Source organism: Kerstersia sp., from assembly GCF_052103615.1.
In the GTDB taxonomy this organism is placed as follows: domain Bacteria; phylum Pseudomonadota; class Gammaproteobacteria; order Burkholderiales; family Burkholderiaceae_B; genus Kerstersia.
This window is the reverse complement of the sequence record NZ_JBQEKA010000014.1, coordinates 1-56,245: the sequence shown is the minus strand read 5'-3', so window position 1 is coordinate 56,245 and position 56,245 is coordinate 1. Positions and strand designations below refer to the sequence as shown.

The window sequence follows — 56,245 nt, the reverse complement described above, 5'->3', positions numbered from 1 at the left end:
GCGGCTCGCCCGCGGCATCCAGGATACGCAGCTGCACACGGCGCCCGATCACGCCCTTGAACTCAGCTTTGACGATGGCCCCCCGGTGCGGCACCACGGTACGCGACAGGGAATCCAATTCGACATCCGCGCCAAGCTCACCGGAATCCAGGCGGATGGTATTGAAACGGTAAGGCTGCGTGGTCGGATAGACCGCATACCCATTGGCCGCCGTGCGCGCCAGGCCATTGCCGACCCCGACACCCGGCACGCCTTCGACTTGCACCAGGGCGAAACCATCACCGGCAGTGCGCGAGAAATTTACGCCGCCGCCGTGGACCACTACTGCGCCCCGGGCATTCATGCTGGCCGAGTGGTAATGCTTGCCCGCACCGAACGACGCGCCCAGCGCCACCATGGGCAATTCGGTACTGGCCCCGGCGCTGCCCGAGACATCACCATTGCGGCTGCGCGCGGCCTGTGCCGACAGACTGACATTCTGGCCGCCCGCCTGGACATCGCCATACACCGTGGCCGACATATTGCCGCCATCGCGGGTATGGTCATAGCTGGCCGCCATACGGGCTGGCTGGATGCTGCTGCCCAAGGGCATGGACAGCGTCAGCATCACCCGGGTTTCGTTATCGCCGCCGCCGAAGTCATAGAACTCCTTGGCGCGCGAGATGCTCAGGTTGTAGGACATGCCGCGAAAGGTGTTGCCATAGCCCGCGCTGTAAGAACGCGTGGTCTGGCCATCCCAGAACGACTGCCGCTGCGCCGTCAGGAACAGGTCGCCATAGCGGCGGTCTTCACCCAGTTCCTGGGTGATGCTCAAGTCAAAACGCGAACGCGAGCGGCCGGACGTCAGACGATCCGACGGCCCGTAGCGGAAACGGGACAAATCCTGGACGTGGCTATCGAAGGAGCGGTAGCCGGACGTCGAATAGCGATAGGCCGCCAGGGTCACGGTCGTGCTGGTGCTGGCCAGGGTGCGCGAATACAGCCCCCGGATACTCTGCCCTGTGCGGGTCTGCCCCTGCACCCGGCTGAAGGATTGCGTCACGTCCACGGATAAGGCGCCTATCGGCGTATTGCCCCCCAGGCCAGCATTGATGGCCTTGAAGCCTTCCGCCACCTGCATCCCGCCGGACAGGGAAATATTTTCGGTCCAGCCATAAGTGCCCGACAGCGACAGAAAGCCCGGGGTATCAAGCTGCGACTGATTGGCTTTGTAGCGGCCCGCCTCCACGCTATAGCGCAGATAGCCCTGGCGCACCATCAGCGGCAAGGAAGAAAATGGCTGGATATAAACGCGGCGGCGGCCATCGGCTTCGATCACCGTCACTTCCAGGTCGCCATTGGAGCCGCTGGGATAGATTTCCGTCAACATGAACGGGCCGGGCGGCACATCCGTGCGGTACAGCATGTAGCCGTTCTGGCGGATTTCCACCGTGGCATTGCTTTCCGCCACACCACGCACCACGGGCGCGTAACCGCGCTCGCTGTCGGCCAGCATGCCTTCATCCGAGCCAATCTGCACGCCTTGAAAGCGCACGCTGTCGAAGATATTGGAATTGGAATACAGCTCACCCGCGGAGAACTGGCTGCGCCAGGCCGGCACATCGCGCTGCACGAAGGTGCGGTTGCTTTTGAACTGCGTTCCCTGATGCGGCATGCGCATGACGCTGGATTCATTACGCAGCCGCCACGCCCCCAGATTCACGCCATTGCTCAGCCCCAGGAAGACGCTATCCGAACTTTGACCATGGTGGCTGTCGCGGCGCACATTACCCTGATAATTGATAAAGCCCGCATTAACGCCGTAATCCCAGTAGCTGCTATCCACATACCCGTAGCGCTGCCGCTCCAGATAGACCTGGGGAATTGACAGCACCAGACGCAATTGCGCCATTTCCACGCGTGCCACGGCCTGCGCATCCAGCTGCGCCAAGTCCAGACAGCCAGCCACCGGATGGGCCAGCAAGGCGTCTATGTAACGTGGCGCCACGCCCACGCGCGCCAGCAGCTCCGCGTCCAGACAGGGCAATAATTCACGCTCGCCCGCCCGCAGGACAAGCGGCACATCGAAACGGCCAACGCCATCGCCATTGATGACGATATCCAGCGCATACACCCCCGGCAGCGCGCTGGCCTTGCCCTCGCCCAGGCGGGACAAGTCCACGTTGGCGCCGCCGCGTATCAGGCTCATGTCATAAGCCAGCACCGCTGGCCCGGCGCTGGCCACGCTGACGGGTTCATCCTGCCGGGGCTGTGCCTGAACGGAAAAGGCCGCCAAGGCCAAGGCCACACCCAGCGTCATCTGCGCGCCCGCATCCAAATTCCGGGATACCGGCAGATGCCGTTTGCAACTTTTCCCGCCTGCAACTCCGCGCATCTGCCACTCCCGACAACCCGGCCATCACTGCCCGCACCGGGGCAGCACCGCCATTCAAAAAATAATTATTCCGTTACTTTGCTGGCTGACCAGCCACCGGCACAATCATTTCTCTTTGATCGTGCGCGCCGTAGTCATTGACCGTCGCGTAAGCGAATTTCCCTTGTGCCCGGATCAGGCTGTTTTGCTGCGAGGCACTCAACACCAGGGACCGGCTTTCACCCGGCGCCAGGATAATTGCAGATTGAATTTCATGATCCGCCACCGCCAGATCGACAATCGTCACATGAAATGCGCTGGCATTTGCAACTTGCAATTCGCCATTCCGCCATTGCCAGCCGAGATTCGCCGCCGCCTGCATGGAATTACCCTTCAGCCCATTGGGCCGGTAAAAAAACTTGATTCTTTGCAGCACTGCAATTTGCAATGACCCGGTTTGCGCCTCACGCTGGGGAATTTCCTGCACATTCAGCCAGAACATGGATTCACGATCCGCCGGCATGCCGATGCCTTCATACAGGATGCGGACACGCTGTTCGCTGCCAGCCTGCACCTGCACCAATTGTGGCGTCAGCGAGAAATGCTCGACCTCGCCATCCCCCACGGCTGGCGTAAGCCAGGATTGGGCCAGAAAGCCGCCATCGCGATCCAGGCTGCGAATGCCGAAAGACACTTCGCGGCGGCCATCCTGCAAAATGACGCGTGATGCATTCAGCACCATGGTTGCCTGAACTGGCGCTGCCATACAGGCCATGCCCGCCAGCACGCCCGCCAATAGCTTCCGAAACATGAAAGTCCTCCCGGGAAAGATCACCGGTTTCCGGCCAGGCGGCAAACCGCCGCCTGGCCAGCCCTGATGCCCGTCTTACTGAATTTCGAGGACGAAAGGCAGCGTCGCGTTGGCCACACCGGCCGTGGGCGCGACATCCTGACCGCCGCTGCGCACATAGGCGGCGGCGAACTTGACGTTGACGCTCTGACCGGCAGTGATGGCCTGCGTATCCAGCAGCTTTTCCTTGCTCAGGTCATAAGCCGTGGACGAGCTGGAGGAGGAGTACACCGCCACGCCGACGTTTTGAGCGTAACCCTCGCCCTTGACGCCGTTATTCACGCGCAGGATCTGATTGCCCGCCACCAGTTCCGCTTGCGGCGCTTTGAGCGTCAGCGATACCTGGGCGTCATTCTTGCAAACCACATTGAAATCGGCCGTTGACAGACCGGCACCCGTGGTGAAATGCGGCGCAGCAACCGTACCAACCTGCGACGAGTTAACCGTGCCCATATTGACGATGACCGAATTGGCATCACCAATAGAGGAATCCAGATAGCAGCTTTCCGCGCTGATTGCACCCTTGAATTGAATGGTGCCATTTTCCGATGCGGCCTGTGCCGTGCCCATTGCTGCCGCACAAACAATTGCCATGCCGACCGATGCGCTGATCTTATTCATTCCATAACTCCACAATAGATTTTTCACTCCCGCCGCCATGTTGCTTATTAATAAACAACCGCTGGGAATATCGAATTCTACCGAGAGGAATAATAAAATCCAGAAAGCAGGATCAATTTCGGATTCATCCTAACTTTTTAAATCTATTTTTCTTTTTAGGATAATTCCGAAACAAAAAATTTAATTACGGAGACAATAAAAATAAATGCAAAACATTGAAAAGCAGATTCAATTAAATCATGACTTAGCGCAAAAGAACACCATTGAACATTCTGATTTCTTGGCGCCATGGCGGCAGGCATTGATATTGCACAATGCAGTCTGCCGCCAGGCAGTGCCTGGCGGCACCAGCAAACTATGCGCGCGCCTTTAATACCTTGCCGATATCCACGGCAAAGCGGTCCACCTGATCTTCATGCAAAGTGGAAATAGTGACGCGCAAGCCGCACGCCGGTGCCTGGACACCGAACACATCGCCACTGCGCACCAGCCAGCCATGGCGCGCCAGCAACGCCGCATCGGCCTGCCCGGTAGGCTCGCGCAAGGGTATCCAGAGATTCAGCCCATCCACCGGCTCTGCCACGGCCACGCCTTGCGCGGCCAGCGCGTGCTTGAGGATGTTGCGGCGATAGCTGTATTCCTGCGTGGCCAGCCCCATGCGCCCGGCCAGGGCTGGCACTTGCAGACAGGCCACCACAACCTCCTGCAGCAAGTGGCTGACCCAGCCTGTCCCAGGCGCCAGACGCAAACGCAAACGCTGCGAGGTCTGCGGGTCGCTGGCCACCAGCGCCAGGCGCAAATCAGGCCCCAGGGCCTTGGACACCGAACGCACCAACGCCCAGCGCGTGCTGCTTGCCGGAATCACCTGCCAATAGCGTTTGTACGCCAGCAAGGCAAAATGATCGTCCACGATCACCAGCACATGCGGGTAGCGTTCCAGCACGGCCTGCAAGGCCTGCGCGCGTTCGCTCGTCAGGCTGCACCCCGTCGGATTGTGCGCGCGCGGCGTCACAATGACGGCCTGCGCGCCCTGTTCCAGCGCTTGTTCCAGCGCATCCGGCCGCATGCCGGCGTGATCCATTCCCACCCCGACAGCCTGCAAACCGGCAATGCGCAAGGTATTGATGCTACTTAAAAAGCAAGGGTCCTCCACCGCCACCTTATCACCCGCCACCAGGTAGGCCGCCAGCAAACGCTCTATCGCATCCACCGCGCCGTGCGCCACATCCAGCGCGTACTCCCCTGGGCAATCCCGCCCCAGCCATTGCCTGCCATAGGCGGCCAGTTCGGCGTGCACCGGTTCACCGCCATACAGCTGATGCTGATACGGCCGCCACGCCAGGGCCTGGTTGATATCCGGCAGCCAGGCCGGATTCGGATTGCCGCTGGCAAAATCAATCAGGGGCGTGCCGGCCATCCAGCCCTCCTGCTCGCCAGGATCCAGCTGCTCACGGATGACCGTGCCGCGCCGGCCTTGTGTCGTTGCCAGCCCCGCCGCGGCCAGCCGTTTGTACACGGCGGCAACGGTGTTGCGGTTGACCCCCAATGTCACGGCCAGATCGCGCACCGGAGGCAAAATTTGCCCAGGCCGCAGCTTGCCCGCCTGCACCTGCAGACGGATACTTTCGAAAATGCTAGTGACGGTTTTGCCCGTGATGCTCATTTTGACCTATGACAATATATAATTTGGCACAAGATGATTTTATAGGAACCGGCAAGACAGCCCTCAATCAGGCTGGCGGTTCTTAACAATGCATAAGGATTGCGCCGTGAACAATACCTGTCCCGACTCCGCCCTGCCGACTGCCACCAGTCATGACAAGCATGGGCGCTACCCCAAGGCGACCAGCGTCGAAGATTTCAAATACAACCTGGCGGCGGTACGCGCCCGCATGCAGGCCGCCTGCGAGCGGGTCGGCCGCGATCCGGCGAGCGTCCGCCTGCTGCCCGTCAGTAAAACCATGGATGAAGCCCATATCCGCCTGGCCTATGCGGCGGGCTGCCGCTTGTTTGGCGAAAACAAGGTGCAGGAAGCCTATAACAAATGGGAAGCCATGGCTGACCTGAGCGAGGCCCAATGGTCCGTTATCGGCCACCTGCAAACCAACAAAGCCAAACTCGTGGCGCGCTTTGCCAGCGAATTCCAGGCGCTCGATAGCCTGCGCGTCGCGGAAGCCTTGGACCGCCGCCTGCAAGCCGAAGGCCGCGAGCTGGACGTCTTCGTCCAGGTCAATACCTCCGGGGAAGCCAGCAAGTACGGCCTGGCGCCCGAAGACACGAGCGCCTTCATCCAGGCGCTGCCCGCCTTCAGTTCCCTGCGGGTGCGTGGCCTGATGACGCTGGCGCTGTTCTCTGCCGAAGCCCAGCGCGTGCGCCGCTGCTTCATTTTGCTGCGTGAATTGCGCCATCGCCTGCAACAGGAAGCCCCTGCCGGCATTGCCCTGGATGAATTGTCCATGGGCATGTCCGGTGACTTCGAAATTGCCATTGAAGAAGGCGCGACGGTCGTCCGCGTCGGACAGGCCATTTTCGGCGCCCGCGCCCTGCCTGACAGTTACTACTGGCCTGGCGCCGGTGACGCGGCTGGCTAAGCCAGGCATCCGCCAGGCCGGGCCGCACCCGGCCGCTCTCCTCCACCGACGCCGGCACCACGGCAATGCAGCCTGGCCGCATTGCCGATGCTGGCATTTTCCATCGCTATTTCCGGGACCCATCATGCAAACTTACCGCCTCATCATCCAGCGTCACGGCAAATTGCTGGGACATTTCGAATCTGCGGCTTCCTGGTCGCGCGATGCCATTGCCGATATCGCCAGCCGCCTGCCCGCCTCCGATGGCTACCAGATCGAACTGCAGGTCGAAGACGGCGAACGCCGCATCGTGGAAAGCACGCCGGCTGGCATCCGTCTGCTGGCGCGCGAAGCCTTCTTCAAATCCTCTAGCTGGCAGCCCGCCCAGCCCGACTGACCCCGGACACTGTCCATCAAACAGAACGGCTGCGGATTCTCCCTGTTCCGGGAGTCTCCGCAGCCGTATTTCAGCAGACTCAGGCGCTCAATGCGTGTCTTGCTGTTGCCCGTCGTCCGGCACCAGATGGTGCGTCGCCCGGCCGCGTGGCCGGATGAAGAAGTGCCCGTCCGGCGCGTTGTCGGTCGTGACCGGCACCAGTTTCACGCTCAGTTTCTTGCCGTGCTTGCTATGCAGCGCATAGATCACGAACGGCACCAGGAAAACCACAATGAAACTGGCGGCCAGCAGCGTCACATAAATCTTTCCATCGGCGGCCGACGGCAGCGTGCTGGGCGGCACGAACGAAATGCAGAAGGCGAACACCGATACCACGAAGCCCACGATCGCCATCACCAGCTTGAAGCTCTTGCCGCCAGGCACCGAGAAGCCACGCTCCAGGCCGTCCTGCTTACGCACCAGCTGGATATACCCCAGGAACAGCATGAAATAGCTGCTCAGGTAGATCACCACCGTCAGGGACATGGCGATCAGGAAGGACATATTGTTGCCGCCGCCCACATTGGTCAGCACGATGATGGCCACGGTGGAAATCAGCAATTGGGTGATGACCAGATTGACCGGCACTTGGTTTTTGTTCACCTTGGCCAGCGTTGCGGGCAGAATGCCGCGCTGCGCCGCCACGAACAGGCCGCGCGAAGGGCCGACGATCCACGACGCGATTTCTGCCAGCACGCCCAGTACCAGCAAGGCCGCCACGCCACGCACCGCCCATTCCAGATTGGGGCCATGGTGCAGGATCAGCACTTCGAAAGTTTGCACCACGCCCGCGGACAAGTTGATTTTGTCGAGCGGAATAACCGCGGCGACAGACAGGCCGCCAATGGAACTGAGCAGGATGGCCGCAATCATCAGGATGAAAATCGCCAACGGATAATCGCGCCCCGGGTTGGCCATTTCATTGACGTGCGTCGCCGAAGCTTCCACCCCCATGTAGCTCAGGATGAAGGCCACGAATACCACCAGCGTTCCCAACTGCGTCAGATCCGGGAAAAAAGTCTGGGTGGTGAATTCGATCTGCAGAGGCGCACCGCTCATCAGATAGCTGATGGACAGGCAAACCAGGATAAAGACCGGCAGCAGGATGCCGCCGAAGAAACCGACCTTGGCGATGCGCGCGGTGTACTTGGTGCCACCGAACTGGGTAATCGCCAGCGCCCACAGAATCACCAGCGCCCCGATGGTCTTGGTCACCGGGTCCTGATTCAGCGCAGGCCAGGCCAGGATGTATGACAGGGCGCCCAGCACGAAGTAGAGCATGGTCACGAAGCCGACGGCAATCTGCAGGTAGCCGAACATGATCGCGGCAAACCCCCATTTCTCGCCCAGCGTATTCGATACCCAGGTGAAAACCCCGCCCTCTTCCCAGCCTTTGACGGTCGCCATTTCCGCCGAGCACAGGCCGACGGGGATGAACCACAACACGCCCCCCAGCACCAGGAAGAACACCAGGCTGAAGCCCGAAGTAGCAAAGGTCGGATATTCATAGGGCGCCATCACCATGGAAGCAGTGATAGAGAAGAAGCCCAGCAAGGTAAGTTGCTTGGCAACAGCGCCTGTCTTTTTCACATCAGTCATGGTCGGTTCACCGGATAGTAAGCATGAAACGCAACTCGCGGGCCGCCAGGCCGCGCGAAGGATTTCGCCTTCCGGCCAGGCTGGCGCGGCAAGCGAAGAACGAACATTTCTACAACACACTCGGGTGCCGGAACGGCTACCCCATACGGTATGACAGCCTGCGGTAAGACAACCCTGCCACGCAAGCTGGCGGCAGGGGACACATCATGCTCTTTGCGGGCGGAGGGCCCGGGAAGCAGCCCCATTATGGTTCAAGGGGTATTCTCGGCTTTCCTTGAGATGAAACCAGATGAAACAACATCTGCCATCTTCCTGCAGGACCGCCGCCTGCTTTTCGGGCCCCAAACCTGCCCTGCGCTAGGCTTTCGCAGCGGGCACGGCCGCTGTATTCAGGGAAAACTCGAACAGCTCCTCTGGCGCGCGCGCCAGAATCTCGTGCGCCAGTTTCCGGCGCAGCAAACGGAACGGCTCGGCATCCTCGGGCTGGCGTGATGCCAGCAGTTCAAAGAAAGCGGGCGGCAAGGCACCCTCACGCAGCACGGCGCGTACTTCCTGGCCGCGGCAGGACAAGACAAAGCTGTATGAGCGGGCGCCATCCAGGCTGTAACGGGCCCACGGCAGGCTGGTATCGACCTCATAACAGCCGCGCGTGACCACGCGCGCGATGAACTCGAACGCATCACGCACACCCGGGCCAGGATGGCCGCTGAGCACGCTCAGTTCAGCGCGGCGCGGCAACTCGCCATCCAGACGCGCCAGCGCGCCATGCATGCCCATATATGTGATGGCCAGCATGGCCAGCGCGCCATGGCCATGGTAGGCGGCCACGGCGTCAAACGGGATATCTATCACGGCCTCTTCGCCCATGATTTGCACCACATGGTCACGAGGGAAAGGGATCAGTGCGGAACTAGCGGTCTGCATAAACACTCCAGGAAACATCGGAAAAAAAGCAAAGACAAAAACTGCGCCAGCGCGACAGCCAGCCTGGGCCAACACGCATGGCGCGCGCCCCAGCACAGAACAAAAAAAAGGAAAGGCAGCGGCCCGCCGGTCTAGCGCTTGGCCCTAGGCGCCTGCCGCTTCAGCCAGGGCAGGAAACCATGCAGAAAACGGGTGGTCGCCGGCATGAAATGACTGCCATGGTGATACATGGGGTCCAGCGACGTCAGGATCAGGCGGCCCGGCGTCGAGCAACAATCGTCATACAGCACTGAACCGGTACCGGCCTTGTCGATCAGCGACACCGCGCCAGACGGTGGCAAATAGGCGCCATGCTGGTGCCAGGTCGCGTCGGCCAGCGTGATATGCCGGAACAGTTCATGCTCCGGGGCAAGCAGACGCAGGCCGGAATCGGCGCCCGGCTCTTTCCACCACCAGAAATTGACCGGACTATGGACATACTGCACGCCATCGAGCCATTGCTCTGCCCCATTGCCGCCCATGACGACCAGCGTTCCGCCCTGCGCCAGGAAATCCTGGAACAGCTGGCGGGCGCGCACCAGTTGGTCCACTGGCGACGCGCAGGACACGATAAAAATATCGCACTGCGCCAGCGCGGCGGCATTCAGGTCGCGCACATAGACAGTGGCATCCAGACAGGCTGCCAGCGCCGGTGTGTGAAAGGTGCGATGGTGGTAATAGGTACCGGCGTCGAGCGCGGCAATGACCGGCGTGCCGCGCGGCCCGGCGCCCGCTGCGGCGCCCGTTGCGTTATGGAGCGTCATGCCGTTTCTCCCGAGGCCAGCCAATCAAACAGTTGGGGCACGATACGCGCCGCCGAATCCTGCCCGTTCGCATACATCCACAGATCATTGCCGGAATGCACCAGCAGGCGCCCGCCGCCGGGCAGCACCAACAGCCAGTCTATGGGCTGCTGCCCCGGCCCCAGTGTATTGAGCACCAGGGCACCCGGCGGCGGCGGGTTCGCGCCGCGCGCGTAAAAGCCCGCCACGCCGCGGCGATAGGTCAGGTGCGCCGGATCCACTCCGTCAAACACCGGGTGAGGCGCCGCCCGCGCCACCTGCAAACCGGCCAGCCCCGGACAGGGCTGCACCTCGAAGGGCAGCAACCAGCGCAGAAAGGGATAGGCCACATGGCCATTGATGACCATCGTGCCGCCTGCCAGCAGCCACTGTTCCAGCTGCGGCTGCAGCGTCATCAGGAAGCGCTGATCGGCATTGGCGGGAATCAACAGGACATGCAGACTGGCCAGCCTGGCGGCGCCGCCCATTTTCGGGGCCGCATCACGGGCCGCATCAGCAGGCGTATCAAGCGCTGCGCCGCAAGCCGCCCCCAAAGCCTCACCAAGGGCTGCACCATGAGCCATCCCCAAGGCCTTTTCAGAAGTCTTTTCAGCACCCTTCCCTGAGCCAGCTTCCAGGTCATAGAGATAGACGTTCTCCGCCAGCGGGGCTGTGCCGCCCGTCAAGGCTTCAGGGCCTGGGCCCAGCCGGCTGTTGAGATAGGCCACACGTTTTTCCTGCATCATGCGCCGACTCCTTGAAACAGCGGGATCACACCCTGCACCAGACTCCCCGATGCATCCTGGGCCTGGCCCAGCGCCACGGGCATCTGGTACACCCGCCCCAGACGTTCCGCCTCGCACATCAGCCGGGTTGACCCGGCCTCGCAACCCTCCGGGTAAAGCAGCAAAGTCTGGTCCGAAACATGCAGCGCATGCTGCGGGCTATGGGTGGAAAAGACAATGCAAAGCTGCTGTTCGCGGGCCAGACGCGCCAGAATGCCCAGCACCAGATCCTGATTGCGCAGGTCCAGCGCCGCCATAGGCTCATCCAGCACGATGATGGGGCTCGCGCTGGCCATCGCCCGCGCAATATGCACCAGCTGCTTCTGCCCGCCGCTCAGCTCATGAAAACTCCGCTGCGCCAGCTCGCCCAGCCCGACAGCCTCCAGGCAGCCGGCGGCCACGTTCATGTCCGCCCTGCCCGGCGATTGCCACCAGCGCAGGTGGCGTGCCCGCCCCATGGCCACCATGCTCAGCACCGGATAGGGAAACATGGATTCACCCTGCTGCGGCACATAGGCGGCATGTCCACCCAGCCGCACCGTCCCGGCGCCGGCAGGCAGCAGCCCCAGCAAAGTCCGCAGCAAGGTCGTTTTCCCCCGCCCATTGGGGCCCAGCACTGCCATGATCTGGCCTGCCGCCAGCGTCAGGTTCAATCCGCTCAGCAGCGTCTTGCCCTTGCCGGCCACACACACTTCAAGATTGCTGACTTCAATCATGACGCCACCCCCGCGCATGCGTGCGCCGCAACAACCAGGCAAAGACCGGCGCGCCTATCAAGGCGGTCATCACACCCAGCGGAATTTCAGCGCTGCTGAGACTGCGCGCCAGGGTATCGACGGCCACCATATAGCTGGCGCCGACCAAAGCGGACGCCGGCAGCAGCACCCGGTGATCCGGCCCGGCCAGCATGCGGGCGAAATGCGGCACCACCAGGCCAACCCAGCCCACGGTGCCCGATACCGCCACACTGGCCGATACCACCAGGGTGACACAGGCCAGCAGACCCCAGCGCAGCGGCTCCACCGCCACGCCTTGCGCGCTGGCCTGCTCATCGCCCAGCGACAGGATATTGATGCGAAAGCGCAAGGCATACAGCAGCAAGCTGCCCGCCAGCACCGGCCCCACTATCACCATCAGCTTGAAATAAGACGCCGTGGCAAAACTTCCCATGAGCCAGAACACAATGGCAGGCAAGGAGTCATTGGGGTCGGCAAAGTAAGTCACCAGGGAAATCAATGCCGCAAAAAAGGCGCTGCAAACCACACCGGACAACACCAGCATTAGCATGGTCGTCCGGCCTTGCGTGCGCCCCATGTAATACACCGCCGCCACGGCCAGCAGACCGCCAGCGAAAGCGCAGCCCATGATGAGCGGCAGCGATGTGAACAGCAAAATGGCCAGGCAGCCGCCCAGGGCCGCCCCCGAGGAAATGCCCAGCACCTGCGGGCCGACCAGCGGATTGCGGAATGCCCCTTGCAGCGCCGCGCCGCACAGCGCCAGACTGCCGCCCACCAGAACCGCCATCAGGATGCGCGGCAGCCGCACCTGCCACAGCACCCGGCGCTGCACGTCCGTGATGTCCTGCAGCCCTGGCAGCCAGTTTTCCGGCAGCACCGGCTCAAGCAGAATGGTGACGATATGGCCCAGCGACAAGGCATACCGCCCCGTCGCCAGGGCGGCCAGCAGCATGGCCAGCAACAAACCGCCAAGCAAGAGCCAAATCCAGGCTTTTGCCTGCGTTGGCGCCGCGTGCAAACGTTCCTTATCACGGCTCATCGCGCAAACCTTTCATAGCCTTGCGCCCCGGCATTGGCCTGCCAATGCAGCACCTCGTCGATATCGTCCTGCGTTGCCGCATAACCATACAAGCGCTGCAATTGCGTGGCGATTTCCTCACGCAGCGGCCAGTCGAAATGCGCGGGCTGCAGGATCAGGCTCAGCCATTGCCAATACAGCGGCGACTCCTGGCTGGGCGGGTCCCAGCGGTACCCGGCCGCCGGAATTTTATACACGCGGCGCTGCTTCACGGCGTCCAGATCGGCCAGCATCGGGTCGCCATAAATCGTTGCAGGCGTCAGCCCGGATTCAAAGTTATTGAGCAGGATAACTTCCGGATTCCAGGCCAGAATTTGTTCCACGTTGACGATATTGGCATTGCCAACACCAGCGGCCACATTGCTGCCTCCGGCCAGTTCCACATCAAACTGGAAGTTGCCACTGCCCCCGGCGACGGCATACTGCGGCGCATGGCGCGATAGCAGCATCACGCGGGGCCGCTGCGCTGGCGCCAAGCCTGCCGTTACCGCGCGGATACGGCCTTCAACCTCGGTACGCCAGGCCAGTTGCGCCGCCGCCCGGTCTTCTTCACCCAGCGCCTGCCCCATCAGGCGTATCCATTCGCGCGTGCGCGCCTCATCCCCATAAAGCAATGCGGCCACGGGTAAACCGGCGTTGCGCAGGGGCGCAATCAAGTCGTCTCCCATATGCCCCCATTGCCAGACCAGATCAGGCTGAATTTGCAGCAGAGTTTCCACATTCGGCACAAAGCCGGAACGTGTCACATCAGCACGGATCCGGCTGCCCGCCGGGAAGATGCGCGCCTGCAAACCCTGGCGCATGAAGCCATGCGCATCCGGGTGCATCCCCGCCAGCCGCGCCGGATCACCCGCCAATGACAAAAACAGGGAACCGGCTGGCATGGGCAAGGTGACGGCCCGCTGCACCGGCCCGGCCAGTTCCACAGGCTGCCCCAGCATATCCTGCAGGACGATGCCGTCCGCCGCTGGCGCAGCCTGGGCCAGCCCCGGCTGCACCAGCAACCAAGCCAGAAACAAAACCAGCGGCAGGGCCACGAAGCGGACCTGAAAGCAGGCCTGAAAGCGGACCAGAAACCGCGCCACAACCTGCCGGCGGAGCCGCCGGGGTGCCATCACACCGGGCATGATGCCTATCATGGCGGTCAGAAGCTGGTACGCAGCGTCAGGTTGAAACTGCGCCCCGGCGACACCAGCGGATTGAGCGCGGACATGGGGCGGTTCACCACGGAACTGGTGCTGGCCGAACGGTATTCCCTGTCAAACAGGTTGGTGATGCCAAACACCAGCTGGGTATTGCGCGCCGGGCTGATACCCAGGCGATCCAGCTGCAGCTGCGCATACAGATTCACCAGCGCGTAACCGGCAGTGCGGTGCTCGCTGGCTTCATCCCAGCGGTTCTGGCCCTTGGCATACTGCACTTCGCCCGTCACGGCCCAAGCATCATTGGCACCCACATATTGCACGCCCGCCGTGCCGCTCCAGGGCGCCAGACCGGCCAAGGGAACATCGGTGCGCCGGTTGGTGCCATGCACATAGGCAACGCTGCCATGCAAGTTCACCTGCGGGTCAATTTGCCATTTCCCTGCCAGCTCGAATCCCTTGATGCGCGCCTTGCCGACGTTGCGCGTCTGATTGGCAAGCGAACCCTCATAAGTGGTCTGCACGGTTTCCAGGAAATTGCGGTAGCGCGCATCAAAGGCCGCCACATCCACAAAAGCCTTGGCCATATGCAGGCGCATGCCGATTTCCGCCGTGTTCGAATACTCAGGCTTCAGGCCGGGATTGGGAATGGTGTAGGTATCCGTATTGGCATTCCAGCCCGAACTGAACATCTGCGAGTGCCACGGCATACGGAAACCCGAGCCGTAGCTGGCCGTCAACTCCACCGCATCCGTCAGGAAATAAGACGTGCCCACGCTGCCCGTCCAGGCATGCGTGCTGCTGTTCTTGGCATCTTCAAACAGCGGGCGCAGGGCTTCGTTTTCCAGGAATGCGATTTCCACATCCGAACGGTAGTAATCGAAACGCCCGCCCGCATTCAGGGTCCAGCCCGGACGGGCCTCCCAATTTCCCAGCAGGAACATGCCGACATTGCTCTGCGTCATGGAGCGGCCCGTCAGCTGATACCCGGTATCCGTCGATGTACCCGCCGCGACGTTCGTCACCTCCACGCGGGTCTTGTTGCCCAGCCAGCGGTCATGGGCAAAATCCACGCCGAAAGCCGCATCCATGCCGTAGGCATTCTTGGGGGTTTCAAACGTGATGTGGCCGCCGAAAATATTCGGCCCGCGCACATTGCTGGTCTGGGTGCGTATCGTATTGCCGTTGTTGCTCACCGTGGTGGCAGGCAGTTTGGATTCGAAGAAATTCAGGTACAGGCTGGCGTCCATGCGGCTGAACAGCCAGTCTTCATAGCTGCCTTCATAGCCCAGGCGCAACTGATGAATGCTGAGCGGATCACGGCGGCTCCAGGCGGTCTCCGTCGTGCTGGCATTGGATGTGCCGTCACGGATTTCACCGTAGCGGTAGCCGAACTCGTAACGCTCCTTGGCATTGGGCATATAGCCTGCGACAAAACCGCCGCCTGCGGTTTTATAGTGGCTGTTGTCGATATCGCCCGCAGGTGTTTTGTAATCCTGGGCGCGGCGGCCCGTCACATAGGCCATGAAGTCAAAATTGTTGCCCGCGGCTTCCAGGCTGACGCTGCCCTGCAGGCCATTGCCATTGGAACGGTAGCCGACTTCCGCCTGGCCGCCTTGCAGCGTGAAGGTATCGCCCAGCGTGCCCTTGGGCTTGCGCGTCACGAAGTTCACCATGCCCGACAAACCATCACTGCCATAGCGGATGGAGGCAGGCCCGCGGATCACTTCCACCCGTTCCAGCTCCATCGGCCCGACCATCATGAACTGGAAGGCAGGACGGCCGCGGAAACGATCGCCATTGATGAACATGGGCACGCGGAAACCGCTGCTATTCATACCGCGCAGCACAATGGTGCCATCCAGGCTGCCCGTGCGGGAAATCGTCACGCCCGGCACGCGCTCCAGCACATCCAGCGTATTCATGGCGCTGACCATATCGAGTTCATCGCGGGTGACGACGGACGTATGCTGGGATGCCAGGGTTTCCAGCGTCACGCTGTCCGGCTCGCTACCGATGGCCCGCACCCTGGATTCGCTGCGGCGCAACTTCTGCCAATTCGGATCGCCCGCATCGCCTTGCACGGTCACGGCTTCCAGCGTGCTGACCTGCGCCTGCGCGGCAGGCCAATAAATTGCCGCGCCGGCTGCTATCGCCGCGCACAGCGCTTCACGCAGCGGGGTTTTCATCGGTATCTGTATCATGGTCGTTCTTGAATACTGAAAAATCGGGCGCGCACGGCTCCGCCATCCAGGCGTGCGGCCGGACCCGAAGCGGCGGGGTTGCCCCCGCATGCGCTCGTGCCCGGCAGTCTGCCTGCCACCGGAACGGTTTGCGGTATTTCCTGGGGAAGAATGCGCACACATGACCTGGCCAAGCCATCTATGAGTCATTCCAGTCGTAAAATCACAAATAAGAATCAATGCTTTTAATGTTAACCAATACGACCCGATTTCTGAAATGACGTTTGTCAAGTGCCAGACTGCCTCGGCAGCGACCGAAGCACATCTGCGCCAACACCCCTGGTTCCGCTCACTGGATGCCGATACCTTCCGTGAACTGATCAGCCGCTGCCGGGATATTTCCTTCCAGGCTGGCCAGGAAATCTTCCATCACGGCGCGCCCTGCACCGAATGCCTGCTGGTCTGCGAAGGCCAGTTGCAGGGGCTGCGCTATACCCAGGAAGGCGAAGAAAAAATCTTCGGCCATATCGTGCCTGGCGCTTTTATCGGCCTGCACTCGCTCTTTGCCGATCCCCCCTTGCACTGGCACACCATACGCGCCGAAACCCCAGGCCGCGGCTGCCTGCTGAGCGCGGCTGCCTTGCGTCAGGCCAGCCTGGCTGCGCCCGCCCTGGGCATGCATATCATCGAACATGGCGCGCGCCTGCTGCGCCATCACACCGAACAGATCGACTGGCTGACCTCCAGCACGGCGGAACAGCGCCTGGCCGACTACATTCTGCGCTTCGGCAAACCGCAAAGCGGCGACGCGCGGATTCAGTTGCCGCTCTCCTGGGCGCAAATCGCAACCAAACTGGGCATGCGCCCGGAAACCCTCAGCCGGCTGCTGGCCAAATGGCGGCGCCAGGGATTCATCCGCAGCCAGCGGGCATCGCTGTATGTCCTGGACAGCAATGCCTTGCGCGAAATCGTGCGCACCGACCGCGTCATCTGAGCCTCGTCATCCCGGCGCGTCTAGGGATGCGGTACATTGCCGCCATGGAACGCATCGCCATTTTCTATTCGACCGTCGATGGTCATACGCGCACGATCTGCGCCCGCCTGCAGGCTGCCATGGAGGTAGCCGGGCATGAGGTCACGCTGGTTTCGCTGGATCAGCCTGAGGACCCGGCTTTCGGCCGCCTGCAGGCCTTCGATAGATTGCTGATCGGCGCCAGCATCCGCTACGGCAAGCATCGCCCGGCGGTATTCCGCTTTATCGCTCAGCACCGGGCGCTGCTGGACAGCAAGCCTTCGGCATTTTTCACGGTCAATCTGGTAGCGCGCAAGCCGGGTAAGGACACCCCCGAAGGCAGCCCCTACCTGCGCAAATTTACCGAGCAATCGGGCTGGCAGCCCAAGCTGGCGGGCGTCTTCGCCGGGCGGCTGGATTATGCCAGCTACGGCCCGCTGGACCGCAGCATGATCCGCTTCATCATGTGGCTGACCAAAGGCCCGACCTCGGCCAGCGCCCCGGTGGTCTTCACCGATTGGAATAGCGTGGACGCGTTCGGCCAGCGCTTCCTGTCACTGCCCTAAATCCGGCCCCGGCTGGGGCCGGGGCCATCCTCGTCAGGCTTCTGCCTGCGCCGCCGCCGTGGCGGCCGCGGCGCTTTTCTTCTTGCCTGCGGGCGCTGCCGTCCCGCCTTGCAGCGCCTTCTGCTGGGCGGTGCGGGCGCGGTATTTGGCGAGGAAATCGGCAATACGCGTGATGGCTTCTTTCAGATCCGGTTCATGCGGCAGGAACACCATGCGGAAATGATCCGGGCTGGGCCAATTGAAGCCCGTTCCCTGCACCAGCATAACCCGTGTGGCCTCCAGCAGCTCCAGGAAGAACTGGCGGTCATCCTGAATCGGATAGATGTCCGGATCCAGGCGCGGGAACATATACAGCGCGGCCTGCGGCTTGACGCAGCTGACGCCCGGAATGGCCGTCAGCATTTCATAGGCCAGATCACGCTGGCGGCGCAGGCGGCCGCCTTCGCAAACCAGATCATTGATGCTCTGATATCCGCCCAGCGCAGTTTGAATCGCCCACTGCCCCGGCACGTTGGAGCACAAGCGCATATTGGCCAGCATGTTCAGGCCTTCGATGTAGTCGCGGGCATTCTGCTTGTCCCCGGACACCACCATCCAGCCCGCGCGGTAACCGCAGGCGCGATAGCTCTTGGACAAGGAATTGAACGTCAGCGTCAGCACATCGGTGGACAAGCTGGCCAGCGCCGTATGCGTGTTGTCGTCATACAGCACCTTGTCGTACACCTCATCGGCCAGAATCACCAGGCCATGTTCGCGCGCCAGATCCACCAAAGCCCGCAGGATGTGGTCCGGGTACAGCACCCCTGTCGGATTGTTCGGATTGATGATGACGAGGCCCTTGGTACGCGGCGTGATCTTGCTGCGGATATCGTCGAGATCCGGAATCCAGCCCTGGCTTTCATCACAGAGATAATGCACCGGCGTGCCGCCCGACAGGCTGGTCACGGCTGTCCACAAGGGGTAATCCGGCGCAGGCAGCAACAACTCATCGCCATCATCCAGCAAGGCGTTGGTTGCCATGGCGATCAGATCGGATGCGCCATTGCCCAGGTAAACATCTTCCAGCGTCACGCCTTTGATCCCCTGCTGCTGGGTGTAGTGCATGACGGCCTTGCGGGCGGCGAAAATCCCCTTGCTATCCGAATAGCCCGCCGAATTGGGCAGATTGCGGATCATGTCCTGCTGCACTTCTTCAGGCGCATCGAAACCGAACACGGCCAGGTTGCCGATATTCAGCTTGATGATTTTCTGCCCTTCATCTTCCATCTGCCGGGCTCGCTCCATGATGGGTCCGCGGATGTCATAGAGAACGTGAGCAAGCTTGTGGGATTTGGTGATCGGTTTCATGGTTGCGGCGCATCAGGGAGTTCACAGCCGCCCCGGACAGCGCACGGCGGACAATGCCATGCGGCGGGAACGGGCGGAATAAAACAGAAACGGACAGGCCCTGCCAGGCTGGCACGGACAAGTCAGCCATGGCGGCTGGCAACACCGGCACCACGGCTGAACGGCCTGTATTCAACTAAGTATATGCCCAGTCTGGCGCTGTGAGCGCGCCAATCTGCTTAGGGTGTCCGCCGTCCGCCACGTTCCGGCGCCAGGCCGCGCCAGCGCCCCCGGCCATGGCCGGGCCAGGCGCGCCTGGCGGTCTTCCAGGAAAAATAAAGCACCGCAGCAATCGCCAGAAAAGCGGACTGGAAAATGCCTTGAATGTGGTACGGAAACCCAGTCCATTAGCCCCCTAGAATGCAGCTTCCTCCCAAGGCTGAGCAGCGATCCGCGCAAACCCCGGCGCAGGCTGGCCCGCGGATTCCCCCCTGTTGCCGGGTTCCGGCCGCAACCGGGGCAGCCTTGGGGGAACCCCGCCGGCCCGTGCCGGCGCATCCTTCTTGACCGCCTCTGGGGCTACCCAATGAATACACTGCCTGAACGCCTCCGTCCCGCCGATTTCTTCCCTTTGTGTGTCGCCGCACTGGTTTCCGTCCTGGTGAATTACGGCGGCACCTTCGTGCTGGTGTTTCAGGCTGCCGGCCTGGCCGGCCTGAGCCCTGCGCAGACCGCCTCCTGGGTCTGGGCGGTCTCCATTGGCGTGGGCGTCACGGGTATCCTGCTGAGCTGGCGCTACCGGGAACCCATCATTACCGCCTGGTCCACACCGGGCGCCGCCTTTCTTGCGACGGTCATGCCCTTCACCCCCTATGGCGAAGTCATAGGCGCCTATATGCTGTCGGCACTGGGTTTCATTCTGCTGGGCCTGTCCGGCGCCTTTGAAAAACTGGTGCGCATGATACCTGCCGGTATTGCCGCCGGACTGCTGGCCGGCATTCTGCTGCAATTTGGCGTGAATGCCTTTGGCGGCGCCAGTGCCGAACCCCTGCTGGTCATTACTATGGTGGTTGCCTATGCCGTGCTCAAGCGCTACACCTCGCGCTTTGCCGTCGTCGGCATCCTCGTCATCGGCATGGCCATGCTGGTCGTCCAGCAACGGGTGGATTTCTCCGCGATCCACCTGAGCCTGGCGGCTCCGGTCTTCGAAATGCCGCAGTTTTCGCTGCATGCCCTGCTGGGCGTCGCGCTGCCCTTGTTCATCATTACCCTGACCGGCCAATATATGCCCGGCATGCTGGTACTGCGCAATGACGGCTTCAAAACCAGCGCCAACCCCATCCTCAGCGTGACCGGCCTGGGCTCCTTGCTGATGGCCCCCTTCGGCGCCCACGCCTTCAACGTTGCCGCCATTACGGCCGCCATTTGCACCGGCCCCGACGCGCACCCTGACCCGCGCAAGCGCTATGTCGCTGGCCTGGCCTGCGGCGTGTTCTATATCCTGGTTGGCACTTTTGGCGTCACCCTGGCCACGCTGTTCATGATTCTGCCCAAGGCGTTCATCACCACGCTGGCGGGTCTGGCCTTGCTGGGCACCATAGGCGGCAGCCTGGCCCATGCCATGGCCGATGCCCGGACACGCGAAACCGCGCTGATTACCTTCCTGGCAACCGCTGCCAATATCACGCTGCTGGGCGTAGGCGGCGCATTCTGGGGATTGCTGGCCGGGCTGGGCGCCCACGCCCTGATACACGGGCGCCTGCGCCCGCGCACCGCCGGCGCGGCAAGCTGAGCTCAGCGCTGGGCCAGCACCTGCGCCAGCCGCCGCATGGCTTCGCGGATTTCATTGTCGGTCAATGAGGCGTAGCCCAGCAGCCAGCCCTGCCGGGGCGGCTGGCCGCGAAACAGGCGGCTCAGCCCTGGCAGGCGGATACCTGCTTCGGCCGCGCGCCGGATGGTATCGGCCTCCTGCCAGCCCGGCAACAGAAAACAGGGAATCTGCAAGCCGCCAGCCGGCCGGGCCGCCACGACAACATCACCGAGGTAACGGCCCAAGGCTTCCAGCATGACCTCGCGGCGCGCCGCATACAGCCTGCGCATGGCGCGCACATGCGAGTTGTAATGGCCGTCATCCATGAACCGCGCCAAAGTCAGCTGAAGGATCTGCGGCGTATGCCCATCCACGATGCTGCGCATATTCACAAAAGCGCTGACCAGGGCATCCGGCACCGCCATATAACCCAAACGCAGGCCGGGATACAGGGTCTTGCTGAAGGTGCCGACATAAATCGTGCGGCCGTGGCGATCCAGCCCCTGCACGCAGGCGGTCGGCAGGCCGTCGTAATGGAACTCGCTGTCGTAGTCATCCTCGATGATCCACTTGCCCTGTTCGGCAGCCCAATGAATCAAATCCAGCCTGCGTTCCAGCGGCAGAGTCGCCCCGGTCGGATATTGATGTGAAGGCGTCAGATAAACCCCATTGGCGCCGCTGGTATCCGCCCGCAGAAGATCCGTCCGTATGCCCTGCCCATCCACAGCGATGGGCACAACCCGCACCTGGGCAGCGGCAAATGCTTGGTAAGCGCCGAAATAACCCGGGTCTTCCATCAGGATGGCCTGCCCGGCATCGGCCAGCAATTGGGCGCACAGATACAGCGCTTGCCGGGTACTGCTCAATACAATGATTTGCGCAGGCGTAACCTTGGCCCCGCGTTCCAGATTCAGGTAGGCGGCAATCGCCTCGCGCAGCGGCTCTTCCCCTTGCGGGTCGCCATGCAAGAGCATACCGGTGCGATGTTCCCGCAAAGCCTGGCGCTGCAGGCGCTCCCAAACCAGGGTCGGGAAGCTGCGGGTTTCCGGCAAACCGGTTGCAAAAGCCTGAATCGCCCGCGTGTCCTGCACGCCCCCCTGCGCCAGCAGCATTTCCCCTCTGCGGCTCAGGCCGGCTACCGGCTGCGCCCCCATGGCCGCCCCAGCGGTGCGGCGCCCCCGGCGGGAAGCCGCGCCACGCAATTCTGCGCCCAGGGTTTCCGATACATAACTGCCCGAGCCCCCACGCCGAACAATAAAACCATCACGTTGCAGCTGCACATAGGCGTTCTCCACGGTTTCCCGCGACACGCCCAGCGACTCCGCCAGTGCCCGGGTAGCAGGCAACTTCAAGCCTGCCGGTATGGCTCCGTCGAGAATGAGATTGCGCAATGCCCGCTGCAAACGCAGATGCAAGGCCTGACGCTGAGGGTCTGGCCTGGAGAGCTGCATCTTCAACGTTTCCAGTTCGAAAGTCCGGATCATGGGCAGCACCTGTATGCGTCTAGTGTCTAGCGTCTTGGCGGCGCCACAGCGGCATTCCGCATGCGCAATGGCTCAAAGGAAATGGACCAGATGAATATCCTCCGGCTCCAGCGCATACAAATGGCGGTCCGGCCTGGGCGCCAGCCTGGCGCCTTTGGCCAAATAGAAATCCACTGTCCTGCGCGTGGACGTCGCGGAAATATACAGGCCTTCGCCGCCCAGCGCGCTGGCGTCTCTCAGGCAACGATCATACAAGGCCGACGCCAGGCCGCGCCCGCGCCAATAATGGCTGACATGCAAAAAGGCCATCTGCCGCAAGGCCGGCCAATCCGCAACTGGCGCGCTGTCCAGCACACTCGCGGCAATCAGGCATTCGCCATCGAAGACGCCTGTAAAAACACCCCCGCGCTCAAAACAGGCCAGCAGGCCAGGCGCCTGGCTTTCCGGTTCGCCTGCCGGCCAGCCTCGCGTGTCATAGAACTGCTGGCGCAAGACCAGCTCGCCATCCGTGACCGCATACACTTCGTCCACCTGCTCGCGCCGCTCTATCGTCCAGAGCAGCCCCAGTTCTGCCTGCGTCAAATGCCGCGTTACCGGCCCGCAGGCATGGCTGCCTTCCTTCATGATCGTGCTCCGTTGCCGCTGCATGCAAAGCCCGCCATGCTACCGAAATCCCCCGGCGCCGGACAGCCTGTTATGCGCCGACAGCCAGATCATCCACATCGGCCAGCGTTCCTCCTGCTGCCACGATGCGCTCGTAATTCCGCCGCCGCTGTTCATCGAGTTCGGTATTGCTGACGCCTCGGGTCCAATACCCGGCAATGGCAATCTCGCTCTTGCTCAGCCCCGCCGCGCTGAAATACTGGCGGATAGCGCGCATTTCATCGCGTTCGCCCGCGCCCCAGACCACATAGCGCTCAGGGCTGGGCAAGTCGCGCGCGTGACGCGCCAGCACGCCGCCGGCACCGACGCCCTGCTCATTGACCCTTTGCAAATCCAGCCCTGGCAACATCGGCAATTCCGCAAAGGCTGCCGCGTCCGGCGTCGCCACCCAGCCCACGCCATGCAAATCAGCCGGGCGCTGTTCCAACAAGGCATGCAGCGCCGGAATGGCCGTCGCATCCAGAAACAGCGCCACAGGACGGCCTGCTGCGGCCGGTATCTGGAGGTGCGGGCGCGGCCCGCTGAGCGCGAACTGGCTGCCGACACGCAAATCGGCCACCCAGCGCATCATTGGGCTGCTGTAGCCATGCACAACCACATCGAATACCAGCGTGCCGCTGCCAGCATCGAAGGTACGCACGGTATAGATCCGCGACGCATCCTCGTAATCACTGCCCAGACGCAAGCGGATGGCGACATTGGGCAAGGCCCAGTCCGGCCCGGGCGCCGCCTGCGCCAGACGGGCGCGCACGCGCACCAGCCCAGGCGTCGGGCGCGACAGCGCCTCTACCACAGCCGTTGTATGGATCAGGCCGCGGTCATGATCCGGGGTGCTGAGCATGCCGGACGCTGCCCCTGACCTCTGATTCGGTGCCATCATGGCGAGCTTCCTTTCGTTTATCCGTTAATTAGTTACACCATAATAAACTAATTAGCCGGAAAAATGAAAATGAAAATGTTTCTTGACCCGCTTACTATGGGCCAGCGCTTCACCCGACCTGCCCTGAGGTTCTCATGACCCGTGTTTCCGCTGCCCGCGGCCGTCCGCCCACGCTCACCCTGGCCCGCATCGCCCAGGCCGGTATCGAAATGACCTTACCGCGTCTGACATTTACCGGCGTCGCGGCGCAATTGGGCGTCAGCCATGTTGCACTGTACAAATATGTCGCCAACCGGGAGGCCCTCAGACAGGCTGTAGCCGATGCCATTTTCAATCAGTGGCAGATACCGGAACCCTGCGCGCAGCACTCCGCGACGCTGGCGGATTACCTCACTGCCTTTTCTTTATCGCTGCGCCGCCTTGTTGACGAGCACCCGGGCCTGTCGATCTATCTGACCCGCCGCCATCAGAAAACCCCCGCGATGCTGGCCCGCATTCACGCCCATCATGCGCAGATTTCCCGCGCTTATCAGATCCCAGCCGAAACTACCGGCTGGCTATTGTCAACCGTGGCCTACCACTGCATTGCCCTGGCGGACACGGTTTACTCCCCCCATACGCCAATGGCGGCAACAGCAAACGAAAAAAATGCCGGTTTAACCGACCCTATGGAACAGGAATTCGCGCAAAGCATGCAAGCCCTTATCATCGGCGCACTGAGCATGAGCGCGAACAGCACCGCATAACAGAATGCGTCCATTCGGTGAAACCATAATTAAAAACCGCATGCCGACTGGCTAAGCTTTCGGACGATTCCTAGCAAATCATCTAGATTTTTCCATAAAAATCCCAGCTCTATCCAGAAGTACTTAACGGAACCGCGCACAACTGCCAGCTATTCCAATATGCTGGAAACCGCAGTTAATGACTCATTGCTTGACAGCAAACTGCACTCTGGCCTGTTGTCCCAGGGCCGTTTTTCATTCTTGCCCACCTAACACCCAAACAGGGAGCATTACGATGAAATCCACCGTTCTGAATACGCTGGGCCTGGCAGCCTTCCTCGCAGCCAGCGGGGCGGCCCAGGCGCAAAATACAGTCGCAGGCACCATTTCGCTTTACGGCCGCATTTATTCCGATACCTGCGATGTCGTCATTAACGGCCAGCCGGGCAACAGCACTTCCGTTCCCATGGGGAATTATCCGGTCAGCGCTTTCAACAATACCACCGGCACTACCGTCGGCGGCAATGGCGTTAATGGGCAGATTGAACTTAGCCTGGCTAATTGCCCGCCGGGGCAAAAAGTCTTTCTGCAGCTCAATGCGAAGGAGGTCACCGATTATCCCGAAGCCATTGAGCTCGACAATGCCAACGCTTCCGATACGGCGAAGAATGTAGGTATCCATCTGTATGAAGGCGATTCCTCCACGCCTATGGTTCTGGGCCGCCGGCGCGACTACACCATTCCCCAGGGCAGCAGCGGCTCCTACGAGCTCTATTTCACCGCGAAATATGTCAGCACCAAATCGAATGTCGAGGCTGGCAAGGCAGACGCCACCGTCAACTACACACTGACATACCAATAACGGCCGCCACGCCGTTCTGACAGGCCTCTGTCCGCCTCCTGCCGTTTGGGGCAGACGCAAAGCCTGCCTGCAACGGCTTGCAGTGACATCATCTGATGGCCCTGCCGGATCTCGCTACCCAAGCGTGATCCGGCTGCGGGGTCGCGGTCAATTAGCAAAAAGGTACGCGTGTCCCATGATGCATGACAGCTCCATTGCCCTTTCCCGCCCCCGCCGGCACGCAAGCCTCAAATATTGGCTGGCCTGCATGGCCCTCTTTTTCCTGTGGCTGCCTCATGGCCAGGCGGCCTTTTCGCTGGAAGCCACGCGGCTTATCTACAATGAAAAGGAACGCGCCGCGCAGATCACCGCCAATAATTCCGGCAGCATCAATTACCTGGTGCAATCCTGGGTAGAAAACATCCAGGGCGAGCAAAGCAATGATTTCATCCCATTGCCGCCCATTTTCAAATTGAATGCTGGCGAAAAAAATGCGATCCAGGTCACCCGGCATGCCGAACTGCCCCCTGACCGGGAAACACTGTATTGGCTGAACGTTCAATTCATTCCCCCGTCGGACAAAGATGAAGTCAACGTCCTGCGCTACTCCCTCACGAATCGGATCAAGCTGATCTATCGTCCGCATGCCCTGAAAAATATTTTTCTGCCCGACGAAGTCAAGCGACTCCGGTTTTCGCGGGAGGGCCAGGAACTCGTGGTGGAGAATCCAACCGGCGTTTACGTCAATATCAACCAGATTCAAGCGGGCGGCACTCCGCTGCAAAGCCCGGGCTATTTCTCGCCTTTCAGCACCACCCGGCTTGCCCTCGAACCGGCAAACGCCCAGCCTGGCGCGATCGAGCTTGAATACATTACCGACTATGGCTCGACCCTGACTGAAACCTTTGGACAGTGATGGGCCACGATGAAGAAACTTTTCCAGACCCGGCTGGCCGGTCTGCTCGGCTTCGCTGCCTGCGTCCCCATCGCTGACGCCAGTGATTACTTCCACCCGGATCTGCTGCGCCTGGGCACTGGCCAGGCCGTATCCACCGATTACCTGGAAATTTTCTCCGATAGCGATATCCCGCCCGGCACCTATGAGGTGACGCTGCTGGTCAATAACAAGCCGGCCCAGACCCGCGAAGTCACTTTCCTGCTGCGCAATGGCGATACGCGTAAAAAACGGCTATTTCCCTGCCTGCAGCCCGAGGATCTGACCAGCCTGGGCATCGTCCTGCCCGCCACCCCCATGGTGAGCCTGGATAACCGGGAATGCCTGGATCTTGAAGCGCTGGACTATCTCAGCTATCACTTCGACTGGAAGGCGCGTGCGCTGAGCCTGTCCGCGCCGCAATCCTATTTCAGCGAAACGCTGCTGCGGCGCGCCCAGGAAAAACTCTGGAGCGAAGGCATCCCCAACTTCTCCATGAACTATGCGCTCAATGCCTTCAAAAACAGCGGAGAAAGCAGCAACTACTATGCGAACCTGAGGCCAGGCTTCAACCTGGGCCCATGGCGCTACCGGAACTACTCCACCTGGAGCAAACGCGGCGGCATCCGCCACTGGAACACCATCAGCAACACCGTGTCGCGCGATCTGATCGCGCTGCGCAGCGAACTGAGCCTGGGTGACAGCTACACCTCGGCGGCGCTGTTCGATGCTTACAAATTCCGGGGCGCCAAGCTCCAGAGCAACAACCTGATGACGCCGGACAATCAGCGCAGCTATGTGCCGGCCATCACCGGGCTGGTCAGCTCCGATGCGCAGATTACCGTCACGCAGAATGGCAATGTGGTGTACCAGAATACCGTGCCTGCCGGCCCCTTCAACATCACGGACTATTACCCAGCCAGCTATGGCGGCGATCTGGACGTGTCCATCCAGGAGGCCGATGGCTCGGTCCGCAATTTCATCGTGCCATTCGCCACCGTGCCTATCCTGGAAAAGAAAGGGCACTTCAAATATGCCGTCATGTCGGGGAAATACCTCGGCGAGAGCACGCTGGACGCCACACAATACGTCAGCCAGGTCGAGCTTATCTACGGCGTGAGCGAATACCAGACGCTTTATGGCGGTGTGCAGGCCACCCAGAAATACAAGGCCGCCATGCTGGGCCTGGGCAGCAACCTGGGCATGCTGGGGGCCGTCGCTGCCGACCTGACCCTGGCCAGCTCGGATCTCCAGCAACTGGGCCGGCACAGCGGACGCGCCGTCCGGTTCAACTATGCCAAAGGCTTCACCAGCACCGGGACTTCGATTTCCATTACCAATCGCTATTACCTGGACGAAAACTACCGCACCCTGCGCGATGCCATTCATCAGTATCAGGATGAAGGACGCGAACGCAACCACCTGAACCTGTCGGTCACCCAGCCCTTGCCGGGCCGCCTGGGGTCGCTCAGTATGAACACTTCGTACTACCGCTTCCGCGACCAGAGCCACACCCGCTCCTACAACATCGGCTACCAGGGGTCATACAACGGCATTGCCTATGCCCTGTTCTATCAAAAATTCCAGAACAGCAACCGCCGCTACTTCAACAACGTCAACGATTTCAACGACTACGGCGACGTCGGCGCGCTCAATTCCAGCCAGATCTCGTTCAATATCAGCATTCCGCTATCCCGCAGCGACAGCGCGCTCTGGACCAACTACTCCGTCAGCCGGACCAACGACAACGCCGTGAACCAGACACTGCACATCAACGGCAATGCTGCCGATAACCGGGTCGCCTGGGGTGCCTATCAGGGGCATGGCAACAAGGGCGTTTCCAACTATGGCGGCGTGAATGCGCTGTACCGCAGCAGCGTCGGCGACATCAACGCCGCCTATTCTTATGCCAGCCACGGGGCGAACAATCTCAGCTACGGCATGAGCGGCGCCGTCACCGTCACGGAATATGGCCCGGTGCTGTCGCAGCAGCTGCATGGCTCCAATGCCCTGATCGTGGCGCCCGACGCCGACGGCGTGCGCATCAAGAACGACCCTCACAGCACCACGGATGGCGCCGGGATGGCCATCGTCTCGGGCTTGTCACTGTACCGGAACAACACCATCACCCTGGATACAGCCACTTTGCCCGAAAACGTCGAACTGGACAGCACGGTCGTCACCAACCTGTTCCCGACCAACGGCGCCTTGCTGCTGTCGCGCTTCAAGACGCAAACAGGCTACAAAATCCTGTTCGTCATCAAGAATCAGGAGATCCCCAGCGGGGCGCAGGCCCGTCTTGAAGGCAGTGAGCAACGATTCACCGCCAGCAACTTCAATCAGCTCTACGCCATTGCCCCGCAACCATCAGGCAGCCTCACCATCAGCTGGTCCGGGCCGCAAAACAGCGGTCATGCCTGCCGCATTGACTTCGACCTGCAAGACCAGGCCGCCAGCAACGGGCTTTACCTGGTAGATGCTGAATGCGCGCGCTGAAAGGAACGTTTATGCCTCTTATCCGACATGTCCGCGCCCTGCTGCTGCTCTTGCTGTTGATCCCGGCCATCGCCAGCGCGAAATGCATCAATACCGCCAACCCCAAGGCCGCCACCCTGAAAGCCACGGCAAACCTGACGCTGTCAGGCAACGTCAAAGCGGATCAGTACCTGGGCAGTTTCACGTTCCAGCGCGATGGCGGCACCGCGCCCATCGCCGAGTGCGAACCCGGCTCTGAAGTCTATGGCTACGCCACTTACAGCGAATCTGGCGGCATACGCGCGCAGTATTACAAGGACATAGACGGCCGCCCCACCTATTACCTGTCCGCCTACGATACCGACTACGCCTATGCCATCGAAGACATGGACACGGGCGCCCCGTTTTCAAGCGCCGGCACGGCCATCAACTACCCTCAGCCCTATCTGTACCCGCTCAATGTTCAGGTGCATCTGTACACCACCACAGACCACCCCGAACCCATTGTCCGCTGGGGTTCGCACATCGGCGCCCTGCTCGTGACGCGCTATGGCGACGGTATCGGCACGACCGCCGTGGGCTTCCATCACATCATCGCCATCAACGTCAAAACCGCCACCGCCTGCCAAATCGAAAACAACAATCTGGCCATCTACCTGGATCCCGTTTCTCTCAGCGATTTCCCGGAACGCGGCTATGCCCGCAGCGGCGCCGCCGGCCGCGACCACATCAGTATCAACTGCAACGGCAACATGTCCGCAGAAATCATGGTCACCGGCAAACATGGCACGGAAACCCTGGACGGCGAGGACGCGATCCTGAAAATCGAAAACGAAGGACAGGGCAATAACGCGCAAGGCATAGGCTTCGTCCTGAGCGCCCCAGATCAGCAAGACAGGGTGCTCATCAATAATAAATATGTGTCACTCGGCACGATGCGTTCAGGCCGGCAAAGCATTCCGCTGGAAGCACGCTATTACCGCTATGGCGACTGGGTCAAACCCGGCCAAGCGTCATCAACCGCTTCCTTTGTCATCCAGTTCAACTGATGCGCGCGCGGCGCCAGCCACGGCATCTGCCCGCTGGCGCCGCCGGCCCGGTTTGCGGTAAAAAGAAAACGCCGCCAGGCCAAGCTGCCGCGGCGCGCCCGTTTTCCCCAAGCACCGGCCTGGCCTGACACCGCTTTTGCCGGCGCGTTCAGCCTGGAGCCCCGTCCATGAATTCCCTTGTTGCGCTGCAAGCATTATGGCAATTGGGCGGCCTGCCCGCCGCCGCGCTGGCACATATCCGCCTGACAGGCAGCGACCCGGTCTTCCCTTCTTCCTTTGCCGTGGGCACGGCCGCGCAAGCCAGCATTGCAGCCGCTGCGCTGGCCGCCTGTGAACTTGGCCAGGCCCGCGGCGCGCCCCGCCAGGACATCAGCGTCGATATGCAGCACGCCGCCGCAGAATGCACAGGCTGGTTTGCCCTGGATGGCACGGCACCCGAGTTATGGGATCCTTTCGCCGGCCTCTACCGTTGCGCGGACAGCTATGTGCGCATCCATACCAACTTCCCGCACCATCGCGATGGCGCGCTGCGTCTGCTGGGCCTGGACCCGGCGACAGCCACGCGGGCAGCCGCCGAACAGGCCATGTTGCGCTGGCAGGCGCTGGACTTCGAGCAGGCAAGCGCCGAACGCGGGCTGGTCGCCACGGCCCTGCGCAGCTTCGCTCAATGGGATGCCAGCCCGCAAGGGGCCGCAATCAGCGCCCAGCCCGTCATCACACTGAGCCGTATCGGCGACGCGCCGCCCCGCGCTCTGCCGCCGCTGGCGGAAAACGCCAGGCCGCTGTCCGGGCTGCGGGTGCTGGATCTCACCCGCATTCTTGCCGGCCCGGTCGGCGGCCGGGCCCTGGCGGCATTGGGCGCGGATGTCATGCTGGTGAATTCGCCTCATCTGCCGAATATCGCCGCCATCGCCGACACCAGCCGTGGCAAACGCTCCGCCCATGTGGATCTGCGCACTGCCGCAGGCCGGGAGGTTTTGTGGCGGCTCGCCGAAGAGGCGCATGTATTCTCGCAAGGCTACCGGCCCGGCGGCCTGGCCGCGCTTGGCTTTTCGCCGGCAGCGCTGGCCCAGCGCTGCCCGGGGATCGTCGCCATCACGCTCACCGCCTATGGCCCGCAAGGCCCGTGGGCCGAACGCCGCGGGTTTGACTCGCTGGTGCAGACGGCAATGGGCTTCAACCACGCCGAAGGTCATGCGGCCGGCGGCCAGCCACGCGCCCTGCCCATGCAAATTCTTGATCAGGCCAGCGGCTTTCTGATGGCTTTCGGCGCTGCCTGCGCCTTGTGGCATCAACAACGCTCAGGCGGCAGCTGGCATGTCCAGGTATCCCTGGCCCAGACCGGCCACTGGCTGCGCAAACTGGGCCGGATCCCGCACGGCCTGGACATTCATGCCCCGGATCTCACGCCCTGGAAAACCTGCGCGCCATCCGGTTTCGGCAAACTGGAGGCCATCCGCCCCAGCGCGCAATTGCAGCGCACACCGGCGGCGTACAGCCGGCAGTCCGTGCCCCCAGGCACCGACCTGCCCGTCTGGTGAAACCAGAACAGCGCCGCCTAAGGCCGCTTGGCCCTGCCCCCCGCGAATAATTGCAGCGCCCCTGTTACCCAGCCATTGAATTGTTCCGCATTCCTGCGCATACCCGACTGTTGCCCGCCGATCAGACAAAGATGCGCCAGCCGGCCCAGCGTTTCCGCCACGCCCGGCACACGGCTCAACGGTTTCGACACCTGTACCGCAAACGCGAGGCGTGCCGCATCCACTCGCTGCTGAAACTCAGCGGCCAAAGGATCCTGCAAGGCCCAGGCACGGATGGCCTGCTCCCGGCCTGGTGATTGCTCACCCGCGATAGACAGGTAGCGCTGCAACACCTCCACCGCATGACGGCCTTGCGCGGCATAGGCCAGCATGCGCTCGGCATCTCCGCGTTCCCACGCGGACAACAGCGCGCGCACGAACTCATCCCGATGTTTGAAGTGATGATAGAAGGACCCTCGCGTGACATTCAGGCGGCGCGCCACGCGCTCCACCGAGACGCCCGTGTGTCCGGTTTCATCGAGATTTGCCAGGCCTGCGGCAATCCAGTGCTCTCGTGTCAGTTTGCTCATAGGTGTGACATACAGACTGTGTATGGTGCCGGCCCGGTTGATACGCTGCGGACACCACTAGCCACTGCGACCGGCCAGCGCGCCATTGCATTTTTTTCTGGGTTCATCATGAAAGATATCGCCATCATCGCCTTCGACAAGTTTACCGATATTGACCTGTTTTTGATGTGGGACATTCTGGGCCGCAACACCACGGACTGGCGCGTCAGGATTCTGGGGCCGCAGCCTAGCCTGCGCTCAGCCCATGGGCTGGAAGTCCGCCCCCACGGCCCGCTGGCCGACGCCAGCCAGGCTGATGCCGTCCTCTTCAGCAGCGGCAAGGAAGGCGTGCCGGCCGCTCTGGCCGACCCGGCCTTCCTGGCGCCGCTCACGCTGGATCCGCAACGCCAGGCCATAGGCTCGATTTGCGCGGGTGCCTTCTTCTTGGACCGGCTGGGCCTCCTGCCCGGCCGTCAGGCAACAACGCACCCCGACGCCCGAGGCGTCTTGCAAAGCCTGTCCATAGAACCGCTGGATCAACCGCTGGTATGCCATCACCGGGTCGCCACGGCTGGCGGCTGCCTAGCCGCGGTTTATCTGACCGGCTGGCTGATTGAAACCCTGTTCGACGCGGACAAACGCCGCGCAACACTATTGCCTGTTCTGCCAACGGGACAACGCGAAGTCTATGAAGCCTTGATCGACTTCAGTCTCCGGCAGGCGCGGCTATAAACGCTTGCGCTGGCAAACGTATTACGCCAGCCGATGGCCTGACGGTGACGGCGATAGACCTGCATCAGGCTGGCAGCAATCAGCGTGACGCGGATTGCGCAGCGCGCGGCGCGCATAGTAGTCAAACGCCACGGCATTGCGCTTGGGGCGCAAGATCCAGTCACGCGCTTCAGCGCCCAGCGCTGGCGCAATCGGCTGGATAGTCCCCGCGCTGGCGGCCAGCAATTGCATGCGGGCGGCGCGCTCGAAAGCCAGGGCCAGAATACAGGCTTCCTCGACACTGGTCCCGGCAATCAGCAGACCATGATGCGACAACATCAGCGCGCGCTTGTCACCCAGCGCCGCCGCGATGAATTCGCCTTCTTCATTGCCCACCGGGATGCCCGGCCACTGCGCCGCGAATGCCACATTGTCATACAGCACGCAGTTATCCATGTGCGACACGATGAGCGGCTGCTCCAGCATGCCCAGCGCCGCCGTGTGAACGGCATGGGTATGGATGATGCAATTGACGTCAGGCCGCGCCCGGTACACCCAGGCATGAAACCGGTTGGCCGGGTTTGGCATGCCATCGCCATCCCGCACATGCAGGTCGGCATCGACCTGCAGCAGATTGGCAGCGGTAATTTCATCGAAACCCAGACCCAGCCGCTGGGTATAGAAGCGGCCCGGCTCGCCTGCACGCCCGGTGATCTGGCCAGCCAGGCCGGAATCATGGCCATTGTCGAACAGGATCCGGCATGTCAGCGCCAGTTTCTCGCGCAAGCCATAGGCGCTGTCGGGAAACTGCGCTTCCATCTTTGCCGTGGATTGCGCAACCAGCGTTGCCTTGTCCAGATGAAAAGTATCGGGCTGTGTCATCTCGGCTTGCTCCCTGCGGGAGCGGCGCAGGTGCGGCGCCTGGGCCTTCAGCCGCTGAAAAATGGAGGCGCGGGCTGGAGTCGAACCAACCTGAATGGATTTGCAATCCACCGCATAACCGCTTTGCTACCGCGCCATTTTGATCACATGACAAGCTCTTGATGAGGTGGAGGCGCGGGCTGGAATCGAACCAACCTAAATGGATTTGCAATCCATCGCATGGCCACTTTGCTACCGCGCCGTGTTTTGTCCTGGGACAAAACAGATTATGATCTAGATCAAATTGGATAGCAAGTGTTTTTTTCATGCCATGCCAACTCATCCGCAAGCCCGACTCCCTTGAGCGCTTGCTTTCGCCTTGACCCTTTTCGCAACAGGACACGCCATGCAGTTTCACTTTCCCATCGTCATCATCGACGAAGACTTCCGCTCGGAAAACACTTCCGGCCTGGGTATCCGGGCGCTGGCCCAGGCGATACAGTCGGAAGGCTTCGATGCGCTGGGCGTGACCAGCTACCACGATCTCAGCCAGTTCGCCCAGCAGCAGAGCCGCGCCAGCACCTTTATCCTTTCGATAGATGACGAAGAGTTCACGCAAGATGCCGAAACCGCCCCGGCGCTGCAAAACATCCGGGCGTTTATCAGCGAAGTGCGGCGCCGCAATGTGGATGTCCCCATCTACGTTTATGGCGAAACCAAAACCGCCCGCCACATGCCCAATGACATCCTGCGCGAGCTGCATGGCGTCATCCACATGTTCGAGGACACGCCGGAATTCGTGGCCCGCCATCTCATTCGCGAAGCGAAAAACTATCTCAGCGGCATCAAGCCGCCCTTCCTGAAAGCGCTTCTGAACTATGCCGAAGACGGCTCCTATTCATGGCACTGCCCGGGGCATTCGGGCGGCGTTGCCTTCCTGAAAAGCCCGGTCGGGCAGGTGTTTCACCAGTTTTTCGGCGAAAACATGCTGCGCGCGGATGTCTGCAATGCCGTCGAGGAATTGGGACAGCTGCTGGATCACAACGGCGCCATCGGCGCCAGTGAACGCAACGCGGCGCGCATTTTCAATGCCGACCACTGCTTCTTCGTGACCAATGGCACCAGCACCAGCAACAAAATCGTCTGGCAGCATGCGGTCGCGCCCGGCGATATCGTCGTGGTGGACCGCAACTGCCATAAATCCATTCTGCACAGCATCGTGCTGACCGGCGCCATTCCGGTCTTTCTGCGGCCCACGCGCAACCATCTGGGTATCATCGGGCCGATTGCCCGGGCGGCATTCTCGCCGGAAGTGATCAAGGCAAAGATCCGTGCCCATCCGCTACTGGCCGACGTCGATCCGGACACCGTCAAGCCCCGCGTCCTGGTCCTGACCCAATCGACCTATGACGGCATTCTCTATGACACCGAAGTCATCAAATCCGCGCTCGATGGCTATGTGGAGGCACTGCACTTCGACGAAGCCTGGATCCCGCATGCAGCATTTCATCCCTTCTACAGCACTTACCATGCCATGGGGAAAAAGCGCGCGCGGCCCGGCAGCTCCATCGTGTATTCGACGCAATCCACCCACAAGCTGCTGGCCGGCATCAGCCAGGCCAGCCACATCCTGGTTCAGGATTCGGCCCAGCGGCGCTTCGACCGGCACCTGTTCAACGAAGCGTATCTGATGCACACCTCAACCTCGCCCCAGTACGCCATCATTGCCAGTTGCGATGTCGCCGCGGCCATGATGGAGCCTCCAGGCGGCCAGACTCTGGTGGAAGAAAGCATTGCCGAAGCGCTGGACTTCCGCCGCGCCATGCGCCAGGTCGGCGAGCAGTTCAGCCATGACGACTGGTGGTTCCGGGTCTGGGGGCCTGACACGCTGGAACAGGAAGGCATAGGGCAGGCCCGGGACTGGGTGCTCACCGATGCGGCCTCCGGCGCCCCCTGGCATGGTTTTGGCGAGCTTGCCGACGGCTTCAACATGCTCGACCCGATCAAGGCCACCATCATCACGCCGGGGCTCAATCTGGATGGCAGCTTCGGCGCGACCGGCATCCCCGCGCCTATCGTCACCAAGTTCCTTGCCGAGCATGGCGTCATCATCGAGAAAACCGGCCTATACAGTTTCTTCATCATGTTCACCATTGGCATTACCAAAGGGCGCTGGAACTCCCTGGTCACCGCCTTGCAGCAGTTCAAGGACGACTACGCCAGGAACGTGCCGATGTGGCGCATCCTGCCGGACTTCTGCAAGAAGTACCCGCGCTACGAAGAAATGGGCTTGCGTGACCTTTGCGAACATGTGCATGCGGTCTATGCCACGCACGACATCGCGCGCCTGACGACCGAGATGTACCTGGAAGAAGCCGTGCCTGCCATGAAGCCCAGCGACGCCTATGCCCATATCGCCGCCCGCCGGACGGAACGGGTCGGCATAGACCACTTGGAAGGGCGCATCACGACCAGCCTGATCACCCCTTACCCGCCGGGCATCCCCTTGCTGATTCCTGGCGAAGTCTTCAACCGCAGCATCGTCGAATATCTGAAATTTTCGCGCGAGCTCAACCGCCTGGCACCCGGTTTCGGCACGGATATCCACGGTTTTGTCGAGCTGCCCGGCGAAGACGGCAAGCCACGCTACTACGTGGATTGCGTTGCCTGACGCCCCCGCCCCTTCTTGCCCGATGAAAGACACCCCACTGCCATGCCACGCCCTATTCAGGCCATTGTTCATACTGCCGCCTTGCGGCACAACCTCAGTATCGTCCGCCGCCATGCCGGCGCCGCCAGAACCTGGGCCGTGGTCAAGGCCAATGCCTATGGCCACGGCATCGCACGGGTCTATGATGCGCTGAAAACCGCTGACGGCTTTGCGCTGGTCGATCTGCACGAAGCCATGCAACTGCGCCAGCTTGGCTGGAACGGCCCCATCCTGCTGCTGGAAGGGGTGTTCGAACCGGCGGATCTGGAACTCTGCGCACGCCTGCGGCTCTGGCATGTCGTGCATTGCCAGGAACAGATAGACATGCTGGCCGCGCAGCGGCCGGACGCAGGCCATCATGTGTTCCTGAAGCTCAATAGCGGCATGAACCGCCTGGGCCTGCCGCCGCAGCCATTCCGCGCTGCCTGGATGCGTCTCAAGCGCCTGCCGCAAGTCGCGCAAATCGCCGTCATGACCCACTTCAGCGATGCTGACGGACCGCCAGGCATCGCTCAGCAATTGGCCGTGTTTCAGCAGGCCACCGCAGGCATGGCCCATGCGCGCAGCGTCTGCAACAGCGCCGCCACGCTGCGCTTCGGCGCAGAAGCAGACATTACGCAGGACTGGATACGCGCCGGCATCGCCCTGTACGGCTGTTCACCCACGTTTCCGCGCCAGTCCAGCAGCGATTGGCAGCTCGAACCCGCCATGAGCCTGCGCGCGCGCATCATTGCCGTGCAATCCCTGCAAGCTGGCGCCAGCGTCGGCTATGGCTCCCGCTTTACCGCAGACCAGCCGCTGGTCATCGGCATCGCTGCCTGCGGGTATGCCGACGGCTATCCCCGCGCCTGCGCCACCGGCACGCCGGTCCTGGTGGATGGCGTGCCCAGCCGGACCATCGGCCGCATCAGCATGGACATGCTGGCCGTGGATCTTTCTGCTGCGCACCGCGCCGGCAAGCCGGCCGGCCGTGGCAGCGAAGTGGTGTTATGGGGCCGTGCCAGCCCGGAATATGGAGGAATGGTGCTGGCGCTTGATCAAGTGGCCAGCCATGCCGGAACGATCAGCTACGAGCTGATGTGCGCCCTGGCCCAGCGCGTACCCGTGGTGTCCGCGCCATGAAGCGCGCATGCCGTACCCAGCTACGGCATGCGCGGCGGTCAGGCTCAGGCCTGACGCTGCAGCTTCACTGCCGGAAAATCTACCGGCACCGCAAACGCGATATTGACGTAGTTGGTGAACAGGTTCAGTGCCACATGAGCCAGGATTTCGACGATTTGCCCGTCATCAAAGCCTGCGTCACGCAGCGCCTGCACATCCGCATCATTGACCTGTCCGCGCGCCTCGACCAATTTGAGGGCGAAGCGCAAAGCGGCAGCCGTCCTGGGGTCGGACGATTTCCCGGCCTGCGCGGCGGCCAGTTCCTCTGCGCTCGCGCCCGCCTTGCGGCCCAAGACGGTATGCGCAGCCAGGCAATATTCGCAGGCATTACGGTCTGCGACTGCCACGGCAATCTGCTCGCCCAGCTTGGCGTCGATGCTGCCGCCGCCCAGCGCGCCAAACGAGCCCCACATGCTTTTGAGGGCGGCGGCGGAATTGGCCACAGCCTTGAACATCGCAGGGGTGGCGCCAAACGCGCCATGAATTTGCGTCAACAGAGCATGACGCTCGCCGGAAGTATCACGGGTTTCGATAAGAGGAACGCGGGACATGGTAGATCTCCTTGAAGTCTGTGTATGCCGCACGCAATGACTGCGTACCCTCAAAATAGTAAGTAGAATCCGCAGACGAAAGGCGAAGATTTGTCCACATAAATTACCTAATCGTCCATGACTCCTGATCTTGCCACTCGCCCCCAAAGCGCCGCGCCGGCGTCGATAGACCGTTTGTCCGCCTTGCTGGAACGCTTCCGTGTCCAGGCGGCGCTGTTCCACACCGGCACGCTGTGCGGCAACCGGACATTCGAGGCCCAGCCGGGACGCGCCTTCCTGCATGTGCTGCGGCGCGGCGAAATGGAAGTCCGGCACCTGCCAGGCACAATCACCGCAACAGGCACCCCAAGCCCCGGAACGCTGCGCCTGTCCGAACCCACCTTGCTGTTTTATCCCCGGCCGCTGCACCATGTCTTTGTCAATCCGCCGCAGGATGGTTCGGATTTCACCTGCGCCACATTGGATTTCGACGGCGGCGAGCGCAACCCCATCGTGCAGTCCCTGCCCTCGCTCATTCATATTCCACTGGCCACCATCGACGGCCTGGCCCCTGCGCTGGACCTGCTGTTCGCCGAAGCGGATCAGGTCCGCTGCGGCTCGCGCCTGCTGGCCAACCGGCTCTTTGAAGTCGTGCTGATTCAGGTGCTGCGCTGGATCATTGATCATCCCGCGCAGGCCGGCGTGACGCACGGCATGATCATGGGCCTGTCTGACCCCAGGCTGGCCAAGGCCCTGGTGGCGCTGCACCAATCGCCGCAAGAAGAATGGCCGCTGGAACGCCTGGCCCAGCTTGCCGGCATGTCGCGCAGCGCCTTCGCCGCGGCCTTCAAAGAAGTGACCGGCACCACGCCTGCCGCCCATCTGAGCGATTGGCGCCTGACCCTGGCCACTGCGCTGATGCGCGCCGGACGGCCGGTGAAATGGATCGCCGCGGAGCTTGGTTTTTCTGGCGCCCCCAGCCTGTCCCGGGCCTTCCGGCAGCGCATGGGCGTAGCGCCGCGCGAATGGCTGGCGCAAGCCGATGCGGCCGCCCCTCAAGGCATACCTCACAACCAATAATGATCCAGCAGCAAGGCGGCGAACACCCCTGACAAATGCCAAAGCGACCAGCGGAACGTCCGCATCGCCAGCGCATCGGAATAATGATGCATCAATTGCCAGGCATAGCGGCAGAACATACCGCTCAACACCAGCGCAACCCCCAGATACAGCCAGGAAGCCATGCCTCCCGCCACGGGCAGCAGACACACCGCCAGCAGCACCACGGTATAGGCGAATATGGCAGCACAGGTATGCGCCTGCCCATGCGTGACGGGCAGCATGGGCAGGCCCGCATGCCGGTAGTCCTCGACCCGGTACAAAGCCAGCGCCCAAAAATGCGGCGGCGTCCAGACAAAGATAATGAGAAACAGCAGCCATGCCTGCCAGGCCAGCTCGCCATGCATGGCCGCCCAGCCGATGACTGGCGGCATTGCGCCAGCCGCGCCGCCCAGCACAATATTCTGCGAGGTGCGCGGCTTGAGCACGATGGTATAGATGACGGCATAGCCGACAAAGGCCGCCAGGGTCAGTGCCAGCGTCAACAGATTGACATAGCGCCACAGCACCCAGCTGCCGGCCGCGCCCAGCACAGACAGGAATAACAGTACCTGTCTGTCGTCCAGCGTGCCCTGTGCTGTCGGCCGCCAGGTGGTCCGCCGCATCCGGGCATCTATGCGCTTTTCCACCAGGCAATTGAATGCCGCCGCAGCCGACGCGACCAGCCAAACCCCCAGGCAGGCGAGCACGATACGCCTGCCTTGAGCTGCATTGGGCCAGTCTGGCAGCGCCAGCAACATCCCGATGGCGGCACAGAACACAATCAGCTGAACGATCCGCGGTTTGGTCAGTACCCAGAACTGCGACCAGCGGGCGCGCAGCCCGCCGTAAAACATGGCCGTGTTCACGCCTCTGCAGTCCTGCGCGGATCCGTCGGCACGTTTGCCAGTACTTGTTCCAGCACTTGCACCAGATGTCCGGCCTGTTCATCCGTGCCGACGGTGATGCGCAGAAACTGTTCGATCCGCGCCTGCCGGAAGTGGCGCACCAGGATATTCGCTTCCCGCAAACGGGCCGCCAATTGCTGGGCGTCATACCGGGGGTGCCGGGCAAAGACGAAATTGGCCTGTGAGGGCAGCACCTCGAACCCCAGCGCTATCAGTTTCGCAGACAGCCAACCGCGGGTCGCCATAATGGCCTGCCGGGTCTGTTCAAAATAGGGCTGGTCATCGAATGCCGCCATCGCGCCTGCCTGCGCCAGGCGCCCCAGCGGATAGGAGTTGAAGCTGTTTTTGACGCGCTGCAATGCTTCGATGAGCGCCGGCTGGCCTATGGCGAAACCCACGCGCAATCCCGCCAGCGCGCGCGACTTCGATAAAGTCTGCACCACCAGCAGGTTCGGATACTGCGCGACCAGGCCAATCGCCGATTGCCCGCCAAAATCCACATACGCCTCATCCACCAGCACCACACGAGACGGATTCATGGTCAACAGGCGCTGTACGGCCGCCAGGGGCAGGCCTTCGCCGGTAGGCGCGTTGGGATTGGCCACCACCACCCCGGCAATGTCGCCGCAAGCCCGCGCCGCCGCCGCAAACGCATCCAGGTCGATGCGCAAGCCGGCATCGACAGGCACCAGTTCCGCCCGGATACCGAACAGGCGGCAATAGACTTTGTAGAAGTTGTAGGTGACATCGGGAATCAGCAAACCGGCATTGCCGTGCTGGAAGAACGCACAAAAGGCGTGCGCCAGAATTTCATCCGAACCATTCCCGACAAATACCTGATCCCTGGCCAGCCCGTGACAGGCGGCGATGGTTTCGCACAGCCGCTCCGACTCCGGGTCGGGATACAAGGCCAGGCTCCGGTCCGCCGCTGCCTCCGCGCAGATGCGTTCAATTACCCGCGGCGACGGCGGATAGGGATTTTCATTGGTATTGAGCTTGAGCAAGCCGCCGCTCTGCGGCTGTTCGCCCGGCTGGTAGGGCTGCAGCTCCTGCACTTTCGGACTGATCAACGTGTTGTGTGTCATGGTCATCCCGCGTACCGCTCGAAATCTTGGAGATAGGCAACGAGGGCATCGACGCCTTCGTCTGTCATGGCGTTGTAAAGGCTGGCGCGCATCCCGCCGACCGAACTATGCCCTTGCAATTGCAGCAGGCCGCGCTGCTCGGCGCCATCCAGAAAACGCCGGGTCAGGGACTCATCCGCCAGGGTGAACGGCACGTTCATCCGCGAACGCACGGCCGGATTCACCCGGTTGATGTAGAAATCGCTGGCGTCTATCGCCGCGTACAACTTGGCCGCCTGCCGTTCATTGCGCGCCGCCAGGGCAGCCAGCCCGGTTTGCTGCCCTTCGCGCTGGCGCAACATCCAGCGTGCGGTCAGGCCCAGCAAATAAATCCCCCAGGTGGGAGGCGTGTTGTACATGGACTGGCTGCGCGCCACGAGCTCGTAATTGAACGCGCTGGGGCAAATCGGCAAGGCCCGGCCCAGCAGCTCTTCACGGATCAGCACCAGCGTCAGCCCGGCCGGCCCCAGGTTTTTCTGGGCGCCGGCAAACGCCATGCCCACCCGCTGCCAATCCATCGGCCGTGAAGCAATATCCGACGAGCAATCCACCACCAGCGGCGCCGTGGAGCCCAGCGCAGCGAGGTCGGGGAATTCAGGAAACTGCACGCCCTGGATGGTTTCATTGCTGCAAAGATGCACATAGGCAGCCTGCGGGCTGAGCTGCCAGGCCGCCAGATCCGGAATATCGGTGTAACCCGATGCTGCGCCGCTGGCCGCCAAGGGCGCCGCCTTGACGTACCTTCCGGCCTCTTCATGCGACTTGCTGCTCCAGCTGCCAGTCACCACGAAATCCACCACCCCGCCCTGCGACAGGTTCAGCGGCGCAATCGCATTCTGGCCTATGCCCCCGCCTTGCAGAAACAGGATATGGAAGTCTTGCGGCAGCGCGAGCAAACCGCGCAGATCCGACTCGGCCTGTTCGCAGATGGAGATGAAATCCTGGCTGCGGTGGCTCATTTCCATGACCCCCATGCCGCTGCCATGCCAGTTCAGCAACTCATCGGCGGCCTGTTGCAGCACCTCCTCCGGCAAAGTGGCCGGGCCAGGGCTGAAATTGAATGGCCGTTGCTCGCCTGCTTGTCTGCTTGTCATGGCTGCCCTCCGAGCACGATCATGGCGCCTGCTTCCAGCGCATGTTGCGGCGCTGCCGGATGCTGGCCGGCAGCAGCCCGTGCGGCAGGCATCACAGGTGCAAGACGCGCAGCGCGCGCCTCCCACCGCCCCGCCTGGTGTCCTTGTGCCTGAAAGACTGCGCGTTCCCTAACCATCTGCTTTCCTTCGCTGTCAATGCGGCGCAGAGACCGCCATGGCGGTGATCTGCGTTAACGCTCGATTTTTGTCATATGACATTCTATATTATGTACCAGAACAAAAATAAAACACCAACTATCCCTGATGCCATGTCCCTCTCTCTGATTTTTCAGCGCCTGGCCCCCATGCACTTGCTGACACGCGGTGCCGGCCGCCTGGCGCAAAGCCGCCAGCCCGTCATCGCGCAGGCGCTGATCCGCGCCTTCATCTACCGGCACGGCATAGACCTGCGTGAAGCCGCACGGCCATCGCCAGCGGACTATCTCAGCTTCAATGATTTCTTCACCCGGCATTTGCGGCCGGGCATGCGCCCCATCGCCAACGCCAGCTGGGTTAGCCCGGCCGATGGCATCGTGAGCCAGCTGGGCGCCATTCATGGCGGGCAATTGATACAGGCCAAACAACAGGCCTACAGCGTCAGCGAATTACTGGGCGACCCCGTGCTGGCCCGCCGTTTCGAAGGGGGGCACTTCACAACGGTTTACCTCAGCCCGCGCGACTATCACCGCGTGCATCTTCCCTGCGCGGGCAGGCTGCTGGGCATGCGCCATGTGCCTGGCACCCTGTTTTCCGTCAGGCCGGAAATCGTGGCTGGCATAGATGGGCTGCTGGCGCGCAATGAACGCCTGGTCTGCTGGTTCGCCCATCCGCAACATGGCATTTACGCCGTCGTGCTGGTAGGCGCGGCCATCGTCGGCAGTATTGCTACCGTCTGGCATGGCCTGGTCACGCCCCCCAGGCGTGCCATCATTCAAGCCTGGCATTACGCGGACGAAACCCCCGCCCCCTGCTTTGCACAGGGTGAAGAAATCGGGCACTTCCAGCTGGGTTCAACCGTCATCACCCTGATGCCGCAGAAATCCCTGGCCTTTCACCCCGATTGGCAGGTCGGCCGGCAAGTCCGCCAGGGGCAAGCCATCACGGCGGATGCTGCGCCAGGCAAGCAAGCGCCAGCGCGCTGCCATCACGCGGCTGAGCCGCAGTAAGGGTTATCGAAAATCGCTTCGACAGGACGCCCGAACAGCGCGCTGATCCGAAATGCCAGATCCAGGGACGGCGCGTGTTTCCCGGTTTCAAGCGCATTGACGGCCTGACGCGACACCCCTAATCGTTCCGCCAGATCGGCCTGCGTCCAGCCCGCTTCGGCGCGCAATATCCGCAAGGTATTCTTCATTCAATGGCTCTTGCTTATCAAGGGAGTGACCAGGGCAAACATTGCCAGGAACAAGGGATAAATCAGCCAGGCAGGCAAATGCGGCGCGGCAGCATAGGTTTCGCCAAACCCCCACGCCACCCAAAGCGCCATCGCCAGCCCGGCCGCCAGAATGAAACTCTTGGCGATAATGGCCCGCACATACTCATCACTGTCTGCCATCAGCCGCAAGGTCGCCCAGACTTGCCCTGCCACCGGTACCGCCGCCGCCAAGGCCAGCACCCAACCCAGCGGCTGTCCCAGTACACCATCAAACACCCCGAGGATGGCCAGCAAGTTGAGCAGCACATAAACACCCATGAAGGCGCCTGTGCGGGTGAGATAAGTCCGGCCTGCGCTGGCAACGCCTGCGGCGCTGGAAACTGAATGGAGTGGTGACATGACATGGCTTCCTTGTAAGGTAAACCTGACATTAATGAAGTCAGGCAAACCTGTCAATAAGTCATGTAAACCTTACAAACCAATACCTGATCACTTGCAGTGAACAAGGCATAAGCAGCCAGGCCCGTGCGCGCCCGTGGCGGCAAGGCCGCCAGGGCGGGCTTCTAGCGTCCGGGCGCTGCCCGGCTCTTCCAGCAAGGCGCGCGCCACACGCAGCAGGCGCACATCCCTGAGCATGGGGAAATGCAAAGACTCATGCGGCGCGCGGCTGATCTCATCCAGGATGACCTGGGCGATCCTGTCTTGCTCCGGGCTCAGGCTAGCGCCAGGATCCCAGGTCTCGGCCCGGCTGACCAGCACTCGCAGCACTTCTGAAATCGCGATGACGCAAGGCGCTGCCGGCAACGGCTGGCATGCTGACGGTGCATGCTGCTGTGGGGCTTCACCCTTTTTACCGGCGCCAGCCTGGCGGGGGGTTCGCCGTCTCAGGCGCGGCCTTGCTGGCAGCCCGGGCTGTGCAAGGGCTGGGGGCTGCCGTACTGGCCACCTCGCCGCTGGCGATTATTGTGGCCGCGCCCCCCCCCAAGGGGCCGGGCCAGGAACGCGCGATCGGTATGTTCATGGTACTGGCGCTGGGCGCTATCCTGACGTCATCGCTGTTTTTTCTGTCTCAAACGCTGCAACGCATAGACGGGCGCAACCCCTTGGATACCGGGCTGGCGCTCCTGCCCATGGCCGCATCGCTAGCCGTGGCAGCCATCTCCTCACGCACGCTGCGCGACCTTGGTGTCCGGCATCTGCCCTGCCTGGGCGGGCTGATTTCGGCGGCGGGTTTGATCTGGCTCTATTGGATACCGGAGCACCCCAATCTCGCCGCTGACCTGCTGATCCCCACCCTGCTGCTCGGCACCGGCTGCGGACTCGTCATGATGAGCGCCACCCATGCTGTCCTCGCTGGCGTTCCCCGGCAGGATGCCGGTCTGGCCGCAGGCTTGCAAAACTCAGCGCGCCAACTGGGCGGCGCCATCGGCATTGCCCTGCTCGTCACCCTCGCCCACGCCGTCACGGCCAGCCGCAACGCGGCGGGCCAAGCGGCCCGCCTGGCAGAACTGGATGGCTACCGCTGCGCCTTTCTGGCCGCAGGCTGCCTCAGCATCCTGGCCGCCCTGGCATCGCTGCTGCTGCGCGGCGCGGCATCTGAACCTGCCCCCGCATCCCCCGGCCAAAAACCATAAGATGGTCTTCCCTCATGACGGACCGTGGCACGCTCCGTCATGATCGTCTTGCGGCAGCTCAGGCAATGCCCCTCGGGCGGCTGCCTGAAACGCCATCGTACGTTTCTGCGTCATAGGCATAGTCATGCTCATGCTGTTTACCTCGCAGCATATGCCTCCCCCACCCCATTCCGGATAGGCTCCGCAACGCTAACCTAGGCTCTGTTTCCGGGACATCGTGAAGACTGGCGCGGAGCAACGTAAAATGTCAGGCCTCTATACTCCACATGCTTGCCTTATGAACCTTGAACGACTGCGCCGCGAATTTCCCAACTTCGACATAGCAACCCTGCCCCCCCTGCCTGAAGGGTATATCGACACGTCGAGCTACATCGACGCAGCCCCATCATTTGAGAACGAAAAGCGCGGCTTGAAAGTGTATGTTGACTACGCCAACTATGCCGACCGCGAATCCGGCAGAAGCCAACGCTTCTGCGTCTCGCGCTACGACGAGGAAGCAGGCGACTTCGAGGACGTCGCCCTATCGACTAACGATTGGGCCGAAGTCACGCGCTTCCTGACTGCCTGAACCCCTCGCCGAGGCTGATCAGTGCCCGCTCCGATTGCCGGATGATCGCCTCCGCAAGCGCTGGTACCCCGTGGTCTTCGTGATTTCGACAGCGGCTGTCGAACCTGCGCCTAGATGCGCCTGATCACCTCCAACAAGTGATGCGAGGTGAACTCACCCGCCAGCCGGGCAGCCTGCTGCTTCTGTGTGCTCGCGGGCCTGGGATTGATGCCTTTGGCGATCTTCGCCTTTGCCTCTACCCGTATGGCCCGCGCATCACACAAGCTCAGCCCGGGATACGTGCCGAAAGATATCTGTGACCGCTTACATCCCATTCAAATTCAATCGCTTGGGAGAACTTCCCAAAGTGACAAACTGAGTGTGGAGCGCTGCTTGGAGCGTGTGATGAGAACAGAACCTAGCATCCCGCTCTTTGATTGATAAGGTGACATCCCCCGTTTAGGAAGCGAGGATGTACCGCATGTTGGACCGGTGTGGTGGCTGCTGCCCACCCTCATCAGGCTTCGGCACAAAGTCATAGCTTCACGCTATTATGGACAAATTAAACAAAAATAGCCCATAATAGCGAACATGCCACGCAAACCGCCTATCATCTTCCCTCAAGAACAGCGCCTCCTGTCCTCGCTGGGAGAGCGGCTGCGCCTTGCCCGCAAGCGACGCAAGTTGAGCAACGCCGTCGTCGCGCAACGCGCGGGGATCTCAAGAACGACCTTGTACAAGGTTGAGGCCGGGGACGCCGGGGCTACGCTGGGGTCCTATGTCCGGGTCCTGGCCGTGCTGGGACTTGAGGGCGACCTTGATCAGTTGGGGGCCGACGACAGAGTGGGTCGGAAACTGCAGGACCTGGAGCTTGAACCAGCCCCCAAGCGCCGCACGGCCACCCGTGCCAAAGCGCTCGAACCCTCGCCGGCCGCAGACAATGAGGCATCGACATGAGCGCGCAGGACAACACCCTGGAAGTCTGGTTGAAGGATGACCTCGGCCCTGCACGCCAAGTCGGCACACTCGCCCATAACCGCGGCCAAATCCGCTTCCGTTACGAACGCGATTGGCTACGAGACCCTCGCGCCTTCGCGCTGGACCCCGATCTCTCCCTCGACGAACACCCCTTCTTTCCCAAGCCTGAGCTAGGCAACTTCGGCATCTTCCTGGATTCGTCACCAGACCGATGGGGACAAACACTGATGAAGCGGCGCGAGGCCCTACAGGCAAAGGATGAGCAACGCTCTCCCCGTCCGTTGTACGCCTGGGACTTCCTGATCGGCGTGCAAGACCACACTCGCCAAGGCGCCCTGCGCTTTCGCCGACCAGATACGGAAACGTTTCTTGGCGACGAGCACATGGCGGCTCCGCCAGTGACCACGCTGCGAGAGCTGGAAGCCGTGGCCTACCAGCTCAGCAACCGGCGTATCGACGATCTAGATGCGCTACGAAAGTGGCTCGCCGTACTCGTCGCACCTGGCGCATCTCTGGGCGGAGCACGGCCCAAGGCCAACTTTACCGAAACTGACGGGTCACTCTGGATCGGCAAGTTTCCTTCCCGAGATGACGATCGAGACGTAGGAGCTTGGGAATACGTCGTGCACCAACTCGCACAAGAAGCGGGGATAGACGTACCACCTGCGAAGCTCATCAAGTTAAACAACGACTTCCATACCTTCTGCATCCAACGCTTCGATCGCGCCAACGGTTCGCGACGCTTCTATGCCTCGGCAATGACATTGCTTCGCAAGACGCAAAGTGAAGGTACGAGCTATCTGGAATTGGCGCAGTTCATTCGCGCTCAGGGTGATGCCGAACATGCGGATGCGGACTTGGAACAGCTATTCCGGCGCGTGGCGTTCAACGTCGCGGTCGGCAATCGCGACGACCACCTTCGCAATCACGGATTCGTGCTTGGCAAGACAGGATGGAGACTTGCACCCGCGTTTGACGTCAACCCGAATATCGACAAGGCGGAGCATGTCTTGAATATTGACGACATCGACAATCGACCTAGCCTAGAGACTGTTCTCAGCACGGCCGCTTTTTATGGGCTGGGCGAAGCGCAGGCTCGACAGATGGTGGATGAGGTCGTCATGGTTGTCGATCGTTGGCAGGACACTGCTCGCCGGATGCGCATTAGCGGTGCGGATATTGAGTTGACTGCTGGGGCGTTCTCGGCAAATAAGGTATAGGGAAGAAGGCTGCCGTGCGGGTGGCTGCTTTCGACCCTAAGCAGACATTCATGAACGCCTGAATTAAGCCACGCGCTCGCCGACGATGCCAGCATGCTGCTTGTCGATCTCACGGCAGACCTCTCGCAATTTTGTGTCTAAATCAGCGTAGGCGTTGTGCACGGCCTGAAGTCCACCAGGTGAATTATTCAGGATCTTCGCAAGCTCAGATTGCTGTTGCATCAGCGCTAGGTAGTGAATTCGAAGAGCCAGAAGCGCACTGAGACGTCCGATGTCATTGGATTTCTTTGCTTCCTTAGCACTCCTGCGAGCATAAAGTACAGCTAGACCGGACACTAGGAGCGCCAGCACAGCTAAAGACAGCTGCCAATCCATTAACAACTACTTATATATATCCAACTAGATTTAGACGACGGAAAAATAAGCTCGCCGTTCATATAAAAATGAATTCAGCCACAATCCTGAGAGTAAGTAACCATCAGCAAACTTTTAGGTAAGCCTAAAAACTTCGAGATCATTGCAAGGACTCTAACGACCAATAATGGAACGATTCCTTCTAGCCAAAAAAAGACACCTAAATCACTAACATTTGAGCTCATGCCGCGGCCCGTCAACGCCGTCGCACCTGCAACGAATGGTTAGCGCACATCAGCAAGCAAGTAACTATCTAGCTCTCTATTAGAAATCATCTTCTTATGCAGTATTTCAAGCTTCTCCCGAAGAACCAAGCAACATGCCGGCCCCCCGTGTTGATGGGCCAAAAAATGTAGCGGATGGGGTGCTAGAAAGGCATTTTTCCGATCCCGACAGCATCAGGAAGAAAAATCCTATTGAAATTCAATCGCTTGGGAGGACGTCCCAAAGTGACAAACTCAGTGTGGAGCGCTGATTGGAGCGGGTGAAGGGAATCGAACCCTCGTATGCAGCTTGGGAAGCTGCCGTTCTACCATTGAACTACACCCGCATTTGACCGTGCTGCCAACGTACCGCAGCAGGAAAGAAGACAATAATTCTAGCAGAAGGCGGCGCATTCGTGCGGCAGTGTGTCTTTTTCCCGTATTTGTTGCCGCGAGGCTGCGTTCACTCTGCGCGCTGCCCGACTTTTCTCTTGGTCATGGCGCTGTCATGCCCGCCCCTTACGCTGGCGTCTCTTATTCAAGTCCCAAAGAGGATAACAATATGTCGATGCCGTTCCCCCGCCTGCGCGCGGGTCTGCTTTGTTGCGCCCTGCCGCTTTGCGCGCTGCCTTTCGGCTCTGCTTCCGCACAGGCCTCCCCTTCTTCCGTCACGCTTTACGGCACGATTGATGTGGCCGTGGAAAAGCTGTCCAACGGCCCTGGGCCAACCAACAAGCCCAATATGATTTCCGGCGGCCTGAGCGGGTCACGCTGGGGTATCAAGGGCAGCGAAGATCTGGGCGGCGGGCTGAATGCCATTTACACGCTGGAAAGCGGCTTCGACGTCTCCGACGGCACCCTGCTGCAAGGCGGCCGCCTGTTCGGACGCCAGGCCTATATCGGGCTGTCCGACAAATCCTGGGGGCAATTGATGGCCGGCCGCCAGAATACCTTAATGATCGACTGGATCAGCAAGTACAACCCTTTCGGCAATGGCAATTACTCCGCCAAGCGTGTCGATGGCGCCTTCTCGGATCGCGCCGACAACGCCCTGAAATACACCGGCAAATTCGGCGCATTCAGTCTGGGCGCGCTCTACAGCTTCGGCTGGAATAACGATCAGGACGCCGAAGATTCCAAGGTCGGCCGCATGTATAGCGCCGGGGTGCGGTATCAGCAGGACGGCCTGGATGCCGCCGTGCTGTATCACGTCAAACACGCCAACAAACCCGGCCTCAATGCCGACAGCAATAACCGCGAACAGCGCATTGCCGCCGGCCTGTCGTACAAGACCGGCGCCTTCCAGGTTTACGGCGGCTACCGCTGGCTGAAGCAAGAACTCACCACGCAGAACTACACCAGCAATATGTACTGGGCCGGCGCCAGCTATCAGGTGAGCAAGCCGGCCACGCTGTCGCTGGCGCTGTACTACCTGGATGGCACGACCTGCGACAACCTGAATGCCGCCGCCTGCCCTGCCGCGCAACAGGCGGGCAAGGATCAAAAGCCCTGGCTGTTCGTGCTGGGCGCCGACTATCAGGCGTCCAAACGCACGACGTTTTACGCAACCGGCGCCTATGCCCTGAACCGCCATGACTCGTCGCTAAGCGTGATCGGCGGCAAATTCGGCGAAAACGTCAACCCAGGGGCGAACCAGTTCGGCCTGAATATCGGCATGCGCCACAGCTTCTGATGCCCCCTTCCCACACTTCCCACGCCAGCGCGCCGCGCCGCGGCGTCGCCATCGGCATCCGCCAGTTGCGCCATGCTTTCGGCGGCAACACGGTGCTCAATGGTATAGACCTGGACATTCCCGCGGGAACCATCCTGGCCCTGCTCGGGCCATCAGGCTGCGGCAAAAGCACCTTGCTCAAATCCCTGGCAGGGCTGTTGCGGCCCGATGCGGGCAGCATCCACTTCGGCGAACGCGCCGTCCATGAAACCCGCCGGACGCTGCCCCCGGAGCAGCGCGACCTGGGCATGGTATTCCAGGATTACGCGCTCTGGCCGCACATGACGGTCGCGGGCAATATTGCCTTTCCGCTGCAAATGCGCGGCGTGCCCAAGGCCGAACAGCGCGGGCGCGTGGAAGAAGCGCTGCAACTTGTTGGCCTGCAAGGCTACGGCAAGCGCCGCCCCGCCGATCTGTCCGGCGGCCAGCAACAGCGTGTCGCTCTGGCGCGCGCCATCGTGGCGCGCCCCCAGGTGCTGCTCTTTGATGAGCCGCTCTCCAACCTGGACCGCGACCTGCGCGAAAGCCTGTCGGCCGAACTGGCCGCGCTGCTGCGCCGCCTGGGCACCACCGCCGTCTATGTCACCCATGATCCCCAGGAGGCCCACATCCTGGCGCACCGCATCGTGCGCCTGTCGGCCGGCAATGTCCACGAAGACATCCTCCTGTAACCTGATTGCAAGATAACCATGACACACTCTTTTGTTTCCCGTTTGCTACTGCCTATCCTGGCCCTTTCCCTCATGCCCGCATTTGTTTCGACGGCCCACGCGCAGCAAGACGAGCGCAGCCTGACGGTCTATACCGCCGGGCCGGGCAGCCTGATCAAGAAACTCGCTGCCGGTTTTGAACAGCAAAGCGGCATCAAGGTTGATGTGTTCCAGGCCACCACCGGCAAGGTCATGGCGCGCCTGGAAGCCGAGGCCGCCAACCCCCGTGCCGATGTCCTGATTTCCGCGTCCTGGGACACCGCCCAGGATCTGGAGCAACGCGGCTGGCTGCAAGCCTATGAAAGCCCCAACGCCGCGGAAGTACCGGCGGCCTTCAAGACACCCTACTATGTCGCGCAAGGCATTTCCGCGCTCGGCATCGTCTGGAATACCCAGAGCGGCAAGCCCGAGCCCAAAGACTGGAGCGACCTCGCCGCGCCGGAATACAAGGATCTGGTCACCATGCCTGACCCGGCCCTGTCCGGCGCCACGCTGGATCTGATCCTGGGCCTGTACGCCGCCCGGGGCGACCAGGCCTGGACCCTGCTGGAGTCGCTGCGCGACAACGGCATGACTGTCTCCGGCCCCAACGCCCAGGCGCTGACGCCAGTGCTGCAAGGCGCCAAGGCCGCCGTGTTCGGCGGCGTGGATTACGTGTCCTATGCGGGCATGACCAAAGGCGAATCCATCAAGGTGATCTTCCCCGCCAGCGGGACGGTAATCGCGCCGCGCCCGATGATGATCCTGAAGGAAAGCAAGCGTCCCGCGGCCGCACGCCAGTTCATCGACTATGTGCTGTCGCCGGAAGGCCAGGCGGCTGTCGCCGAAGCCTGGCTTATGCCGGCCCGCAGCGATGTGGCCGCCAGCCGCCCCCTGTTCCAGGAGCTGACGCTGCTGCCCGCCGCCGATGGCGGCTCCAGCACGCTGCGCGCCGATGTGCTGCAACGCTTCGGCACCCTGTTCGGCCAGCGCTGATTTCTGATTGTCGTCTCCGGCAGCGGCCGCTGGCCGCGCCGGAACTGGAGAGATCATGCGCGGCATGTCCATGCTGGCAATGCTCACCCTCACGGCGCTGGCCGTGCTGGTGGCATTGCCTATCTGTTTTATCGTGCTGCAAGCGGTATTTCCGCATCTGGGCGCAGGCTCGCTAAGTGGCGCGTTCAGCAATATTCTGCCGGTACTAAGCCAGGAAAATGTCACGCCCCTGCTGGGCAACACCCTGCAACTGGGTGTGGGCGTCATGCTGGCCAGCACGCTGATCGGCGCCCCGCTAGGCGCGCTGCGCGGCCTGTTCCGTCTGCCCGGCGCCCCGGTCTGGGATCTGCTGTTCCTCGTGCCCTTTCTGTTGCCCCCCTATATTGCTGCGCTATCCTGGATGATGGCGCTGCAACCTGGCGGGTATCTCATGCAGCTGACCGGCATCCATCTGGGCGCTCTGCTGTTTTCGCCAACGGGGATCATCCTCATCATGGCGCTGGGCACGTTTCCGGTGGTGTATTTCGCGGTGTCCCGCAGCCTCGCAGCAGCGGGCGGCCGGCTGGCCGATGTCGGCCGCGTCTGTGGCGCCACGCCCTGGCGCGCGTTCTTCCGCATCACGCTGCCGCTGGCGCTACCCGCGCTGGCCGCCTGCATGTTGCTGACGTTCACGCTGGCCATCGAGGAATACGGTGTCCCGGCGGCCTTGGGCAGCCAGGCAGGTTTTCTGGTGCTGACCACTGCCATCGAAAGGCGCCTGTCGGACTGGCCCATAGACTTGTCGGGCGCGGCTATGCTGGCGCTGCTGCTGGTTTCCCTGGCGCTGCTGGCCTACGCTTTGCAGCGCGCCATGCTGGCGGGCCGGCGTTTCGAAACGACCAACGGCAAACCGGTGGAATCCGCGCGCCGCGAGCTCGGGCCATGGCGCGTGCCGGTGCTGCTGCTGTTCACGCTGATCAGTTTGCTGGCGGTCGCCGTGCCCATTGCTTCCATGCTGGCCTCTGCGCTGACACGCACGCTATCCGGCGGGCTCAGCCTGCACAACTTCAGTCTGGACCACTTCAGCGCCCTGCTGGAGCAAGGCGGAGAACCGCTGCAAGCCTTGTCCACCAGCCTGTCGCTGGCAGTCGGGACGGCGCTGCTGGCAGGCCTGGTCGGTTTTGCCTCGGCCTGGTGCGTGCACGGCCAGCGCATACGCGCCGCCGGCTGGATAGACGCGCTGTCGCTGCTGCCCGCTTCACTGCCTGGCGTGGTGGTCGGTGTCGGCTTGATCCTGGCCTGGAACCAATCCTTCTGGCCAGTCACGCCTTACGGCACCTGGGTGATTCTGCTGCTGTCCTACACCTGCCTGCTGCTGCCCTACCCCGTGCGCTATGTGTCTGCGGCCCTGGCACAGATAGACGCCAGCCTGGAAGCCGCCGCACGCGTGCACGGCGCCGGGGTCATGCGCAGTTTGCGGCATGTCACGCTGCCGCTGGCGCTGCCCAGTCTGGTGGCGGCCATGCTGATGGTGTTCGCCGTGGCATCGCGAGAACTGGTGACCTCCTTGCTGCTGGCCCCCGCCGGGGTGCAGACAGTGTCCATCTTCGTCTGGCGTCAGTTTGAACAGGGCACCATCGGCCAAGGCATGGCCATGGCCGTGGTGGCTGCTGCGATCAGCCTGAGCCTGATGCTGCTGGGCATGCGCCTGCAAGGCAGGCAAACCGCCGGCCCAGGCTGAGCCCGTCTGGGGAATACCTCGTCAGCCCTCGGCCTTCAGGCCGAGGGCTGACGCATTGGCCCGTGCTCAAGGCATCAGAACGAAGACGTTACCGACAGGTAGTATGCCCGCCCGGGTTCGTTATACGTGGCCGCCCCGGCGCCAGTAAGATTTCCCACCGGCGAGTTCACCGTAACGGCATTGCCGCGCCGGTACAGGCGCTTGTCAAACAGGTTGCTGACGCCCGCCGTCACGGACAGATGGCGCGACACGCGATAGTTCGCCCCCAGGCCAAACAGCGCATAGGGCGACAGCGACTCCGTGGCTTCGCCCGTCAGCGGCTTGCCGTGGTAATCGTATTTCTTGGGCTTTTGCTTGCCGTACCAGGTCAGCGTGGCATTAAGCCCCAGGCTGTCACTCACACGCCAATCCAGGCGTGAATTCAAGGTGTACTTCGGAATGACGGACAAAACTTCGCCTGTGGTTTTGTTCTTGCTTGTCAGCATGACCGTGAAATTATTGCTCAACGACACCGCTGGCGTGAAGGTATAGCCCAGATTGCCTTCCAGGCCTTCGACCACCGCCCGGGGCACATTTTCCCAGCGGAAGATGTTCGCCGATGTCCCTTGCGTGCCGCCAGCGGGCGACATGCCCGCTTCAATCTTGTCGCGGTAATCATTGCGGAAGTAAGTCAGCCCGGCCTGCAAGGCATCATCCTGATATTCCAGCCCCAGCTCCTTGTTCACGCTGGTTTCCGCCTTCAGCCCGGGATTGCCCTGCAAATAGCAGGGGCCCCCAGCGCCCCAGCAACCGTTACCGTTGCTATAGAGCAGGTAATTGTCATTGGTCTGGTACAGATTGGGGGTCTTATAGGCCCGCGCAATACCAGCCTTGACCGTGAAGCGGTCGTTAATCAGATGCGACAGGTTCAGCGACGGGCTCCAGTTGCTGCCCGTCACGCTGTGATGGTCGTAACGCGCCCCTGGCGTCAGAATCGTATCTGCCGTCAGTTCAATATTGTCTTCGGCAAACAGCGAAAACGTATTGGCGGCGGTCCGACTCGCGCGCGCCAGGGAGACTGCACCTGGCACCTGGGCGCCGCCCATGAAGCCCTGCGTCATGGAGTTGGCGTCATCCAGTTCGTTGCGCACCCACTCCATCCCCAGGGTGAGCACCTGCTGGCGCCCAAGCAACTGCCCCGGCAGGCTGGTTTCGCCATGCAAGGTATAGGCGCGCAGCACGGCCTGGCCGAATTCGCCTGATGAAAACAGGCCTTCCGTGCCCCCGGCCAGCCCTTCCTTTAACCGCTTGTTGCGCGTCTTTTCATACTGCGCATAGACATGCGAGCTGCCAAAATCGTAATCACCCCTGTGGGTCAGCGCATAGGTTTCACGGTACAGAATATTGGTTTCCGCCCCCAGGTTTTCCTCGACCAGCTTGGTCAGGTCTTCCAGGGTCGGGTTGCCATGCATGTAGTTGTTGGTGTTCTGGGTATCGCCCGTATAGATATTGCCCTGGCGGCTGAAGGCCGCATCGAATTCGATGAGATGGCCAGGCGCCGGCTTCCAGCTCAAACGGCCGGCAGCATCACGGTTGCGCACGCCTTCGCGTCCGGCCGGAAAGGTATTTTCATGAAACCCGGTACGCGTGGAGGCATGGCCGCGATTGATATCCCAGGCATCGGAATCAGTCTTGGCGATATTGCCGTTCAGGCGAAAACCCAGGCTATCGGAAAGCGGCCCGGCCAAACCAAAACTGGCGCGGCGCGTGTCGCCGTCCTTGGAGGCTTCCGGCTGATTGGCATACAGCGTCAACGACCCTTGCAGAGTGTCCGGAATGCCCTTGGTGATAATGTTCACCACGCCGCCTGCCGCGCCGTTGCCATAACGCGCTGCCGCCGGGCCTCGCAGCACCTCGATGCGTTCCACCGCATCGACCGGCACCCAATTGGTATCGCCCCGCGTATCCCGCTCGCCACGCCAGCCATAGCGTACGGAAGTGCGGCTGCTGACCGGTCTGCCGTCGATCAGAATGAGCGTGTTTTCCGGGCCCATGCCGCGAATGTCGATCTGGCGATTATTGCCGCGCTGGCCGCTGGTGGAATTACCGGTCAGGTTGACGCCGGGCTGGCGGCGGATGAGATCTGCCAGATCATTGCTGGGCGGATTTTCCGCGATATCTTCGGCCGTAATGATGGAAACCCCGGGCGCCTGCTTGAGCGTTTCTTGCGCCGTGCCCAGGACTTCGACTGTTTCCAGCGCCCGCACGGCCGGAGCCTGCATTGCCGCGGGTTCCGCCCAGGTATTCCCCGCCAGGCTACCCAGCAGGCCGCCCAGTAAAAACCCGGCACGATTGATTGAAAAGCAGCGACCCGCAGACATAGCTATCTCACCAGCAAAAAAGGAAATCCGGCACAGGCGCGAACCGCCAGCGCCAGAGAAAAGCGCAAACGATTATAGCTATCATTTGATAACCAGCCGGAAAATCCGTGCCTGCCAGCCAGAAGGAATCGGGTTAAAGGCCAGCGCTGCTGGTGTGCTGTTTTGAGCACGCTTTTGCGCCACTTGCC

The 56,245-nt window shown here is 61.7% G+C and carries 53 protein-coding genes and 3 tRNA genes (1 of these 56 cut by a window edge); 24 read left to right on the top strand and 32 right to left on the bottom strand.

The genetic code is table 11. The annotated features are described in order from the left end of the window. From ACTJGZ_RS05770 to ptsJ, 4 genes are all read right to left on the bottom strand, one after another. Positions 1-2,299, bottom strand: partial view of a fimbria/pilus outer membrane usher protein gene (locus ACTJGZ_RS05770; protein WP_441661988.1) — the 5' portion only. It extends 206 nt beyond the left edge of the window; only the first 2,299 of its 2,505 coding nucleotides appear in the window; the start codon lies at positions 2,297-2,299; the stop codon falls past the left edge of the window. A 148-nt stretch (positions 2,300-2,447) separates the two neighbouring features. Next, a complete protein-coding gene (locus tag ACTJGZ_RS05765) occupies positions 2,448-3,164 on the bottom strand; it encodes a fimbrial biogenesis chaperone (protein ID WP_441661987.1) in 717 nt (238 codons plus the stop codon). 75 nt (positions 3,165-3,239) lie between these two features. Next, positions 3,240-3,824, bottom strand: a complete 585-nt coding sequence (locus tag ACTJGZ_RS05760) for a fimbrial protein (RefSeq protein WP_441661986.1) — start codon at positions 3,822-3,824, stop codon at positions 3,240-3,242. A 355-nt stretch (positions 3,825-4,179) separates the two neighbouring features. Beyond that, positions 4,180-5,487, bottom strand: coding sequence for a MocR-like B6 salvage transcription factor PtsJ (ptsJ, locus tag ACTJGZ_RS05755; protein WP_441661985.1), 1,308 nt, complete (start codon positions 5,485-5,487; stop codon positions 4,180-4,182). A 106-nt stretch (positions 5,488-5,593) separates the two neighbouring features. Between ptsJ and ACTJGZ_RS05750 the strand changes: the two genes are divergently transcribed. Next, positions 5,594-6,415 carry a YggS family pyridoxal phosphate-dependent enzyme gene (locus ACTJGZ_RS05750; protein WP_441661984.1) on the top strand — a complete coding sequence of 274 codons (822 nt, stop codon included), beginning with the start codon at positions 5,594-5,596 and terminating at the stop codon, positions 6,413-6,415. 124 nt (positions 6,416-6,539) lie between these two features. Beyond that, positions 6,540-6,791, top strand: a complete 252-nt coding sequence (locus ACTJGZ_RS05745; RefSeq protein ID WP_441661983.1) for a cytoplasmic protein — start codon at positions 6,540-6,542, stop codon at positions 6,789-6,791. Positions 6,792-6,878: 87 nt separating this feature from the next. Here the strand turns inward: ACTJGZ_RS05745 and gadC are convergent, their stop codons facing one another. The 8 genes from gadC to ACTJGZ_RS05705 all read right to left on the bottom strand — a co-directional run bounded on the left by gadC (position 6,879) and on the right by ACTJGZ_RS05705 (position 16,105). Then, complete coding sequence (gene gadC, locus ACTJGZ_RS05740) at positions 6,879-8,429, bottom strand: glutamate:gamma-aminobutyrate antiporter (protein WP_441661982.1); 1,551 nt, start codon at positions 8,427-8,429, stop codon at positions 6,879-6,881. A gap of 357 nt (positions 8,430-8,786) precedes the next feature. Next, a complete protein-coding gene (locus ACTJGZ_RS05735; RefSeq protein WP_441661981.1) occupies positions 8,787-9,353 on the bottom strand; it encodes a hypothetical protein in 567 nt (188 codons plus the stop codon). Between the two features lie 131 nt (positions 9,354-9,484). Beyond that, a complete protein-coding gene (locus tag ACTJGZ_RS05730; protein ID WP_441661980.1) occupies positions 9,485-10,156 on the bottom strand; it encodes a hypothetical protein in 672 nt (223 codons plus the stop codon). Then, positions 10,153-10,920, bottom strand: a complete 768-nt coding sequence (locus ACTJGZ_RS05725) for a hypothetical protein (protein ID WP_441661979.1) — start codon at positions 10,918-10,920, stop codon at positions 10,153-10,155. Before ACTJGZ_RS05725 ends, ACTJGZ_RS05730 begins: the two co-directional genes overlap by 4 nt. Beyond that, the gene (locus tag ACTJGZ_RS05720) at positions 10,917-11,675 is read right to left on the bottom strand and encodes an ABC transporter ATP-binding protein (RefSeq protein WP_441661978.1); all 759 of its coding nucleotides are present in this window, start codon (positions 11,673-11,675) and stop codon (positions 10,917-10,919) included. The genes ACTJGZ_RS05725 and ACTJGZ_RS05720 overlap by 4 nt, the downstream gene beginning before the upstream one ends. Next, entirely contained in the window at positions 11,668-12,735 is a 1,068-nt protein-coding gene (locus ACTJGZ_RS05715) for a FecCD family ABC transporter permease (RefSeq protein ID WP_441661977.1), read from the bottom strand. The genes ACTJGZ_RS05720 and ACTJGZ_RS05715 overlap by 8 nt, the downstream gene beginning before the upstream one ends. Then, positions 12,732-13,901, bottom strand: a complete 1,170-nt coding sequence (locus ACTJGZ_RS05710; RefSeq protein ID WP_441661976.1) for an ABC transporter substrate-binding protein — start codon at positions 13,899-13,901, stop codon at positions 12,732-12,734. The genes ACTJGZ_RS05715 and ACTJGZ_RS05710 overlap by 4 nt, the downstream gene beginning before the upstream one ends. A 17-nt stretch (positions 13,902-13,918) precedes the next feature. Beyond that, complete coding sequence (locus ACTJGZ_RS05705; RefSeq protein ID WP_441661975.1) at positions 13,919-16,105, bottom strand: TonB-dependent receptor; 2,187 nt, start codon at positions 16,103-16,105, stop codon at positions 13,919-13,921. 271 nt (positions 16,106-16,376) lie between these two features. On the opposite strand from ACTJGZ_RS05705, the gene ACTJGZ_RS05700 reads away from it, so the two are divergent. Together ACTJGZ_RS05700 and hemG are read left to right on the top strand one after the other, a co-directional pair. Continuing rightward, positions 16,377-17,093, top strand: a complete 717-nt coding sequence (locus tag ACTJGZ_RS05700; RefSeq protein ID WP_441661974.1) for a Crp/Fnr family transcriptional regulator — start codon at positions 16,377-16,379, stop codon at positions 17,091-17,093. A 26-nt stretch (positions 17,094-17,119) separates the two neighbouring features. Then, the gene (gene hemG, locus ACTJGZ_RS05695) at positions 17,120-17,677 is read left to right on the top strand and encodes a menaquinone-dependent protoporphyrinogen IX dehydrogenase (RefSeq protein WP_441661973.1); all 558 of its coding nucleotides are present in this window, start codon (positions 17,120-17,122) and stop codon (positions 17,675-17,677) included. A gap of 33 nt (positions 17,678-17,710) precedes the next feature. On the opposite strand, the gene ACTJGZ_RS05690 is transcribed toward hemG, so the two are convergent. After that, complete coding sequence (locus tag ACTJGZ_RS05690) at positions 17,711-19,024, bottom strand: pyridoxal phosphate-dependent aminotransferase (protein WP_441661972.1); 1,314 nt, start codon at positions 19,022-19,024, stop codon at positions 17,711-17,713. A gap of 565 nt (positions 19,025-19,589) precedes the next feature. Here ACTJGZ_RS05690 and ACTJGZ_RS05685 point away from each other — a divergent pair. After that, entirely contained in the window at positions 19,590-20,795 is a 1,206-nt protein-coding gene (locus tag ACTJGZ_RS05685) for a benzoate/H(+) symporter BenE family transporter (RefSeq protein ID WP_441661971.1), read from the top strand. A gap of 2 nt (positions 20,796-20,797) precedes the next feature. On the opposite strand, the gene pdxR is transcribed toward ACTJGZ_RS05685, so the two are convergent. The 3 genes from pdxR to ACTJGZ_RS05670 all read right to left on the bottom strand — a co-directional run bounded on the left by pdxR (position 20,798) and on the right by ACTJGZ_RS05670 (position 23,840). Then, the gene (pdxR, locus tag ACTJGZ_RS05680) at positions 20,798-22,297 is read right to left on the bottom strand and encodes a MocR-like pyridoxine biosynthesis transcription factor PdxR (protein ID WP_441661970.1); all 1,500 of its coding nucleotides are present in this window, start codon (positions 22,295-22,297) and stop codon (positions 20,798-20,800) included. Positions 22,298-22,369: 72 nt separating this feature from the next. Next, on the bottom strand, positions 22,370-22,921 hold the full coding sequence (locus tag ACTJGZ_RS05675; RefSeq protein ID WP_441661969.1) for a GNAT family N-acetyltransferase: 552 nt from the start codon (positions 22,919-22,921) through the stop codon (positions 22,370-22,372). A gap of 70 nt (positions 22,922-22,991) precedes the next feature. Continuing rightward, positions 22,992-23,840, bottom strand: a complete 849-nt coding sequence (locus ACTJGZ_RS05670) for a siderophore-interacting protein (protein ID WP_441661968.1) — start codon at positions 23,838-23,840, stop codon at positions 22,992-22,994. A 134-nt stretch (positions 23,841-23,974) separates the two neighbouring features. Here ACTJGZ_RS05670 and ACTJGZ_RS05665 point away from each other — a divergent pair, with 134 nt between their 5' ends. The 6 genes from ACTJGZ_RS05665 (at position 23,975) to ACTJGZ_RS05640 (ending at position 31,405) form a co-directional block, all read left to right on the top strand. Further along, positions 23,975-24,586 (top strand): TetR/AcrR family transcriptional regulator, encoded by a 612-nt coding sequence (locus ACTJGZ_RS05665; protein WP_441661967.1) that lies wholly within the window; start codon positions 23,975-23,977, stop codon positions 24,584-24,586. Between the two features lie 274 nt (positions 24,587-24,860). After that, entirely contained in the window at positions 24,861-25,427 is a 567-nt protein-coding gene (locus tag ACTJGZ_RS05660) for a fimbrial protein (RefSeq protein WP_441661966.1), read from the top strand. An 82-nt stretch (positions 25,428-25,509) separates the two neighbouring features. Further along, positions 25,510-26,322 carry a fimbrial biogenesis chaperone gene (locus ACTJGZ_RS05655; protein WP_441661965.1) on the top strand — a complete coding sequence of 271 codons (813 nt, stop codon included), beginning with the start codon at positions 25,510-25,512 and terminating at the stop codon, positions 26,320-26,322. A gap of 9 nt (positions 26,323-26,331) precedes the next feature. Further along, positions 26,332-28,836, top strand: coding sequence for a fimbria/pilus outer membrane usher protein (locus ACTJGZ_RS05650; protein ID WP_441661964.1), 2,505 nt, complete (start codon positions 26,332-26,334; stop codon positions 28,834-28,836). Positions 28,837-28,847: 11 nt separating this feature from the next. Then, positions 28,848-29,864 (top strand): fimbrial protein, encoded by a 1,017-nt coding sequence (locus ACTJGZ_RS05645; protein ID WP_441661963.1) that lies wholly within the window; start codon positions 28,848-28,850, stop codon positions 29,862-29,864. Positions 29,865-30,031: 167 nt separating this feature from the next. After that, positions 30,032-31,405 carry a CoA transferase gene (locus ACTJGZ_RS05640; protein ID WP_441661962.1) on the top strand — a complete coding sequence of 458 codons (1,374 nt, stop codon included), beginning with the start codon at positions 30,032-30,034 and terminating at the stop codon, positions 31,403-31,405. Between the two features lie 17 nt (positions 31,406-31,422). Here the strand turns inward: ACTJGZ_RS05640 and ACTJGZ_RS05635 are convergent, their stop codons facing one another. Next, on the bottom strand, positions 31,423-31,974 hold the full coding sequence (locus ACTJGZ_RS05635; RefSeq protein WP_441661961.1) for a TetR/AcrR family transcriptional regulator: 552 nt from the start codon (positions 31,972-31,974) through the stop codon (positions 31,423-31,425). Positions 31,975-32,082: 108 nt separating this feature from the next. On the opposite strand from ACTJGZ_RS05635, the gene ACTJGZ_RS05630 reads away from it, so the two are divergent. Continuing rightward, positions 32,083-32,685: a DJ-1/PfpI family protein gene (locus ACTJGZ_RS05630; protein WP_441661960.1), complete on the top strand. Its 603-nt coding sequence runs from the start codon at positions 32,083-32,085 to the stop codon at positions 32,683-32,685. 21 nt (positions 32,686-32,706) lie between these two features. On the opposite strand, the gene ACTJGZ_RS05625 is transcribed toward ACTJGZ_RS05630, so the two are convergent. The 3 genes from ACTJGZ_RS05625 to ACTJGZ_RS05615 form a co-directional block, all read right to left on the bottom strand. Then, the gene (locus ACTJGZ_RS05625; protein WP_441661959.1) at positions 32,707-33,546 is read right to left on the bottom strand and encodes an aldolase; all 840 of its coding nucleotides are present in this window, start codon (positions 33,544-33,546) and stop codon (positions 32,707-32,709) included. Positions 33,547-33,608: 62 nt separating this feature from the next. Continuing rightward, positions 33,609-33,682, bottom strand: a tRNA-Cys gene (locus ACTJGZ_RS05620). A 31-nt stretch (positions 33,683-33,713) separates the two neighbouring features. After that, positions 33,714-33,787 (bottom strand) — tRNA-Cys (locus tag ACTJGZ_RS05615). Between the two features lie 144 nt (positions 33,788-33,931). Here ACTJGZ_RS05615 and ACTJGZ_RS05610 point away from each other — a divergent pair. Further along, positions 33,932-36,196, top strand: a complete 2,265-nt coding sequence (locus ACTJGZ_RS05610) for an Orn/Lys/Arg decarboxylase N-terminal domain-containing protein (RefSeq protein WP_441661958.1) — start codon at positions 33,932-33,934, stop codon at positions 36,194-36,196. Between the two features lie 42 nt (positions 36,197-36,238). Next, complete coding sequence (gene alr, locus ACTJGZ_RS05605) at positions 36,239-37,357, top strand: alanine racemase (RefSeq protein WP_441661957.1); 1,119 nt, start codon at positions 36,239-36,241, stop codon at positions 37,355-37,357. A gap of 44 nt (positions 37,358-37,401) precedes the next feature. On the opposite strand, the gene ACTJGZ_RS05600 is transcribed toward alr, so the two are convergent. Further along, entirely contained in the window at positions 37,402-37,947 is a 546-nt protein-coding gene (locus tag ACTJGZ_RS05600; protein WP_441661956.1) for a carboxymuconolactone decarboxylase family protein, read from the bottom strand. A 165-nt stretch (positions 37,948-38,112) separates the two neighbouring features. On the opposite strand from ACTJGZ_RS05600, the gene ACTJGZ_RS05595 reads away from it, so the two are divergent. Further along, positions 38,113-39,006 (top strand): AraC family transcriptional regulator, encoded by an 894-nt coding sequence (locus ACTJGZ_RS05595; protein WP_441661992.1) that lies wholly within the window; start codon positions 38,113-38,115, stop codon positions 39,004-39,006. Here the strand turns inward: ACTJGZ_RS05595 and ACTJGZ_RS05590 are convergent. From ACTJGZ_RS05590 to serC, 3 genes are read right to left on the bottom strand one after another with little or no spacing between them, the layout of a single operon-like run. Continuing rightward, positions 38,994-39,881, bottom strand: coding sequence for a heme o synthase (locus ACTJGZ_RS05590; protein WP_441661991.1), 888 nt, complete (start codon positions 39,879-39,881; stop codon positions 38,994-38,996). The two genes, ACTJGZ_RS05595 and ACTJGZ_RS05590, sit on opposite strands and share 13 nt — an antisense overlap. 8 nt (positions 39,882-39,889) lie before the next feature. Then, positions 39,890-41,017, bottom strand: a complete 1,128-nt coding sequence (gene hisC / locus ACTJGZ_RS05585) for a histidinol-phosphate transaminase (protein ID WP_441661955.1) — start codon at positions 41,015-41,017, stop codon at positions 39,890-39,892. 2 nt (positions 41,018-41,019) lie between these two features. Then, positions 41,020-42,150 carry a 3-phosphoserine/phosphohydroxythreonine transaminase gene (gene serC, locus ACTJGZ_RS05580; protein WP_441661954.1) on the bottom strand — a complete coding sequence of 377 codons (1,131 nt, stop codon included), beginning with the start codon at positions 42,148-42,150 and terminating at the stop codon, positions 41,020-41,022. Between the two features lie 308 nt (positions 42,151-42,458). Here serC and asd point away from each other — a divergent pair, with 308 nt between their 5' ends. After that, on the top strand, positions 42,459-43,355 hold the full coding sequence (gene asd / locus ACTJGZ_RS05575) for an archaetidylserine decarboxylase (protein ID WP_441661953.1): 897 nt from the start codon (positions 42,459-42,461) through the stop codon (positions 43,353-43,355). Here asd and ACTJGZ_RS05570 read toward each other — a convergent pair. The 3 genes from ACTJGZ_RS05570 to ACTJGZ_RS05560 all read right to left on the bottom strand — a co-directional run bounded on the left by ACTJGZ_RS05570 (position 43,334) and on the right by ACTJGZ_RS05560 (position 44,368). Beyond that, positions 43,334-43,543, bottom strand: coding sequence for a helix-turn-helix transcriptional regulator (locus ACTJGZ_RS05570; protein WP_441661952.1), 210 nt, complete (start codon positions 43,541-43,543; stop codon positions 43,334-43,336). The genes asd and ACTJGZ_RS05570 overlap by 22 nt on opposite strands. Next, entirely contained in the window at positions 43,544-43,963 is a 420-nt protein-coding gene (locus ACTJGZ_RS05565; RefSeq protein ID WP_441661951.1) for a hypothetical protein, read from the bottom strand. It abuts the gene before it with no gap. A gap of 90 nt (positions 43,964-44,053) precedes the next feature. Further along, positions 44,054-44,368, bottom strand: coding sequence for a hypothetical protein (locus tag ACTJGZ_RS05560; protein ID WP_441661950.1), 315 nt, complete (start codon positions 44,366-44,368; stop codon positions 44,054-44,056). An 8-nt stretch (positions 44,369-44,376) separates the two neighbouring features. Between ACTJGZ_RS05560 and ACTJGZ_RS05555 the strand changes: the two genes are divergently transcribed. Further along, the gene (locus ACTJGZ_RS05555) at positions 44,377-45,198 is read left to right on the top strand and encodes an MFS transporter (protein ID WP_441661949.1); all 822 of its coding nucleotides are present in this window, start codon (positions 44,377-44,379) and stop codon (positions 45,196-45,198) included. 277 nt (positions 45,199-45,475) lie between these two features. Continuing rightward, positions 45,476-45,766, top strand: a complete 291-nt coding sequence (locus ACTJGZ_RS05550) for a hypothetical protein (RefSeq protein ID WP_441661948.1) — start codon at positions 45,476-45,478, stop codon at positions 45,764-45,766. A gap of 110 nt (positions 45,767-45,876) precedes the next feature. Here the strand turns inward: ACTJGZ_RS05550 and ACTJGZ_RS05545 are convergent, their stop codons facing one another. Next, positions 45,877-46,080 carry an Arm DNA-binding domain-containing protein gene (locus ACTJGZ_RS05545; protein WP_441661947.1) on the bottom strand — a complete coding sequence of 68 codons (204 nt, stop codon included), beginning with the start codon at positions 46,078-46,080 and terminating at the stop codon, positions 45,877-45,879. A 256-nt stretch (positions 46,081-46,336) separates the two neighbouring features. Between ACTJGZ_RS05545 and ACTJGZ_RS05540 the strand changes: the two genes are divergently transcribed. Continuing rightward, the gene (locus ACTJGZ_RS05540) at positions 46,337-46,702 is read left to right on the top strand and encodes a helix-turn-helix domain-containing protein (RefSeq protein ID WP_441661946.1); all 366 of its coding nucleotides are present in this window, start codon (positions 46,337-46,339) and stop codon (positions 46,700-46,702) included. After that, on the top strand, positions 46,699-47,943 hold the full coding sequence (locus ACTJGZ_RS05535) for a type II toxin-antitoxin system HipA family toxin (RefSeq protein WP_441661945.1): 1,245 nt from the start codon (positions 46,699-46,701) through the stop codon (positions 47,941-47,943). The genes ACTJGZ_RS05540 and ACTJGZ_RS05535 overlap by 4 nt, the downstream gene beginning before the upstream one ends. A gap of 63 nt (positions 47,944-48,006) precedes the next feature. On the opposite strand, the gene ACTJGZ_RS05530 is transcribed toward ACTJGZ_RS05535, so the two are convergent. Then, positions 48,007-48,318, bottom strand: coding sequence for a hypothetical protein (locus ACTJGZ_RS05530; RefSeq protein ID WP_441661944.1), 312 nt, complete (start codon positions 48,316-48,318; stop codon positions 48,007-48,009). Positions 48,319-48,833: 515 nt separating this feature from the next. Then, positions 48,834-48,907, bottom strand: a tRNA-Gly gene (locus tag ACTJGZ_RS05525). A gap of 215 nt (positions 48,908-49,122) precedes the next feature. Here ACTJGZ_RS05525 and ACTJGZ_RS05520 point away from each other — a divergent pair. The 4 genes from ACTJGZ_RS05520 (at position 49,123) to ACTJGZ_RS05505 (ending at position 53,697) form a co-directional block, all read left to right on the top strand. Beyond that, complete coding sequence (locus ACTJGZ_RS05520) at positions 49,123-50,253, top strand: porin (RefSeq protein WP_242611415.1); 1,131 nt, start codon at positions 49,123-49,125, stop codon at positions 50,251-50,253. Further along, positions 50,253-50,963 (top strand): ABC transporter ATP-binding protein, encoded by a 711-nt coding sequence (locus ACTJGZ_RS05515; protein ID WP_441661943.1) that lies wholly within the window; start codon positions 50,253-50,255, stop codon positions 50,961-50,963. The genes ACTJGZ_RS05520 and ACTJGZ_RS05515 overlap by 1 nt, the downstream gene beginning before the upstream one ends. A 72-nt stretch (positions 50,964-51,035) precedes the next feature. Then, positions 51,036-51,977: an ABC transporter substrate-binding protein gene (locus ACTJGZ_RS05510; protein ID WP_278864420.1), complete on the top strand. Its 942-nt coding sequence runs from the start codon at positions 51,036-51,038 to the stop codon at positions 51,975-51,977. 55 nt (positions 51,978-52,032) lie between these two features. After that, on the top strand, positions 52,033-53,697 hold the full coding sequence (locus ACTJGZ_RS05505; protein WP_441661942.1) for an ABC transporter permease: 1,665 nt from the start codon (positions 52,033-52,035) through the stop codon (positions 53,695-53,697). Between the two features lie 74 nt (positions 53,698-53,771). Here ACTJGZ_RS05505 and ACTJGZ_RS05500 read toward each other — a convergent pair whose 3' ends face one another. Together ACTJGZ_RS05500 and ACTJGZ_RS05495 are read right to left on the bottom strand one after the other, a co-directional pair. Next, positions 53,772-56,057: a TonB-dependent siderophore receptor gene (locus ACTJGZ_RS05500; RefSeq protein WP_441661941.1), complete on the bottom strand. Its 2,286-nt coding sequence runs from the start codon at positions 56,055-56,057 to the stop codon at positions 53,772-53,774. Between the two features lie 2 nt (positions 56,058-56,059). Continuing rightward, on the bottom strand, positions 56,060-56,245 hold a 186-nt coding region (locus tag ACTJGZ_RS05495; protein ID WP_441661940.1), incomplete at its 5' end, for a hypothetical protein.

Bases quoted from the DNA above. Each gene is read 5' to 3' on its own strand.
- ACTJGZ_RS05765 (WP_441661987.1), bottom strand. From the start codon at position 3,164: ATGTTTCGGAAGCTATTGGCGGGCGTGCTGGCGGGCATGGCCTGTATG.
- ACTJGZ_RS05760 (WP_441661986.1), bottom strand. From the start codon at position 3,824: ATGAATAAGATCAGCGCATCGGTCGGCATGGCAATTGTTTGTGCGGCA.
- ptsJ (WP_441661985.1), bottom strand. From the start codon at position 5,487: ATGAGCATCACGGGCAAAACCGTCACTAGCATTTTCGAAAGTATCCGT.
- ACTJGZ_RS05745 (WP_441661983.1), top strand. From the start codon at position 6,540: ATGCAAACTTACCGCCTCATCATCCAGCGTCACGGCAAATTGCTGGGA.
- gadC (WP_441661982.1), bottom strand. From the start codon at position 8,429: ATGACTGATGTGAAAAAGACAGGCGCTGTTGCCAAGCAACTTACCTTG.
- ACTJGZ_RS05735 (WP_441661981.1), bottom strand. From the start codon at position 9,353: ATGCAGACCGCTAGTTCCGCACTGATCCCTTTCCCTCGTGACCATGTG.
- ACTJGZ_RS05730 (WP_441661980.1), bottom strand. From the start codon at position 10,156: ATGACGCTCCATAACGCAACGGGCGCCGCAGCGGGCGCCGGGCCGCGC.
- ACTJGZ_RS05725 (WP_441661979.1), bottom strand. From the start codon at position 10,920: ATGATGCAGGAAAAACGTGTGGCCTATCTCAACAGCCGGCTGGGCCCA.
- ACTJGZ_RS05720 (WP_441661978.1), bottom strand. From the start codon at position 11,675: ATGATTGAAGTCAGCAATCTTGAAGTGTGTGTGGCCGGCAAGGGCAAG.
- ACTJGZ_RS05715 (WP_441661977.1), bottom strand. From the start codon at position 12,735: ATGAGCCGTGATAAGGAACGTTTGCACGCGGCGCCAACGCAGGCAAAA.
- ACTJGZ_RS05710 (WP_441661976.1), bottom strand. From the start codon at position 13,901: ATGCCCGGTGTGATGGCACCCCGGCGGCTCCGCCGGCAGGTTGTGGCG.
- ACTJGZ_RS05705 (WP_441661975.1), bottom strand. From the start codon at position 16,105: ATGAAAACCCCGCTGCGTGAAGCGCTGTGCGCGGCGATAGCAGCCGGC.
- ACTJGZ_RS05700 (WP_441661974.1), top strand. From the start codon at position 16,377: ATGACGTTTGTCAAGTGCCAGACTGCCTCGGCAGCGACCGAAGCACAT.
- hemG (WP_441661973.1), top strand. From the start codon at position 17,120: ATGCGGTACATTGCCGCCATGGAACGCATCGCCATTTTCTATTCGACC.
- ACTJGZ_RS05690 (WP_441661972.1), bottom strand. From the start codon at position 19,024: ATGAAACCGATCACCAAATCCCACAAGCTTGCTCACGTTCTCTATGAC.
- ACTJGZ_RS05685 (WP_441661971.1), top strand. From the start codon at position 19,590: ATGAATACACTGCCTGAACGCCTCCGTCCCGCCGATTTCTTCCCTTTG.
- pdxR (WP_441661970.1), bottom strand. From the start codon at position 22,297: ATGATCCGGACTTTCGAACTGGAAACGTTGAAGATGCAGCTCTCCAGG.
- ACTJGZ_RS05675 (WP_441661969.1), bottom strand. From the start codon at position 22,921: ATGAAGGAAGGCAGCCATGCCTGCGGGCCGGTAACGCGGCATTTGACG.
- ACTJGZ_RS05670 (WP_441661968.1), bottom strand. From the start codon at position 23,840: ATGATGGCACCGAATCAGAGGTCAGGGGCAGCGTCCGGCATGCTCAGC.
- ACTJGZ_RS05665 (WP_441661967.1), top strand. From the start codon at position 23,975: ATGACCCGTGTTTCCGCTGCCCGCGGCCGTCCGCCCACGCTCACCCTG.
- ACTJGZ_RS05660 (WP_441661966.1), top strand. From the start codon at position 24,861: ATGAAATCCACCGTTCTGAATACGCTGGGCCTGGCAGCCTTCCTCGCA.
- ACTJGZ_RS05650 (WP_441661964.1), top strand. From the start codon at position 26,332: ATGAAGAAACTTTTCCAGACCCGGCTGGCCGGTCTGCTCGGCTTCGCT.
- ACTJGZ_RS05645 (WP_441661963.1), top strand. From the start codon at position 28,848: ATGCCTCTTATCCGACATGTCCGCGCCCTGCTGCTGCTCTTGCTGTTG.
- ACTJGZ_RS05640 (WP_441661962.1), top strand. From the start codon at position 30,032: ATGAATTCCCTTGTTGCGCTGCAAGCATTATGGCAATTGGGCGGCCTG.
- ACTJGZ_RS05635 (WP_441661961.1), bottom strand. From the start codon at position 31,974: ATGAGCAAACTGACACGAGAGCACTGGATTGCCGCAGGCCTGGCAAAT.
- ACTJGZ_RS05630 (WP_441661960.1), top strand. From the start codon at position 32,083: ATGAAAGATATCGCCATCATCGCCTTCGACAAGTTTACCGATATTGAC.
- ACTJGZ_RS05625 (WP_441661959.1), bottom strand. From the start codon at position 33,546: ATGACACAGCCCGATACTTTTCATCTGGACAAGGCAACGCTGGTTGCG.
- ACTJGZ_RS05610 (WP_441661958.1), top strand. From the start codon at position 33,932: ATGCAGTTTCACTTTCCCATCGTCATCATCGACGAAGACTTCCGCTCG.
- alr (WP_441661957.1), top strand. From the start codon at position 36,239: ATGCCACGCCCTATTCAGGCCATTGTTCATACTGCCGCCTTGCGGCAC.
- ACTJGZ_RS05600 (WP_441661956.1), bottom strand. From the start codon at position 37,947: ATGTCCCGCGTTCCTCTTATCGAAACCCGTGATACTTCCGGCGAGCGT.
- ACTJGZ_RS05590 (WP_441661991.1), bottom strand. From the start codon at position 39,881: ATGTTTTACGGCGGGCTGCGCGCCCGCTGGTCGCAGTTCTGGGTACTG.
- hisC (WP_441661955.1), bottom strand. From the start codon at position 41,017: ATGACACACAACACGTTGATCAGTCCGAAAGTGCAGGAGCTGCAGCCC.
- serC (WP_441661954.1), bottom strand. From the start codon at position 42,150: ATGACAAGCAGACAAGCAGGCGAGCAACGGCCATTCAATTTCAGCCCT.
- asd (WP_441661953.1), top strand. From the start codon at position 42,459: ATGTCCCTCTCTCTGATTTTTCAGCGCCTGGCCCCCATGCACTTGCTG.
- ACTJGZ_RS05570 (WP_441661952.1), bottom strand. From the start codon at position 43,543: ATGAAGAATACCTTGCGGATATTGCGCGCCGAAGCGGGCTGGACGCAG.
- ACTJGZ_RS05565 (WP_441661951.1), bottom strand. From the start codon at position 43,963: ATGTCACCACTCCATTCAGTTTCCAGCGCCGCAGGCGTTGCCAGCGCA.
- ACTJGZ_RS05555 (WP_441661949.1), top strand. From the start codon at position 44,377: ATGCTGACGGTGCATGCTGCTGTGGGGCTTCACCCTTTTTACCGGCGC.
- ACTJGZ_RS05550 (WP_441661948.1), top strand. From the start codon at position 45,476: ATGAACCTTGAACGACTGCGCCGCGAATTTCCCAACTTCGACATAGCA.
- ACTJGZ_RS05545 (WP_441661947.1), bottom strand. From the start codon at position 46,080: ATGGGATGTAAGCGGTCACAGATATCTTTCGGCACGTATCCCGGGCTG.
- ACTJGZ_RS05540 (WP_441661946.1), top strand. From the start codon at position 46,337: ATGCCACGCAAACCGCCTATCATCTTCCCTCAAGAACAGCGCCTCCTG.
- ACTJGZ_RS05535 (WP_441661945.1), top strand. From the start codon at position 46,699: ATGAGCGCGCAGGACAACACCCTGGAAGTCTGGTTGAAGGATGACCTC.
- ACTJGZ_RS05530 (WP_441661944.1), bottom strand. From the start codon at position 48,318: ATGGATTGGCAGCTGTCTTTAGCTGTGCTGGCGCTCCTAGTGTCCGGT.
- ACTJGZ_RS05520 (WP_242611415.1), top strand. From the start codon at position 49,123: ATGTCGATGCCGTTCCCCCGCCTGCGCGCGGGTCTGCTTTGTTGCGCC.
- ACTJGZ_RS05515 (WP_441661943.1), top strand. From the start codon at position 50,253: ATGCCCCCTTCCCACACTTCCCACGCCAGCGCGCCGCGCCGCGGCGTC.
- ACTJGZ_RS05510 (WP_278864420.1), top strand. From the start codon at position 51,036: ATGCCCGCATTTGTTTCGACGGCCCACGCGCAGCAAGACGAGCGCAGC.
- ACTJGZ_RS05505 (WP_441661942.1), top strand. From the start codon at position 52,033: ATGCGCGGCATGTCCATGCTGGCAATGCTCACCCTCACGGCGCTGGCC.
- ACTJGZ_RS05500 (WP_441661941.1), bottom strand. From the start codon at position 56,057: ATGTCTGCGGGTCGCTGCTTTTCAATCAATCGTGCCGGGTTTTTACTG.